Annotated in this window: 54 protein-coding genes and 3 tRNA genes; 28 read left to right on the forward strand and 29 right to left on the reverse strand. The window is 70.6% G+C overall.

The window, feature by feature from the left end:
- Positions 1-178 precede the first annotated feature (178 nt).
- The 6 genes from I2501_RS08970 to I2501_RS08995 all read left to right on the forward strand — a co-directional run bounded on the left by I2501_RS08970 (position 179) and on the right by I2501_RS08995 (position 7,627).
- On the forward strand, positions 179-697 hold the full coding sequence (locus I2501_RS08970; protein ID WP_328806280.1) for a DUF721 domain-containing protein: 519 nt from the start codon (positions 179-181) through the stop codon (positions 695-697).
- 367 nt (positions 698-1,064) lie between these two features.
- A complete protein-coding gene (gene gyrB, locus I2501_RS08975; protein ID WP_196193330.1) occupies positions 1,065-3,062 on the forward strand; it encodes a DNA topoisomerase (ATP-hydrolyzing) subunit B in 1,998 nt (665 codons plus the stop codon).
- A gap of 87 nt (positions 3,063-3,149) precedes the next feature.
- The gene (gyrA, locus tag I2501_RS08980; protein ID WP_196193331.1) at positions 3,150-5,789 is read left to right on the forward strand and encodes a DNA gyrase subunit A; all 2,640 of its coding nucleotides are present in this window, start codon (positions 3,150-3,152) and stop codon (positions 5,787-5,789) included.
- Between the two features lie 111 nt (positions 5,790-5,900).
- Entirely contained in the window at positions 5,901-6,680 is a 780-nt protein-coding gene (locus I2501_RS08985) for a DUF3566 domain-containing protein (RefSeq protein WP_328806281.1), read from the forward strand.
- A gap of 81 nt (positions 6,681-6,761) precedes the next feature.
- Positions 6,762-6,838: transfer RNA gene (locus tag I2501_RS08990), tRNA-Ile, on the forward strand.
- Positions 6,839-7,084: 246 nt separating this feature from the next.
- Positions 7,085-7,627, forward strand: a complete 543-nt coding sequence (locus I2501_RS08995) for a hypothetical protein (RefSeq protein WP_196193332.1) — start codon at positions 7,085-7,087, stop codon at positions 7,625-7,627.
- Between the two features lie 64 nt (positions 7,628-7,691).
- On the opposite strand, the gene I2501_RS09000 is transcribed toward I2501_RS08995, so the two are convergent.
- From I2501_RS09000 to I2501_RS09045, 10 genes are all read right to left on the reverse strand, one after another.
- A complete protein-coding gene (locus I2501_RS09000; protein WP_196193333.1) occupies positions 7,692-8,843 on the reverse strand; it encodes a tyrosine-type recombinase/integrase in 1,152 nt (383 codons plus the stop codon).
- 1 nt (position 8,844) lies between these two features.
- Entirely contained in the window at positions 8,845-9,033 is a 189-nt protein-coding gene (locus I2501_RS09005; RefSeq protein WP_196193334.1) for a helix-turn-helix domain-containing protein, read from the reverse strand.
- A 263-nt stretch (positions 9,034-9,296) separates the two neighbouring features.
- Positions 9,297-11,288, reverse strand: coding sequence for a YfjI family protein (locus I2501_RS09010; RefSeq protein WP_196193335.1), 1,992 nt, complete (start codon positions 11,286-11,288; stop codon positions 9,297-9,299).
- Between the two features lie 74 nt (positions 11,289-11,362).
- A complete protein-coding gene (locus tag I2501_RS09015; RefSeq protein WP_196193336.1) occupies positions 11,363-11,608 on the reverse strand; it encodes a hypothetical protein in 246 nt (81 codons plus the stop codon).
- Positions 11,605-11,808: a hypothetical protein gene (locus I2501_RS09020; protein ID WP_196193337.1), complete on the reverse strand. Its 204-nt coding sequence runs from the start codon at positions 11,806-11,808 to the stop codon at positions 11,605-11,607. The genes I2501_RS09015 and I2501_RS09020 overlap by 4 nt, the downstream gene beginning before the upstream one ends.
- Positions 11,809-12,019: 211 nt before the next feature.
- Positions 12,020-14,062 carry an FtsK/SpoIIIE domain-containing protein gene (locus tag I2501_RS09025; RefSeq protein ID WP_408022721.1) on the reverse strand — a complete coding sequence of 681 codons (2,043 nt, stop codon included), beginning with the start codon at positions 14,060-14,062 and terminating at the stop codon, positions 12,020-12,022.
- Positions 14,063-14,301: 239 nt separating this feature from the next.
- Positions 14,302-14,670 (reverse strand): RRQRL motif-containing zinc-binding protein, encoded by a 369-nt coding sequence (locus I2501_RS09030; RefSeq protein WP_196193339.1) that lies wholly within the window; start codon positions 14,668-14,670, stop codon positions 14,302-14,304.
- Complete coding sequence (locus tag I2501_RS09035; protein WP_196193340.1) at positions 14,667-15,530, reverse strand: DUF2637 domain-containing protein; 864 nt, start codon at positions 15,528-15,530, stop codon at positions 14,667-14,669. The genes I2501_RS09030 and I2501_RS09035 overlap by 4 nt, the downstream gene beginning before the upstream one ends.
- Entirely contained in the window at positions 15,527-15,736 is a 210-nt protein-coding gene (locus I2501_RS09040; RefSeq protein WP_196193341.1) for a hypothetical protein, read from the reverse strand. Before I2501_RS09040 ends, I2501_RS09035 begins: the two co-directional genes overlap by 4 nt.
- The gene (locus I2501_RS09045) at positions 15,733-16,002 is read right to left on the reverse strand and encodes a hypothetical protein (protein WP_215909470.1); all 270 of its coding nucleotides are present in this window, start codon (positions 16,000-16,002) and stop codon (positions 15,733-15,735) included. The genes I2501_RS09040 and I2501_RS09045 overlap by 4 nt, the downstream gene beginning before the upstream one ends.
- 454 nt (positions 16,003-16,456) lie before the next feature.
- Between I2501_RS09045 and I2501_RS09050 the strand changes: the two genes are divergently transcribed.
- The 6 genes from I2501_RS09050 to I2501_RS09075 all read left to right on the forward strand — a co-directional run bounded on the left by I2501_RS09050 (position 16,457) and on the right by I2501_RS09075 (position 19,874).
- Positions 16,457-17,251, forward strand: a complete 795-nt coding sequence (locus I2501_RS09050; protein ID WP_196193343.1) for a GntR family transcriptional regulator — start codon at positions 16,457-16,459, stop codon at positions 17,249-17,251.
- Complete coding sequence (locus I2501_RS09055) at positions 17,248-17,913, forward strand: YdcF family protein (protein WP_196193344.1); 666 nt, start codon at positions 17,248-17,250, stop codon at positions 17,911-17,913. Before I2501_RS09050 ends, I2501_RS09055 begins: the two co-directional genes overlap by 4 nt.
- Before the next feature lie 188 nt (positions 17,914-18,101).
- Positions 18,102-18,296, forward strand: a complete 195-nt coding sequence (locus I2501_RS09060; RefSeq protein WP_196193345.1) for a hypothetical protein — start codon at positions 18,102-18,104, stop codon at positions 18,294-18,296.
- 425 nt (positions 18,297-18,721) lie between these two features.
- Positions 18,722-19,390 (forward strand): LysM peptidoglycan-binding domain-containing protein, encoded by a 669-nt coding sequence (locus I2501_RS40540; RefSeq protein ID WP_328806282.1) that lies wholly within the window; start codon positions 18,722-18,724, stop codon positions 19,388-19,390.
- Between the two features lie 174 nt (positions 19,391-19,564).
- A complete protein-coding gene (locus tag I2501_RS39145; RefSeq protein WP_328806283.1) occupies positions 19,565-19,696 on the forward strand; it encodes a DLW-39 family protein in 132 nt (43 codons plus the stop codon).
- Positions 19,697-19,801: 105 nt separating this feature from the next.
- Positions 19,802-19,874 (forward strand) — tRNA-Ala (locus I2501_RS09075).
- A gap of 134 nt (positions 19,875-20,008) precedes the next feature.
- On the opposite strand, the gene I2501_RS09080 is transcribed toward I2501_RS09075, so the two are convergent.
- A complete protein-coding gene (locus I2501_RS09080) occupies positions 20,009-20,773 on the reverse strand; it encodes a DUF5324 family protein (RefSeq protein ID WP_196193348.1) in 765 nt (254 codons plus the stop codon).
- A gap of 275 nt (positions 20,774-21,048) precedes the next feature.
- On the opposite strand from I2501_RS09080, the gene I2501_RS09085 reads away from it, so the two are divergent.
- Together I2501_RS09085 and I2501_RS09090 are read left to right on the forward strand one after the other, a co-directional pair.
- The gene (locus I2501_RS09085) at positions 21,049-21,573 is read left to right on the forward strand and encodes a peptidylprolyl isomerase (RefSeq protein WP_196193349.1); all 525 of its coding nucleotides are present in this window, start codon (positions 21,049-21,051) and stop codon (positions 21,571-21,573) included.
- A gap of 172 nt (positions 21,574-21,745) precedes the next feature.
- Complete coding sequence (locus I2501_RS09090; protein WP_328806284.1) at positions 21,746-22,594, forward strand: rhomboid family intramembrane serine protease; 849 nt, start codon at positions 21,746-21,748, stop codon at positions 22,592-22,594.
- Positions 22,595-22,856: 262 nt separating this feature from the next.
- On the opposite strand, the gene crgA is transcribed toward I2501_RS09090, so the two are convergent.
- Positions 22,857-23,111, reverse strand: coding sequence for a cell division protein CrgA (crgA, locus tag I2501_RS09095; protein ID WP_196193350.1), 255 nt, complete (start codon positions 23,109-23,111; stop codon positions 22,857-22,859).
- Positions 23,112-23,366: 255 nt separating this feature from the next.
- Between crgA and I2501_RS09100 the strand changes: the two genes are divergently transcribed.
- The 5 genes from I2501_RS09100 (at position 23,367) to I2501_RS09120 (ending at position 27,020) form a co-directional block, all read left to right on the forward strand.
- Positions 23,367-24,068, forward strand: a complete 702-nt coding sequence (locus I2501_RS09100) for a DUF881 domain-containing protein (RefSeq protein ID WP_236046097.1) — start codon at positions 23,367-23,369, stop codon at positions 24,066-24,068.
- Positions 24,069-24,124: 56 nt separating this feature from the next.
- Positions 24,125-24,862: a class E sortase gene (locus tag I2501_RS09105; protein ID WP_328806285.1), complete on the forward strand. Its 738-nt coding sequence runs from the start codon at positions 24,125-24,127 to the stop codon at positions 24,860-24,862.
- A 246-nt stretch (positions 24,863-25,108) separates the two neighbouring features.
- Positions 25,109-25,402 carry a hypothetical protein gene (locus tag I2501_RS09110; RefSeq protein WP_196193672.1) on the forward strand — a complete coding sequence of 98 codons (294 nt, stop codon included), beginning with the start codon at positions 25,109-25,111 and terminating at the stop codon, positions 25,400-25,402.
- A complete protein-coding gene (locus tag I2501_RS09115; RefSeq protein ID WP_196193351.1) occupies positions 25,402-26,076 on the forward strand; it encodes an aminodeoxychorismate/anthranilate synthase component II in 675 nt (224 codons plus the stop codon). The genes I2501_RS09110 and I2501_RS09115 overlap by 1 nt, the downstream gene beginning before the upstream one ends.
- On the forward strand, positions 26,073-27,020 hold the full coding sequence (locus tag I2501_RS09120) for a class E sortase (protein WP_328806286.1): 948 nt from the start codon (positions 26,073-26,075) through the stop codon (positions 27,018-27,020). The genes I2501_RS09115 and I2501_RS09120 overlap by 4 nt, the downstream gene beginning before the upstream one ends.
- 23 nt (positions 27,021-27,043) lie before the next feature.
- Here the strand turns inward: I2501_RS09120 and I2501_RS09125 are convergent, their stop codons facing one another.
- The 7 genes from I2501_RS09125 to I2501_RS09155 form a co-directional block, all read right to left on the reverse strand.
- Entirely contained in the window at positions 27,044-27,727 is a 684-nt protein-coding gene (locus I2501_RS09125) for a class I SAM-dependent methyltransferase (RefSeq protein ID WP_328806287.1), read from the reverse strand.
- A gap of 167 nt (positions 27,728-27,894) precedes the next feature.
- Positions 27,895-29,832, reverse strand: coding sequence for a Stk1 family PASTA domain-containing Ser/Thr kinase (gene pknB, locus I2501_RS09130; RefSeq protein WP_196193352.1), 1,938 nt, complete (start codon positions 29,830-29,832; stop codon positions 27,895-27,897).
- Positions 29,833-30,071: 239 nt separating this feature from the next.
- Entirely contained in the window at positions 30,072-31,529 is a 1,458-nt protein-coding gene (locus tag I2501_RS09135; RefSeq protein ID WP_196193353.1) for a peptidoglycan D,D-transpeptidase FtsI family protein, read from the reverse strand.
- Between the two features lie 48 nt (positions 31,530-31,577).
- Complete coding sequence (locus I2501_RS09140) at positions 31,578-32,978, reverse strand: FtsW/RodA/SpoVE family cell cycle protein (protein WP_196193354.1); 1,401 nt, start codon at positions 32,976-32,978, stop codon at positions 31,578-31,580.
- A gap of 79 nt (positions 32,979-33,057) precedes the next feature.
- Entirely contained in the window at positions 33,058-34,581 is a 1,524-nt protein-coding gene (locus I2501_RS09145) for a PP2C family protein-serine/threonine phosphatase (RefSeq protein ID WP_196193355.1), read from the reverse strand.
- A gap of 157 nt (positions 34,582-34,738) precedes the next feature.
- Positions 34,739-35,272: an FHA domain-containing protein FhaB/FipA gene (locus I2501_RS09150; RefSeq protein ID WP_196193356.1), complete on the reverse strand. Its 534-nt coding sequence runs from the start codon at positions 35,270-35,272 to the stop codon at positions 34,739-34,741.
- 10 nt (positions 35,273-35,282) lie between these two features.
- On the reverse strand, positions 35,283-36,254 hold the full coding sequence (locus I2501_RS09155; protein ID WP_196193357.1) for an FhaA domain-containing protein: 972 nt from the start codon (positions 36,252-36,254) through the stop codon (positions 35,283-35,285).
- A 405-nt stretch (positions 36,255-36,659) separates the two neighbouring features.
- Between I2501_RS09155 and I2501_RS09160 the strand changes: the two genes are divergently transcribed.
- Positions 36,660-36,746: transfer RNA gene (locus I2501_RS09160), tRNA-Leu, on the forward strand.
- Between the two features lie 97 nt (positions 36,747-36,843).
- On the opposite strand, the gene ppk2 is transcribed toward I2501_RS09160, so the two are convergent.
- Genes ppk2 through I2501_RS09175 form a run of 3 tightly spaced genes read right to left on the reverse strand, consistent with a single transcriptional unit; the run spans position 36,844 to position 41,022 of the window.
- Complete coding sequence (gene ppk2, locus I2501_RS09165; protein ID WP_196193358.1) at positions 36,844-37,689, reverse strand: polyphosphate kinase 2; 846 nt, start codon at positions 37,687-37,689, stop codon at positions 36,844-36,846.
- A 59-nt stretch (positions 37,690-37,748) separates the two neighbouring features.
- A complete protein-coding gene (locus I2501_RS09170) occupies positions 37,749-38,204 on the reverse strand; it encodes a MarR family winged helix-turn-helix transcriptional regulator (RefSeq protein ID WP_196193359.1) in 456 nt (151 codons plus the stop codon).
- A 43-nt stretch (positions 38,205-38,247) separates the two neighbouring features.
- Positions 38,248-41,022 (reverse strand): ATP-binding SpoIIE family protein phosphatase, encoded by a 2,775-nt coding sequence (locus tag I2501_RS09175; protein ID WP_196193360.1) that lies wholly within the window; start codon positions 41,020-41,022, stop codon positions 38,248-38,250.
- A gap of 226 nt (positions 41,023-41,248) precedes the next feature.
- On the opposite strand from I2501_RS09175, the gene I2501_RS09180 reads away from it, so the two are divergent.
- Together I2501_RS09180 and I2501_RS09185 are read left to right on the forward strand one after the other, a co-directional pair.
- Positions 41,249-42,073 carry a hypothetical protein gene (locus I2501_RS09180; RefSeq protein WP_196193361.1) on the forward strand — a complete coding sequence of 275 codons (825 nt, stop codon included), beginning with the start codon at positions 41,249-41,251 and terminating at the stop codon, positions 42,071-42,073.
- Between the two features lie 241 nt (positions 42,074-42,314).
- Complete coding sequence (locus I2501_RS09185) at positions 42,315-42,644, forward strand: rhodanese-like domain-containing protein (protein WP_196193362.1); 330 nt, start codon at positions 42,315-42,317, stop codon at positions 42,642-42,644.
- 9 nt (positions 42,645-42,653) lie between these two features.
- Here the strand turns inward: I2501_RS09185 and I2501_RS09190 are convergent, their stop codons facing one another.
- Both I2501_RS09190 and yczE read right to left on the reverse strand, forming a co-directional pair.
- A complete protein-coding gene (locus I2501_RS09190) occupies positions 42,654-43,628 on the reverse strand; it encodes a helix-turn-helix transcriptional regulator (RefSeq protein WP_196193363.1) in 975 nt (324 codons plus the stop codon).
- Positions 43,629-43,655: 27 nt separating this feature from the next.
- A complete protein-coding gene (yczE, locus tag I2501_RS09195) occupies positions 43,656-44,357 on the reverse strand; it encodes a membrane protein YczE (RefSeq protein WP_215909400.1) in 702 nt (233 codons plus the stop codon).
- Between the two features lie 173 nt (positions 44,358-44,530).
- Here yczE and I2501_RS09200 point away from each other — a divergent pair, with 173 nt between their 5' ends.
- Positions 44,531-46,279 carry an AMP-binding protein gene (locus I2501_RS09200; RefSeq protein ID WP_196193364.1) on the forward strand — a complete coding sequence of 583 codons (1,749 nt, stop codon included), beginning with the start codon at positions 44,531-44,533 and terminating at the stop codon, positions 46,277-46,279.
- A gap of 64 nt (positions 46,280-46,343) precedes the next feature.
- A complete protein-coding gene (locus tag I2501_RS09205; RefSeq protein WP_196193365.1) occupies positions 46,344-46,859 on the forward strand; it encodes a GNAT family N-acetyltransferase in 516 nt (171 codons plus the stop codon).
- Positions 46,860-46,926: 67 nt separating this feature from the next.
- On the opposite strand, the gene I2501_RS09210 is transcribed toward I2501_RS09205, so the two are convergent.
- From I2501_RS09210 to I2501_RS09220, 3 genes are read right to left on the reverse strand one after another with little or no spacing between them, the layout of a single operon-like run.
- Positions 46,927-48,240, reverse strand: coding sequence for a dihydrolipoamide acetyltransferase family protein (locus I2501_RS09210; RefSeq protein WP_196193366.1), 1,314 nt, complete (start codon positions 48,238-48,240; stop codon positions 46,927-46,929).
- A gap of 5 nt (positions 48,241-48,245) precedes the next feature.
- The gene (locus tag I2501_RS09215; protein WP_196193367.1) at positions 48,246-49,220 is read right to left on the reverse strand and encodes an alpha-ketoacid dehydrogenase subunit beta; all 975 of its coding nucleotides are present in this window, start codon (positions 49,218-49,220) and stop codon (positions 48,246-48,248) included.
- Positions 49,217-50,461 (reverse strand): thiamine pyrophosphate-dependent dehydrogenase E1 component subunit alpha, encoded by a 1,245-nt coding sequence (locus tag I2501_RS09220; RefSeq protein ID WP_196193368.1) that lies wholly within the window; start codon positions 50,459-50,461, stop codon positions 49,217-49,219. The genes I2501_RS09215 and I2501_RS09220 overlap by 4 nt, the downstream gene beginning before the upstream one ends.
- 238 nt (positions 50,462-50,699) lie before the next feature.
- Between I2501_RS09220 and I2501_RS09225 the strand changes: the two genes are divergently transcribed.
- Positions 50,700-51,194: an Lrp/AsnC family transcriptional regulator gene (locus I2501_RS09225; protein ID WP_196193369.1), complete on the forward strand. Its 495-nt coding sequence runs from the start codon at positions 50,700-50,702 to the stop codon at positions 51,192-51,194.
- A 43-nt stretch (positions 51,195-51,237) separates the two neighbouring features.
- Here the strand turns inward: I2501_RS09225 and I2501_RS09230 are convergent, their stop codons facing one another.
- Together I2501_RS09230 and I2501_RS09235 are read right to left on the reverse strand one after the other, a co-directional pair.
- Positions 51,238-51,849, reverse strand: a complete 612-nt coding sequence (locus tag I2501_RS09230) for a TetR/AcrR family transcriptional regulator (protein WP_196193370.1) — start codon at positions 51,847-51,849, stop codon at positions 51,238-51,240.
- 11 nt (positions 51,850-51,860) lie between these two features.
- Positions 51,861-52,349, reverse strand: a complete 489-nt coding sequence (locus tag I2501_RS09235; RefSeq protein ID WP_196193645.1) for a GNAT family N-acetyltransferase — start codon at positions 52,347-52,349, stop codon at positions 51,861-51,863.
- A 94-nt stretch (positions 52,350-52,443) separates the two neighbouring features.
- On the opposite strand from I2501_RS09235, the gene I2501_RS09240 reads away from it, so the two are divergent.
- From I2501_RS09240 to paaN, 3 genes are all read left to right on the forward strand, one after another.
- On the forward strand, positions 52,444-53,895 hold the full coding sequence (locus I2501_RS09240; protein WP_196193371.1) for an MFS transporter: 1,452 nt from the start codon (positions 52,444-52,446) through the stop codon (positions 53,893-53,895).
- Entirely contained in the window at positions 53,892-54,293 is a 402-nt protein-coding gene (locus I2501_RS09245; protein WP_328806288.1) for a MarR family winged helix-turn-helix transcriptional regulator, read from the forward strand. The genes I2501_RS09240 and I2501_RS09245 overlap by 4 nt, the downstream gene beginning before the upstream one ends.
- 264 nt (positions 54,294-54,557) lie before the next feature.
- Entirely contained in the window at positions 54,558-56,243 is a 1,686-nt protein-coding gene (gene paaN, locus I2501_RS09250; RefSeq protein ID WP_196193372.1) for a phenylacetic acid degradation protein PaaN, read from the forward strand.
- Positions 56,244-56,575 lie beyond the last annotated feature (332 nt).

Genomic DNA, 56,575 nt, shown 5'->3' on the forward strand with positions numbered 1-56,575 from the left:
GGGGGTGGGGCCTGGGGGCGACGGGGGGGGGGGGGGGGCGCGTTTGGGGTCCCCCCCCCGGGGGGGGGGGGGCCCCCCCCCCCCCCCCCGCCCCTGAGGTGTTGCATGGCGCCCGTCCCGGTTTGCTTCCCGCGTACTCTGGACGCTTGTCCACACCCTGGGGAAAGCGAGGCGCGACGTGTCGGAGGAAACTCCTGAGCTCAGTGGCGTCGACCTCGCTCGCGTCGCGCTGCGCGCGGCGAAGGACCAGGCCCGGGCTCGCGGCGAAGCCGCCTCGCAGCGGAAGCAGGCCCGCCGGACGGGACTGCGGTCCGGCGCTCGCGCGGACGGGCGTGACCCGCAGCCGCTGGGCAAGGCGATCACGCGGCTGCTCGCGGAGCGCGGGTGGGAGGCGCCCGCGGCTGTCGGCGGGGTGATGGGGCGGTGGCCGGAGATCGTGGGGAAGGACATCGCCGCGCACTGTGAGCCAGAACACTTCGACGACGAGGGCCGGGTCCTCTCCGTGCGCTGCAGCTCGACCGCCTGGGCTACCCAACTGCGCCTGATGGCACCGCAGTTGCTGCGTACCTTGAACACCTCCCTGGGGGACGGGACGGTCCGTTTCATCAAGGTCAACGGCCCCTCCACGGGCCCGGCCCGCTACCGCGGACGGCTGCGCGCTCCGGGCAGCAAGGGGCCCGGGGACACCTGGGGCTGAGCCCTTCCCGAGGTCTCCCAGGGGCCCACCAGAGGCCTCGTCGAGCCCTCTCCGCGCCTCCCGCCGAACCCCTGGCTGACGCTTACAGCAGGGGTGGTGACCCGCCGTAGGCGACGGATCCGAGAAACGGCCGTCAGAGCGCCGTAGGCCCCCTGGTCCGGTGTGGGGACATGTCGGACGGTGGTTGACGTCCGGCACGGGCCGTTCAGAGGGCGGCAAAGCCCCATCTCTGTCAGTCGTACGGGTAGACTGGAACCCAAACACTGCCGCTTGCGGTAAGAAGCGGTACTGAGTCGAACGCCGTGGCCGCCTCCAGCCTGCCCGTTGGGCGAGGGAGCGGCCCGCGCTGTGCCAGAGAGGGCGTTTCGTGGCCGAGTCCGGCAACCCCAACCAGTCACCTGACGAGAACGACGAGCTCGAGAAGTCGTACGACGCCAGCGCCATCCAGGTGCTGGAGGGGCTTGAAGCCGTACGCAAGCGCCCCGGCATGTACATCGGTTCGACCGGCGAGCGTGGCCTGCACCACCTGGTGCAGGAGATCGTGGACAACTCCGTCGACGAGGCCATGGCCGGCCACGCCGACAGCATCGAGGTGACGATCCTTCCGGACGGCGCGGTCCGCGTCGTCGACAACGGTCGTGGCATCCCGGTCGGTGTGGAGAAGACCACCGGCAAGCCGGCCGTCGAGGTCGTCCTCACCGTCCTGCACGCGGGCGGCAAGTTCGGCGGCGGCGGGTACGCCGTCTCCGGCGGTCTGCACGGTGTCGGCGTCTCCGTCGTCAACGCGCTGTCGACCCGGCTCGCCGTCGAGGTGAAGACCGACGGCTACCGGTGGACGCAGGAGTACAAGACCGGCGTGCCCGTGGCCGAGCTGGCCCGTCACGAGGAGACCTCGGAGACCGGGACCACGGTCACCTTCTGGGCCGACCCGGACATCTTCGAGACCACCGAGTACTCGTTCGACACCCTCTCCCGCCGGTTCCAGGAGATGGCCTTCCTCAACAAGGGCCTGGCCATCTCGCTGACCGACGAGCGTCCGGATCACACCGACGACGAGGGCAAGCCCAACTCGGTGCGGTACCACTACGAGGGCGGTATCTCGGACTACGTGAGCTACCTCAACTCCCGCAAGGGCGAGGTGGTCCACCCGACGATCATCGACTTCGAGGCGGAGGACAAGGAGAAGAAGATCTCCGCGGAGATCGCGATGCAGTGGAACACCTCGTACAACGAGGGCGTCTACTCCTTCGCGAACACCATCCACACCCACGAGGGCGGTACCCACGAGGAGGGCTTCCGGGCCGCGCTCACGGGTCTGGTCAACCGGTACGCGCGCGACAAGAAGCTGCTGCGCGAGAAGGACGACAACCTCACCGGTGAGGACATCCGCGAGGGTCTGACCGCGATCATCTCGGTCAAGCTGGGCGAGCCGCAGTTCGAGGGCCAGACCAAGACCAAGCTGGGCAACACCGAGGCCAAGACCTTCGTGCAGAAGATCGTGCACGAGCACTTCAACGACTGGCTGGACCGGAACCCGAACGAGGCCGCGGACATCATCCGCAAGGCGATCACGGCCGCGACGGCCCGTGTCGCCGCCCGCAAGGTCCGCGACCTGACGCGTCGTAAGGGCCTGCTGGAGTCGGCCTCGCTGCCGGGCAAGCTGTCGGACTGCCAGTCCAAGGACCCGACCGAGTGCGAGATCTTCATCGTCGAGGGTGACTCCGCCGGCGGCTCGGCCAAGCAGGGCCGTGACCCGCGGGTGCAGGCGATCCTGCCGATCCGAGGCAAGATCCTCAACGTCGAGAAGGCGCGCATCGACAAGGTGTTGCAGAACACCGAGGTCCAGGCGCTGATCTCGGCATTCGGCACCGGCGTCCACGACGACTTCGACCTGACCAAGCTCCGGTATCACAAGATCATCCTGATGGCGGACGCCGACGTCGACGGCCAGCACATCTCCACGCTGCTGCTGACCCTGCTGTTCCGCTTCATGCGTCCGCTGATCGAGGGCGGCCACGTCTTCCTGGCCCGCCCGCCGCTGTACAAGATCAAGTGGGGCCGGGACGACATCGAGTACGTCTACTCCGACCGCGAGCGCGACGCCTCCATCGAGGCGGGGCGCCAGGCAGGGCGCAAGCTCCCCAAGGACGACGCGATCCAGCGCTTCAAGGGTCTGGGCGAGATGAACGCCGAGGAGCTGCGGGTCACCACCATGGACCGCGACCTGCGCCTGCTCTCCCAGGTCACCCTGGAGGACGCCGCCCGCGCCGACGACCTCTTCTCCATCCTCATGGGCGAGGACGTCGAGGCACGCCGCTCCTTCATCCAGCGCAACGCCAAGGACGTCCGCTTCCTCGACGTGTAAGTCCTCCGGCAGCCGCGAAGAAGCTGCGCAGTCGCAGCGAAGCAGCAGCCCGGCAGCAAGCCAGCAGCGAAAGGAAACTGACCACCCGTGGTCGACGACAACAGCCCTGAGGGCGCGCAGCCGGAGGACCTCCCGGCCGAGGCGAACGGCCTCGACACCCGGATCGAGCAGGTCGAGCTCGAGACGGAGATGCAGCGCTCGTACCTCGACTACGCGATGAGCGTCATCGTCTCGCGTGCCCTGCCCGAGGTCCGCGACGGCCTGAAGCCCGTCCACCGCCGCGTCCTGTACGCCATGTACGACGGCGGCTACCGCCCCGAGAAGGGCTACTACAAGTGCGCCCGCGTCGTCGGCGACGTGATGGGTAACTACCACCCGCACGGCGACACCTCGATCTACGACACCCTGGTGCGTCTCGCCCAGCCGTGGTCGATGCGGATGCCGCTGGTGGACGGCAACGGCAACTTCGGCTCTCCGGGCAACGACCCGGCCGCCGCCATGCGGTACACCGAGTGCCGCATGATGCCGCTGGCCATGGAGATGATGCGGGACATCGACGAGGAGACCGTCGACTTCTCGCCGAACTACGACGGCCGCTCGCAGGAGCCGAACGTCCTGCCGGCCCGTTTCCCCAACCTGCTGGTCAACGGTGCCACCGGCATCGCGGTCGGCATGGCGACCAACATCCCGCCGCACAACCTGCGCGAGGTGGCCTCGGGTGCGCTCTGGTACCTGGCCAACCCGGAAGCCTCCAACGAGGAGCTGCTGGAGGCCCTGATCGAGCGGATCAAGGGCCCGGACTTCCCGACCGGCGCGCTGATCGTGGGCCGCCGCGGCATCGAGGACGCCTACCGGACCGGCCGCGGCTCGATCACCATGCGCGCGGTGGTCGAGGTCGAGGAGATCCACGGCCGTCAGTGCCTGGTCGTCAGCGAGCTGCCGTTCCAGGTCAACCCGGACAACCTGGCGCTGAAGATCGCCGACCTGGTCAAGGACGCCCGGATCGGCGGCATCGCCGACGTCCGCGACGAGTCCTCGTCCCGGACCGGCACCCGTCTGGTGGTCGTGCTCAAGCGCGACGCGGTCGCCAAGGTCGTGCTGAACAACCTGTACAAGCACACCGACCTGCAGACCAACTTCGGCGCCAACATGCTGGCCCTGGTCGACGGCGTGCCGCGCACCCTGTCGGTGGACGCGTTCATCCGTCACTGGGTCAACCACCAGATCGACGTGATCGTGCGTCGGACCCGCTTCCGGCTGCGCAAGGCCGAGGAGCGCGCGCACATCCTGCGCGGCCTGCTCAAGGCGCTGGACGCGATCGACGAGGTCATCGCGACGATCCGCCGCTCGGACACGGTCGACGTCGCCCGCCAGGGCCTGATGTCGCTGCTGGCGATCGACGAGATCCAGGCCAACGCGATCCTGGAGATGCAGCTGCGCCGTCTGGCCGCGCTGGAGCGCCAGAAGATCACGGCCGAGTACGACGAGCTGATGGCCAAGATCCGCGAGTACAACGCGATCCTGGACTCGCCGGCGCGGCAGCGCGAGATCATCTCCGAGGAGCTGACCGCGATCGTCGACAAGTTCGGCGACGACCGGCGCTCGACGCTGATCGCCTACGAGGGCGACATGTCCGTCGAGGACCTGATCGCCGAAGAGGACATCGTCGTCACCATCACCCGTGGCGGCTACGTCAAGCGCACCCGGTCCGACCTCTACCGCTCGCAGAAGCGCGGCGGCAAGGGCGTGCGCGGCGCACAGCTGAAGCAGGACGACATCGTCGACCACTTCTTCGTGACGACCACGCACAACTGGATCCTCTTCTTCACCAACAAGGGCCGGGTCTACCGCGCCAAGGGCTACGAACTGCCGGACGCCGGTCGTGACGCCCGTGGCCAGCACGTGGCCAACCTGCTGGCGTTCCAGCCGGACGAGCAGATCGCCCAGGTGATGGCGGTGCGCACGTACGAGGCCGCGCCGTACCTGGTGCTGGCGACCCGTTCGGGCCTGGTCAAGAAGACCTCGCTGAAGGACTACGACTCGCCGCGCTCGGGCGGGCTGATCGCGATCAACCTGCGCCAGGACGAGGAGGGCACGGACGACGAGCTGATCGGCGCCGAGCTGGTCTCGGCCGACGACGACCTGCTGCTGATCTCGAAGAAGGCGCAGGCCATCCGCTTCACCGCCACCGACGAGGCGCTGCGTCCGATGGGCCGCGCCACCTCGGGTGTGAAGGGGATGAGTTTCCGCGAGGACGACGAACTTCTGTCGATGTCCGTCATCCGGCCGGGTACGTTCGTCTTCACGGCCACCGACGGCGGTTACGCCAAGCGCACCAAGGTGGACGAGTACCGCGTCCAAGGGCGTGGTGGCCTGGGCATCAAGGCGGCGAAGATCGTCGAGGACCGCGGCTCGCTGGTGGGTGCGCTGGTCGTCGAGGAGTCCGACGAGATCCTGGCGATCACCCTCGGCGGAGGAGTGATCCGTACGCGGGTCTCCGAGGTCCGTGAAACCGGGCGTGACACGATGGGCGTCCAACTCATCAACCTGGGTAAGAAGGACGCCGTCGTCGGCATCGCCCGCAATGCGGAGGGCGCGGACGAGGTGGACGACGCCGAGGCCGATGAGTCTGCGGACGCGGCTTCGACGGCTGCGTCGGAGGAGTCGGCCGAGTCGGCCGGCACCGACGGCGCGACCGGCGACGAGGCGGCTCCCGCAGCGGAGTGATCTTGCTTTCTGGCACGGGCTCCGATGCGATCCGCCGGGGCCCGTGCCAGGATGCTGCCCAGATCAGTGCTTGCGATGTGAACAACGTGCGGGAATTGCGGGAGGACCAGGGTGAGTGGACCCACGGGAGCGGCCGGTGCCGCAGGGCGTGCGCAGGACGCCGCCGGTACGGGCGGCGGCACGCCCGGCCGTGACGCGGGCTCGACGTCGGTGATGCCCCCGGTCGGACCGGACGGCTCGGCCCAGACCCCCCGCCGCCGTCAGGGCGGCGCCAACGGCGAGCAGGCGCAGCAGCGTGCCGCCGCGGAGGCCTCGGGCGGTGCCGGTGACACCACGGCGGCCGGCGGCGGCTACTCGACGCCTACGACGTACTCCAAGGGGCAGCCGACCCCGCCGCGTGGCACTCCGGTGCCGGGTGGCCGCCCGTCGGGCAAGGCGCCGCGCCCGGGCAGCGGTGGCGCTGTAGGTGGCGGCGATGCCGCGCGCCGTCCGGCCCCGGCCGCCCCGCCGTCCGGCCGGACCCGTCGTGCCCGCCTCCGGGTGGTCCGCACGGACCCGTGGACGGTCATGAAGGTCAGCTTCCTGCTGTCGGTGGCGCTCGGCGTGGTGACCGTCGTCGGCGTCTCGTTGCTGTGGATGGTCCTGGACGCGGCCGGCGTCTTCAGCTCGGTCGGCGGCACGCTCCAGCAGGCCACCACCGGCGCGGACGCCAGCAGCGGGTTCAACCTGCAGTCGTACCTGTCGTTCGGCAACGTCTTCATGTTCACGCTGCTGGTCGCGGTGATCGACGTGGTGCTGCTGACGGCGCTGTGCACGCTGGGTTCGTTCATCTACAACACGGCCGCGGGCATGACCGGCGGGGTCGAGCTGACCCTCGCCGAGGAGGACTGACCGGGCCCCGCCCGGTGACCTCCAGGAACGGATTTGGGCAGACCGCTGCAGGTGCGCTAATCTTCTAACGCAACGCAGCGCGGGCCTATAGCTCAGACGGTTAGAGCGCTTCCCTGATAAGGAAGAGGCCACAGGTTCAAGTCCTGTTAGGCCCACCAGCGTCAACGCCCCGGATGGTTCTCCATCCGGGGCGTTTTGCATTCTCGTACGCCCATTGCGTACGCCAATAGACGCCACAGCGCACTGTTGCGGTGGCTCGGAGCTGATGCGCCGCTGAGTACTCCAGCTTTCCCGACACCGTGATCGACCCTGGGCTCACTGGCGAGCGGAGTGTCGACTGACTCGACGATGTCGACTGACTCGACGATGTCGACTGACTCGACACAATATGGTAAACTGGGGGTATGAACAACACTGATTCCCCCTCTGCTCGTGCTGCTGCCCTCGACGCCCTGAAGGACTGGGCCGACCGCAGGGCCAACATGGAGCCCGAGCGCCAGCAGCTGGTAGTCAACGCCTGGAACGTCGGGGCCCGGACGATCGCTGAACTTGCCCGCGCTGCGGGTGTTACCCGCGACACCGTGTACTCCGACCTGCGTGCCGCAGGTATCGACTACTCGAACAAGGATTACGATCCACGGCTGACCCGATTGGTTAAGGCTGTGGCCCAGATGGCCATGGCCTTCAATCCCGACACCAAGATCGGCGTGCAGACCCGAGCCGATTACGGTCCGGCCATGGCGGAGGCAGCCGCACTCCTCGTCCACTTCCAGGGCCCTGACCTGGTCGGGGCTGTCGGCCGTGTGCTGAGCCTCAGCCCGCATGGCCCGGAGGACCAGGCCATGCTCAAGCCGCAGATTGACGAGTTGGCAGCGGCCTACAGCGCCTACCTCAACCCGTTGACCGCTCCGATCCAGCGCGTCATGCGCCGCCCCGCCGCTCAGTAAGCCCGTTCTCGTCCAGCCCAGGGCCCGGCCGTTACCCGACGGCCGGGCCCTCAACCTTCATCACCTAGCGCCCGTTCAGGCCGTCGCGCAGCTTGGCGCTGACCTTCGCCGCGGCGGCGCGCTGTGTCTCCGTAGTGACGTGGGTGTAGATCTCCAGGGTCGTGGTGATCTGACTGTGGCGCAGAATCTTCTGAGCGTCACTCGGGTGGACGCCCAACCAGGCGAGCAGGCTCCCGCAGGTGTGACGAGTGTCATGCAAGCGGACGCGCCGCAGCTTCGACCGCTTCACGCGCCGCTGAAAGGTCTGGGAGAAGTGATCCGGGTCAAGCAGTCCCCCGGTCTCCGTGCTGAACACGAGATCCAGTTCGGACCAGTCCATACCTGCCCGGGCACGCTCCAACTCCTGGAGTCGACGCCGCTCGCCCAGCGCCTCGACGCAGAGCAGCGGGAGGGGCAAGGCGGCCTTGGACGAATCCGTCTTGAGGTCCACGTGAACGAGCCCCACCCCCGTCTTCCGCTGCACCTGCTTGCGCGGGTGCGCGACTCCCTGGCCGATGTCCAGGTCGATCCAGCGCAGGCCCAGCAGCTCGCCCCGTCGAAGGCCCAGCACGAGCGCCAGCACGAACGCCGCGTAGAGCCGGTGAGGGCGGGCGGACCGCAGGAAGCCGATCGCCTCTTCGGCGCTCCACGGGATGATCTCCTTGGACTCAGCCGACGGGATGCCGACCAGCACGGCGACGTTGCGGAGAAGCAGCTCTTCTCGCATCGCGGCGTTGAGCGCGTTCCGGAGCACCTTCATGCACTCCTGGCGCGTCGAGTCGCCCACCTCGTCATGGCGAAGCTGCGCGAGGAAGACGCGGATGTCCTTGACGCTCAGCTTGACCAGCTTCTTCTTCCCCAGCCTGGGGATGAGGTAGAGCCGGATCATGATCTCGTACTTGCTCGTCGTGTTGAACCGAAGGTTCGGGCGGATGACCTGCTCTAGCCAGTAGTTCAGGAAGTCGGCCACGGTCCATGCCTTGTCCGGTGTGGGGACTCCTTTGGACTCCTGCTCCTTGAGCTTGGACAGCTTCTCGTCTGCCTCGTCGTACGTCTTCCCGTAGGCGGACACGCGCTTGCGGAGGCCCTCCGTCGTAGTGACGTAGGTCCGCGCCTCGTAGGTCCCGTCAGCGCGCCGGGTGATGCTGCCGGACCCGTTGGGCCTGCGCTTTGCCAACTCAGTTCTCCTCGGTGATTCGGTGCCGCATGTAGGCGGCGAGGCTGTCAGTGGCGATACGGCGGCAGCGGCCGATCGTGAAACTGGCCAACTGGCGGGTCCGGATGAGGTCGTAGACGGTGCTCCGGCCGACCTTGAGGGCGGCCATGACCTCGGGGACGGTCAGAGCTTCGGGCGTCGCGGTGGTCAAGGGTCACTTCCTTGCGGGCAGGCGAGGGCAGGAAGGGTGTTGCGGAGCGTGATGGCGCTTGGGCGCGGGCGGCGTCGTGGGCCGGAAAGTGTCAGGGATGTCAGGGAAAATCGCTGACCTGGGGTTTTGGTCCCTGGCGGGGCGTCAGGGATTGTCAGGGATGTCAGGGAAAATCGGGTTTTCCTTGACATCCCTGACGTTCCCTGACAGCCGGTCAGGGCGTGTTTTTGCTGGTCAGGCTTTTTCCCTGACATCCCTGACGGTTACAGCCCTCCGAGCCCGTCCGGGGCCGTGCACAGGGAGGGGTGGACACGGTACGTAGTCGCCGGTTGGCGGCCCCGCTGCCCGGTCGTCGGGGGCTGGTCGGCGCGCAGGAAGCCGTGCTGCTCCAGGAGGCTCAGGGCCGGTTCGACGTCGGCGACCTTCTTGAACCGTCGGCTGCTGGCCACGGCGTCGTGGGCCTTGATGAGCGTCCGGAACGTGCCGTCCTGCCTGGGGCGCTGGAGCCATTGAAGGATGGCGTGGGCGTCGTCGGTGGCCGGGTCGGCGGCGATCAGGTCGAACACGGCCAAGGTGTGGGTGGTGTAGTACGCGGCGATCTCGGCGGCCCGGTCCACGCAATCGGCCGGCACGGGCTTGCCCCAGCCCGAGTTGATGTGGTCGGCGAGGTGGAGCAGGCCCGCGATGCGGACGGTGTGGCCGACCAGCTTCCCCGCCCAGTCCTTGATGTGGGCCAGCGGCTCATCCGGGCGGAGCTGATACTCCAACTGCTCTTGCAGACGTTCGACGGCGAGGTCCGCGGCTGCGTCGAGGGGGACCGTGACGGGCTCGGGAAGGTCCACCAGGGTCCGGATGAGCTGGGAGAGCCTGCCGTCGTAGCGGTTGGCCACCTGCTCCGGGATAGGGGTGGTGCGGATCTTCCGGTAGCCGACGTTCGACGCGGGCAGCGCGTACAGGAAGCGGGCCAACAGGCCACGGTCGCGGGCACCCTGCACGCTGCCGAGTTCCTGGAGAACGGCGGGCTGCGGCGTCACGCCGATGGTGAGCGCGGGCTTGTCCATCGTGGGCTGCTCGCGCGTCATCCGGTCGGTCTGGAGCCGCTCGCCCTTGTGGGCCTTGAGAAACACGCCCAGGTTCGGCTTCGCCGAGTACCGGCCCGCGATGATGTCGAACAGGTCCCCCTCGGGCGACAGGGCGGCGAGGCAGCGGTGGACGGAGAGCTGGTGGGAGAGCGGCTCGGGGGTGATGTCGCCGGAGACCGTGAGCCGGGGCGTGGGCGGGACGTGGATCTGCTCGGCGAGCATCCGGGCGGAGGCGATCTCGGTCACCAGGTAGGCCCGGTCCGCGTCCGGGTTCTTCCGAGCCTGCGCCATGAGCGCTTCCACTTCGGCTTCGGCGGCCTCCTTCTCGGTCTCCGCCTCGATGATCCGGCTCTTGGCCTCCTGCTTGAGCTCGTCTTCGAGCTGGTAGATGGGAGCGGTCATGAACGCGAAGACGTCGGACTTCCGGCTGGCCGGGGGCATCGCGCAGACCAGGAACAGGTTCGTCTGCTCGCTCCAGCCGGGCCGGATCTGGACATGCACCCTGCCGCCCGCACCGGTAGCCAGGGCGGCGAGTGCCATGGTCGCGGCCATGTCGGCGGGGGTCTGAGTGAACTCGGCTACGGCCTCGACCTGTTCGCGCACCCAGCCCGGCAAGGCATGGGTGGGGAACGGCGGGAGCTGGGCATGGGCGCCCAGCGGCGTCGGCTCGGCCCACGCGTCCCCGCTGGCGAGCTCCTGCAAGGCGGCGAGTGCGGCGCTGCGGATGTCGGCGAGGTTCGCGTGCCCGTCGCCCGCGAGGTGCGCGACACGGCCCGCCGCGTTGCTGATGCGGCGGCGCTCGGCGGCGGCGCGGACCAGTTCGGCGTAGTAGTCGCCGTTCGCGGCCGTGGGCGTGGCTTCCACGCAGGTGTGGAGGTAGGCGGCCCCGCCGACACGGTTCAGGTCGCCGCCCGCCCGAAGCGCGCCGGTCAGGAGCAGGGGGTCGATGGGCTGCCCTGCTCCAGCCATGCGGGTGATGGTGCGCCAGATGGTCTCGTGGGCGGGCCGGTGGAACACCCCGGGGCTACCGAGGATCTCGGCGAGGGCGGGGATGCGGGTGGGGTCGAGCAGGGCCGCGCCGATGACGGCCTGTTCGGCGGTGATGACCTCTGCGGGCTCGGGGTTGAACGGGATCACATTCGAGACGGGGGCGAGGTCGTGCTGTGCGGTCAAAGCAGGCTCCGATCCAGGGAGCAGGCGGCCCACACCCACGAGGTGCGGGCCGCAACGAACGGTGGTGGTCCTGCTCAGGCCGCGCGACGGACGCGGAAGGGGATCACGTCGGCCAGCTGCTCCGGGGCGGCCTCACCGCCCTCGGGCTGGGGCGGCGTCGGCTGGTGGTGGTCGGCGGCGTTCATCTCGCGGCAGACGGCCAGCGCGCCGCGCAGGTAGCGGCGGCGGGACTGCCCGGTCAGGATGCCGACGCCGAGCGCTCCGCCGAGCAGGATGCTCGGGCCGAACACGACCACGGCGGCGATGGTCTCGGCGTTCATGCCGCACCTCCCAGGGTGTTCAGTGCGAGGGCGGCGACGGTGGGGCCCAGTTCGTCCAGGCGGGTGCGGATGCCCTCCCACGACTCGTTGTCGATCGCGAGCAGCGCGCCCAGCGTGGCGGGCAGGTCGCCGCTCTGGGCGGCGGTGAGGGCGTCGCGGAAGTGCGCGGCGGCCAGGGGGCGGATGATCGGGGCGTTCATGGTGTGTGCCTCCGAAGCATGCGGGTTTGTTCACGGTGTGTGACAGGGAGGGAGGCGCGTCCGCGCTGGAACACGTGTTTTCGGGGTGTTCCGGCAGGTCGGAAGCCCGTCCCTGAGAGCCTCCCTGTGACGTGTTGTCACAGTTCAGGGCAGGGAGGGGGGTTCAGGGAGGCGGGGAGGGAAAACTCCCTGCCTCCCTGCGTGCCTCCCTCTACTCAGCGTCACTTTCCGGGGCGTCGTCGTCCCGTCGTGCGAGCGCTGCGAGGACCTTGGCGCGGGTGACGACCATCTGTCCGTCGCTCTTGTGCGGGGCCGCGCCGACGCTCTCCAGGAGCTGCTTCAAGTCCTGGGGAGACCACGCCCGGTAGAAGCCGGGGTTCAGGTCGGCGAGCCGCTGGAGCACCTCGCGGGTCAGCATCCGGGGTGCGTCGCCGAGCACCTGGGCGACGTCGGCGAGCGGGTCCACCTCTTCGGTGTCCTTCTCCGTCGCGGCGCGGGTGGTGACGGCGGTGCGCTCGGCCTTGGCCCGGTCGGTGATCTCGATCGCTTCCGCGTCGGGGATGTAGTGCGTCCGCACCGTGATCGAGGACTGCCCCGGTGCCAGCTTGATCCCGTCACCCGTGACGACCAGCGTGCCCTTGTCCAGCCCCTGGCGCAGCAGGTGCGGGGCGGCGCCGCCGTTCACGGCCTTGTCGCCCAGCGCCATGCGGGCCTGTGCCTCCGTGCCGACCACGAGGGAGGCGCGGATGTGCGCGCCCTCGCGGACCAGCTTGGGCAGGTTCTGGTCGGTGGGGTCTTGGGTGCCCTGCCACAGCAGCACGTTCACCACACGGCCCTGATTGTGGATCTTCCGGGCGGCCATGAAGTACCGGGACGTGGCCTTGGTCCCGCCGTAGGGGCGCTTGTCCGCACCGACGACCGGGCACATGAACGCGACCTGTGCTTCGTCCACGATGCCGATCAGCGGCGGGAACACGGTTCCGGCCGGGGCCTGGATGCGGCGCTCCATCTCTTCGACCAGCTCTTCGAGCATCTCGGTCGCGTCGATGACGTGGTCATCGGTCGGCCCCTGGATGAGCACGGTGGCCAGGCCGTCGAACATGCCCCAGTCGCCCACACCCTTCAGGTCGGCGATCCGGAACTCGACCGTGGGGTCGAGCGCCAGCCACAAGGCCAGTGACCGCAGGGACACGGTCTTGCCCTGGTTGGACAGGCCCGTGACCAGCAGGTGCCGCTGGAACAGGCTGATCAGGGCGGCGTCGCCGCGCAGGTCCTGACCCCACGGCGCGCGGCCGGTCTTGTAGTTCGCGGTCGCGGTGGCGTCGGTGACCAGCGGGGACGGGCCGATCGGTTGGTCCAGCGCGCCGGAGTCGGCGATCCACAGCCGCACCGTGCGGGCGGCCTGCGGGATCGTGATGAACACCTCGTGCTCGTGCCGGTTCAGGTTCTCCGCGAGCTTGCGGCGCTTGTTCTGCACCTCCACCGTCGTCACCCCGGTGGGGAGCTGGACGTCGACTTCGACGCCGCACCCGGCGATGGTGATCGGTCCGAGCATGCCTGCCCCGGCGTCGCCCATCTCCAAGATGGCCTTCCGCAGCGGGGCGATGCCCAGGTCCCGCAGCGCCAGGACCACGGAGGACGGGGTGATCGGCTCACCGTCGCCGCCGTTGTTGGTGGGCAGGGCCCAGGAGGGGGCGGCCTGCCGCTTGCGCCCGGCGTTCCAGCAGGCCAGCAGCGCTATTGCGGGTGCCACGGTGAGCATCGGGCTCCACACGACGGAGGCGATGTACACGACCATGGTGGCCAGGTGGATCGCGAACATGGCCGGGGCGATGGTCTCGCCGACGTGGTGGGTGCTGATGGCCATCGCGATGCCGAGCGCGAGCAGCCCTGCGGCGGTGGCGAGCGTGCCGACCAGCAGGCTCTTCGCGAGCCGGACGGGTGCGGTGATCAGGTCCATGCGGCGCTGGTGGCGGGCGGAGCGGAACGCGGCGGCGCGCTGCTCCCACTCCATCGCGACTTCCGGCTGACCGGCCGCTTCGGCGGCGCGCATCATCCGTTCGTAGCGGGCCGTGGTGCGGGACTCCCACCCGCGCCGGGCCAGGATGCCAGCACCAGCGGTGGCGAACATTCCGTGCCGCACGGTGAACCGGGCAGCAGCCGCGGTGCGCTCATGCGTCGCGACCCGGCGCGTCAGTTGAGCAGCCCGCAGCAGGCGCGGGGGCAGGGTGCCCCGGATTCGTGCCGGCCGAATCGTCGCCCGCGTGCTGGCCTCGGTCGGAGCGTCCGGGGCGGGGAGGGTGGTCTTGGTGAGCAGGTCGGGGAACGGCAGGACCGCACCCCCGACGGTGTCGGGCACGGCGTCTTCGACAACCGTCGTGCCGTGCTGGTCGTTCAGCGGATCGTGGTTCACTTCAAGTCCTTCCAAGCTCATCGGGAGGACCCAGGGCGCACCGGATGCTGTCCAGGCGGGTGCGCCCCGGGCTGACGTGCTCAGGCGGCGAGAGTCGCTGTGTCGTGGCAGGCCACGCAGGTGCCGAGCGAGAGCGGGATCACGTAGCCGACATCCCGTCGGCAGGTGGGGCAGGTGCGCCGGGCCCGCATCGCGGCAGCAAGAGCCGTGCGCTTGGCCGGGGTCATCGGCCGGACCGGCTTGGCCAGGTCCACGCGGTACAGGTACGCGCACCGGACGCCGCCCCGGGTCTTGCGGGAGCGCCACAGGATCTGCGCGGCCACGGGCTGACCTGCCGGACGCAGGTCACAGGCCCGGAGCTGACGGCGCGTCGCGTACCCCTCCGGGGCGAGCCGGAACGGATACGTAGGGATACCGAACCGGGCCCCGGTCGGGTCGTAGAACCTCACGCCGCGCCCTCATCCGCGTCCGGGTCGTCGGCGGGCTCGGGGACGGAGTGGAGCTGGGGGCGGGCGGCGCGCTCTGCCTTGAGTGCGTCCCGCAGCGTCCGTGCCTTCGCGGCCGACGTGTGCAGCCCGGCCCGCAGCCGGTCGGCAGTGAGCTGGTCGTCCGACCAGTCGGCCGACAGCTCCCGGGCTTCGGTGAGGAGTTCGTCCGGTGTGCGGGTCGGGCGCTTGGCCCTAGCGGCGACCGGAACCGCTCCGGTCGACCGACGCGGACGGGACGCAGGAGTCGATGGCTCCGGTGCCTCGGTCGGCTCCGGAGTCGGCTCGGGCCGCGCCGTAGCGGGCGCGGTGTCGACCGAGGGAAGTGGGTCGGGGTCGGCCAACTTGCCCAGGTCAGACCCCGACCGATTTGTCAGTGTCTGTGCCGATGCAGCAGATTCGGGCTTGTGGTGCAGCACCTTCGCGACCAGATCCGACCCGAAGAAGATGGAGCCGACCGGCAGCGACGTGGCCAGGAGCACCAGCGCCCAGTTGGCGGGGGCCCAGTCGGCCAACCCGACCCGGCCGCCCGACTGGATCGCGGGCACCAACCCGTGCACGTAGTTCAGCACCAGCGAGGCGACCGTGTACCCGGCCAGCACCCGAAGCGAGAACTTGCGATCCCTGCCCTCGGGCAGGATCAGCGCGGCGATCAGTGCCAGCGCCATCAGCCCGTCCACCACCAGTGGATAGACATCGGCGGCGACCGTGTCCGCGCCGATCGCGTGGGCCACGTCCCGCAGTGCGTGCCACGAGACGCGGAACGCCATGCCGACCACGGCCAGCAGGCCGAGCACCAGCGTGACCTTGGGCCACCGGTTCATCCGCGCGGCCCCCCGATCAACGCGTGGAGCACGACCAGCACCAGCAGGTACGCACCCGCCGCCCCCGCCAAAGCGGGGATGCCGAAGCGGTGGAACTCCCACAGCACCGCGCCCGCAGCGGTCCAGGCGGCGAGCTTGGCGAACGGCCGGTCCCCCGGAGTCCGCCCGCGCTGGGGGATGACGTAGATCTGCTGACGGCGCTTCATGCCGCGACCCCCGTTCGGAAGGCCCGACGGCGGACCGGAATCGGGTGGCGCAGCGGGATCGGGGCCTGCCGCATCAGCAACTGCGCGTACGCGGCCAACTCCGGGTCCTCGTCGGCCAGGTCCGGCAGCATGTCGCGCGCCGCGTCCAGCCGGGCGGCACGCTCGGTCTCGCTCTCGCCCGGGACACCGGCGAAGAGCTGGTGCTCGACACCGAGCGCGAGCTCGGTGAACTCGAACGTGTCGAAGGCCTCGTGGCCTGCAACCATGTACTTCACGGGTCTGCCTCGCTTCGTAGCAGGGAGGCGACACGTGCAGGGGCGACTGCTGTCCGGCCAAGGAAGCAGCAGTCGCCCCGACGCATGTGTCGTGACCACTCGCCAACCGAGTAGCCATGACCCCCGATGCCCCCGCCGAAGCGGGGCACATCGAGGACCAAAGACACTCGTTTGATCAAGCCGACCCCACGTGAGTGGAGTCGGCGCGTCGTCCATCAAGGCGGACGACGATCCCTCGGACTGACAAGGCGCCGGAACCTCAGCCCGCTCTGTCCCGGGCTCCTGATCGTGCATTCGTGCAGGTCAGAGCAGCCCCATGCAGGGCCATTCGCCGCTGTCCTAGGACTGCGCCGCGCTCTGAGAAGACAATGCACCCGCAGTCCCAGGACTGTCAACAGTCCTGGGACTGTGCTTCACTTGTTGCTGGCGAGAGGAGCCCATACACATGGCACCGAAGTGGCGGGACTTGGCCGACAAGCTGGCCGCACGCATCCGGCGCGGTGAATACGCGCCGGGTGACCCCCTGCCGACCATCCGAGAACTCGTTGAAGCAGGCGAGGGCTCCAAGAGCACTGTTCACGAGGCCTATAAGGCCCTGGAGCGCGAAGGGCTGGTCGTCTCGTCCCGTGGCCATGGGACTGTCGTTCGCCCGAGGACGCCCCTGAAGCGCATCGGCATCGAGCGCTACGACAAGGCGAAGTGGCGTGATGGGGATGAGGTCGCATTCATCGCCGACCGCGTCTCGTCCGGGCGGCCCTATCGCCGAGACGAGCAGACGCAGACGGTCAGCCGCGTTGCTGCCCCGCCGCTCGTGGCGGAGGCTTACGGGCTTCCTGCCGAAGCTCAGGTCTACGCCCGGGCCCGGCTGGTCAAGGAAGGCAAGCAGCCGACGCACACCCTGACCAGCTACTACCGCCCCGAGATCGTTGAGGGCACACGCATCGTCGACCCGACGCCCGGTCCGGCCGGCCGAGGCGGAGGGTTCCGCGTTCTCTTCGATGCCGGGTACGAGATCGACCACATGCGAGAGGAGATCTTCGCGCGCACACCCACGCCGGAAGAGGCGAAGACGCTCCAGCTGCCTGCGGGCGAGCCGGTAGTGGAGCTGCACAGGTTTACGTACACGGCTGATGGGACCCTGGTGGAGGTTGCGATTGGCGTGCATGCCGCCACGCGCTTCGCATGGGTCTACGACTTCAAGGTCCCCGACACGGCGAGCAACGAAGAGGAGTCCGTGTGATCTCGGAGCAGTCCTGGGCGGACGCTCAACTGATCTGGGACTTCCACCAGATGCACCACGAGGTCCGCCCTTGTGACGTCGTGATCGGCTTGGGCAGTCACGATCTGGGCGTGGCGGATACGGCAGCGGATCTCTTTGAGCGCGGAATGGCTCCGCTCATCGTCTTCACTGGCGGCAACAGCCCCACGACGCGGGAGCGCATGCCGAGAGGGGAAGCCACGCACTACCTGGAGCGGGCTCTTGAGCTTGGCGTCCCGCGAGGCGCCGTGCTGGTGGAGCCGCATGCCGCGAACACCGCCGAGAACTTCCGCTTCTCTCGGGCCGTGCTTGAGGAGGCCGGGGTCAAGGTGTCGTCTGCCCTGCTGGTAACCAAGCCGTATGAGGAGAAGCGCGCCTACGCGACTGCCTGCAAGGAATGGCCAGAGGTCGAGTTCTTCTGCGCGTCCACGTCGATGACCCTGGAGAGCTACGCGAACTCGATCGGCGACGCGCGCATGGTCATCGACATGCTGGTCGGAGCGCTCCAGCGCTTGCGGATCTATCCGGATCAGGGCTTCATGATCCGCATGCCGGTCCCGGATGACGTCGTCGCTGCCTACCAGAGACTCTGCCGCGAGGGCTTCACCCGTCGCCTTGTCCCTGGGTACGCAGAAACAGCGTGATCAACATTGCCGATCGCTCCCCACCCGAGCTTGGCATGAGATGAGATTGAAGGACGCTCGTCAAAGAGGAGGCAGTGGTGCCCGTACCGCCTGAGCAAATCCTCGTTCCCAGGGATCCGATCAGCTCCGTTTGGAGCACTCGATGGCAGCTCATGTGCCCTGCCTGTGGGTCAGACGGGGTCGAGAACATGGACTACAAGCCGGACCATGAGGTCGCGACGGTCCACCCCGATCGAGACGAGTACGACAGTCCCATCGGTACGCGCGGGGGCTACGTGCGGGTGGACCTCGAATGTACTCAGGGCCATGGCTTCGCCTTCATCATCGGGAACCACAAGGGTGCGGAGTTCGTGGGCGTCGTCGCGCGTACCGAGCCGTCGTGACCAGCCCGAGGCTGGCAGTCGTTGCCTGACCGGCACTGGCGTACGCCCAACCTCCACGCCAACAGTGGCGAACGATGACGAACGGCGGCGGTGCCCAGCGCACGGGTGACCCCTATATCCAGGCGCTTCATCTGGGGCGAGTCGCCCCAGAGATCACCTGATAAGGAAGAGGCCACAGGTTCAAGTCCTGTTAGGCCCACCGCGTAGATGCCCCGGACGGGATTCCCGTCCGGGGCATCGTGCTGTTTCGGGCAGGGGCCCCTCGGGATCGCTTCGTGCACGTGGTACCGGAGCGACGGGGTGGTGTCATGCGTCCGGACGGGGGACTCGCGCTCGTGTCGGCCGCCGGTTCCGGGTGTGGAGTGCGTCGCTGGGATAGCGGCGCTCCGGTGCTGCAGTCCCTGTTGTCGAGGTCTGGAGTGCCTGTGCTGCCGTCTGCTTCTCTGCCGCTGAAGGCCCTGAAACTGCTCCTGCTCACGCTGTGCTCGCTGGCCCTGCTGGCGACGTTCGTGCCGCAGGCTCATGCCGAGTCCGTGCGGGCGGTCACCGCGCAGGAGAGCAGGACCGCAGTGGACTGGGACAGGATCGCGCGGTGCGAGAGCGGCGGTGACTGGGCGACCAACACCGGCAACGGGTACTACGGCGGGCTGCAGTTCAACCAGGCGACCTGGCGGGCCAACGGCGGCCTCGCCTACGCGCCCCGCGCCGACCTCGCGGCCAAGGACCAGCAGATCACCATCGCCAACCACCTCGCGGTTCGGCGCGGCCTGGAGCCGTGGCCCGTCTGCGGCCCCCTTGGCGGACACGCGGGCCGACCGCACCACACGGTGCAGGGCGACCAGGGCGACCAGGGCTACCACGGGACCCACGGCGACCAGGGCTTGCCAGGAGTCCAGAACATCCAGGGCGCCCAGCACGGCGGAGCGTGGACGGGTGGAGTGTGGACGGTTCGGTCCGGCCAGACCCTGGCCGGCATCGCTGCGGCGACCCACATCGCCGGCGGCTGGCCCGCGCTCTTCGACCTCAACCGGCACACGGTCGGCGGCAACCCCGACCGGATCAGGCCCGGAGAGGTCCTGCGGCTGCACCGGTGATCCGGGCCGCCCCTCTCGGGAGGACGGGAGCGGCGTGGGGAGCAGGGCTAAACGGGCCGACCGGGGCCCGGATATGACCCGCAGTCGGCCGACGAGGCCATAGTCATGCCTGGCTTTGTACGGCGGGGTGTAGCATCGCGGCAAGGACGTCATCGAGGAAGTCGAGGTCTCGCGGTGAAGAAGCTTCTGCTGGTTGTTCTGGCCGCTCTGGGCGGGTACTTCGTTTACCGCCAGGTGCAGGCGGACCGCGCCGAGCAGGACCTGTGGACCGAGGCCACCGACCCGATCCCGGCCGGCTCCCGCTGAGCCGAGCATTCAGCCTGGTCGGCCCGGCGCGGTCGGCCCGCTGGGAGTGATCGTGGTGGTCCGTGCTGCCGCGCGGAGCGGGTACGCTTGTGCGCGGCAGTTCGCGGGGCCTTAGCTCAGTTGGTAGAGCGCCGTCTTTGCATGGCGGATGTCAGGGGTTCGACTCCCCTAGGCTCCACAGACGACGACATGGCTCCCGCCCGTGGTGACACGGGCGGGAGCCATGTGTCTTGTGCGCGCCGGTGCCAAGATCGCCAACTGTCACACGCGTGACAGTTGGCGATCTTGTTCGGCAGTCGGCCGCCGGCGGCGTCAGTGCTTGGGGCGCTGGTCCTTGCTGCCCTTCGCCGCGCCCGCCTCGTCGCCCTGGTCGCCCTTCTCGCCACCCTCGGCCTCCTTGGCGGCGACCTCCGGGTCGAGCGGCAGCGAGCCGTCGACCGTCGAGCTGGCGCTGGAGCCGCCGGGCTGCGGGCCGGTCTCCCGGAGCGGGATCGGGGTGGTGGGCGGTTCCACCAGCCAATCCGGGTTGCTCTGCTTCTGGTACCACTTCCAGGCCGCCAGACCGCCACCGGCCATGGCGCCCAGGGCCAGGAGGGTGATTCCGCGGCGAAGCCAGCGGCCCCGGCGCGCGTTCGCGCGGGCGTGGGCGGCGGTCAGCGCCTCGATCTCCGCCAGCGACACCTCGCCACGCACCACCGGCAGCGCGGCGGCGGAACGGTCGTGGACCTCGTGGACGGCCGTCTGGGCCGCCGGAAGGATCTGGTCGAGGGCCACGGCCCGTGCCTGCCGTGCGGCGGCACGAGCCCGCCCTGCGGCCTTGCCGACGGTGTTGCCGGCGTCCACCACGGGTGCGGGGACGTTGGCCCGTGCCTGCTCCCACAGCGGGACCACCTGTCCCTGCACGGTGCCCTGGGCCGCCAGGCGGGCGTGCTCGACCGCTGAGCCGATGACCGGAGCGAGCCTGTGCCGGGCCTCGTCGGCGTACTGCGCTGCGGTGTCCTTGGCGCTCACGGCGTATGGCGTGAGCTGCTCACGAGTGCGACTGGCTGCCTCGCGAGCTGCGTCGATCCGGCTCACCGGAACCTCCTCCTGGGGCGTCCTGCTGGGGCGTCCTGTTCCTCGCGTTCATCACGTTCATCAGGTTCATCGCGTTTGTCACATCTGCCGCGTATCCACCCAATCAAAGAGCATGCCCCGCGAATCGCGCCCAGGCGCGCTGAACGGCGGGAAAAGCCGTGGCAATCTCCTCGGGCGGCCCCCGGCCTGCCCCCTGCCGGTCCCGCTTTGGGAGGTCGTGCACAGCCCGTGCGAGGATTCGTCCCGTCAGAAGTCGGAAGCACGGAAGGCACATCGTGGCCCAGGAACTGTTCGCCACCCTCCACACCAACCACGGGGACATCGTGGTCAAGCTCTTCCAGTTCCATGCCCCCAAGACGGTGGCGAACTTCGTCGAGCTGGCCGAGGGCAGCCGCGAGTGGACCCACCCGGGCACCGGCGCCAAGACCACCGACAAGCTCTACGACGGGACGATCTTCCACCGGGTGATCTCCGGCTTCATGATCCAGGGCGGCGACCCGCTGGGGATCGGCGTGGGCGGCCCGGGCTACGAGTTCGGCGACGAGATCCACCCCGAGCTGAGCTTCGACCGTCCCTACCTGCTGGCCATGGCCAACGCCGGTCCGGGCACCAACGGCTCGCAGTTCTTCGTCACGGTCGCCCCGACCACCTGGCTGAACCGCAAGCACACCATCTTCGGCGAGGTCGCGGACGACGCCTCCAAGCGGGTCGTGGACGCCGTCGCCGCACTGCCGACCGGCCGCAACGACCGCCCGGCCGAGGACGTCGTCATCGAGTCGGTGGAGATCACCCGCAGCTGACGCCCACCGCCGGCGTCCACCACTGACGTCCAGCCCGGGATCCGGATTAACGGGATTCACAGGGTCGGCTCTCATGGCCCAGTCCCCGCGTGAGGGAGACTGGGCCTTGTCGCGTTCGTCGTCCACAGCAGGTGCCCAGTCTGTGGCCCAATCCCAGCGAGGACCTTCAGTCGTGAGCGCTTATCCCGGAGGAGAGTCGACGGTCATGCTGCCGGACTGCTATCGGCATCCCGGGCGCGAGACCGGTGTGCACTGCTCGCGCTGCGAGAAGCCGGTCTGCCCCGAGTGCCGGGTGGACGCGGCGGTCGGATTCCACTGTCTCGACTGCGCGAACCAGTCCCGTGCCTCGGTACGGACCACCGCGCCGCGCACCCAGTACGGCGGCCGGGTCGCCCGGGACGGCGCGCTCGTCACCAAGCTGATCATCGCCGTCAACGTGGTGGTCTGGCTGCTCGCCTTCACCGGCGGGGACGCCTTCGTCTCGCGTTGGATCCTGCAGGGCGACGCCGTGGCCACCAGCGGCGAGTGGTACCGGGTGATCACCTCGATCTTCCTGCACCAGCAGATCCTGCACATCGCCCTGAACATGTGGTCGCTGTGGGTGCTCGGGCCGTACGTGGAGCAGGCGCTGGGGCGTCTGCGCTACCTCACGCTCTACCTGCTGGCCGGGCTCGGCGGCTCGGCGCTGGTGATGCTGCTGGCGCCGGCGGAGCCGGTGCTGGGGGCGTCCGGGGCGATCTTCGGTCTGTTCGGCGCGGTGATCGTGATCCACCGGCACCGGGGCTACCAGCTCGGGCCGATCATGGCGGTGCTGCTGGTCAACCTGGTCGCCACGTTCACGATCAGCGGCATCGCCTGGCAGGCGCACATCGGCGGCCTGGTCGTCGGCGGCCTGATCGCCGCGGGCTACGCCTACGCCCCGGCGGTCCGCCGCAACGCCGTGCAGGCCGCCGTGGTGGTGGCCGCCGCGCTGCTGGTGGCCGGGGTCAGCCTGGTCGCAGTCACGCAGATCACTGGATGAGCCAGATCACCGGCTGAAGCCACCTCGTCGCACCGGGTTTTCACCGGGTTTTCCACAGGCAGAACGAAGAGGCCCGCACACCTGTGCGGGCCTCTTTCGTGTGACCTTCGCTACGCGTGTCCACCTGCGGACCGTTCCGCAACCGCCGAGTGGGGGAGCGGTGTGCCGGATCAAGTTATCCACAGATAGTCAGGGTTTTTCCCCAGTGTGGACAGCCCTGTGGATAATGCCGCAGGAGACGTGGATGACGGCGGCTGCGCCGCTACTTCCACTGGGTCGAGACGGCGAATCCCCCGGCGATGAAGCCGAAGCCGACGACGATGTTCCAGTTGCCCAGCGCACTGATCGGGTACGCGGCACTGGTCACGTAGTAGAGGACGATCCACACCAGCCCGACCAGGAAAAGCCCCAGCATCAGCGGTGCGATGTAGCCGCGACCGGACTTCAGCTTGACCGGTGTCGCGGTCTGGGTCGGCGGGGTGTAGTCCGACTTCTTGCGGATGCGTGACTTCGGCACGAGAAGGGCTCCCGGAGACTGTGGGCCAACAGCAGGTGCGGCAGCTTCGAGCAGGCACCCGGCCGGATCGAGCTGGACCGGGCACCGCACACTACGCCAGCGTCCGTTAGCGTAGTGGCTCCAGGAGTCAGAAGGAGATAAGGGTACGTGTCTGATTCCCGAGAAGTTCCGCCGCTGCCGCAAAATCCTTCCGAAGAGGGAACCGAGGCGGTAGCCGCCCCGAAGCCGCGCCGGAAGCGATATGTCGGGCGTGCCCTGAGCTGTCTGGTCTTCGGCCTGGCCGGCTTTCTCTGCTACGCCGGTGCCCACGCCTCGCACGGCACCGACCTCCGCAACGACAACACCCTCCTGCGCCTGTCCGACCTGATAGAGCAGCGCAGCCAGCAGAACGCGCAGGCGGACGCCTCGCTCGCGGCGCTGCGCGCCCAGATCGACCAGCTCGCCCAGCAGCACGCCCAGAACCCCGCCGACGCCGCCAAGCTGGCGGCGCTGGAGAAGGCCGCCGGTCTCGACCCGCTCGCCGGCGCCGGGCTCACCGTCACGCTCGACGACGCACCGCCGGACGCCACCGCGCGGATCCCCGGGGTTCCCCAGCCGCAGCCCGACGACCTGGTCATCCACCAGCAGGACCTGCAGGCCGTGGTCAACGCGCTGTGGCGGGGCGGCGCGACCGGGGTCCAGGTCCAGGACCAGCGGCTGATCTCCACCAGCGCGGTGCGCTGCGTCGGCAACCAGCTGATCCTGCAGGGCCGGGTCTACTCCCCGCCGTACGTGATCAAGGCGGTCGGATCGCCGCAGGCGCTGCTCACCGCGCTGAACGGGGACACCTATATCCAGACGTACCTGCAGTACGTGGCCGCGTACGGGCTCGGGTGGAAAGTCGATCAGTCGAAGGCGATGACTCTTCCCGCCTACTCGGGCACAGTGGACCTCCAAAACGCCACGGCGGGGAAGTAGGGAACAGGCCCTGTGCCCGCTGCGGCCGGAGGGGTGCCGTAGGGGAGGGCCTGGACGTGGGACGCGTCATCGGCCGGACGCTGGTCGAACTGTGCATCACCGTGGGCGCGCTCATCGTGCTGCTCACCTGCTATCTGCTGTTCTGGACCGACATCTCCGCGAACAACGCCATGGCCGGTGAGCTCAGCCAGCTCCAGCAGCAGTGGAGTTCGGCGCAGGCCGCGTCGTCCGGTCAGGGGTCGGGGCAGCCGACGGACCAGCCGACGGTGGCGGCGTCGGGGACGACGCCGAGCCCCGCGCCCTCCCCGTCGCTGACGGCCTATCCGCCGGGCCAGGCCTTCGCCGTCCTCTACATCCCGCGGATGGGCGCGGACTGGAAGAAGCCGATCATCGAGGGTGTGGCCGAGACCGACCTGCAGAAGGGCATCGGCCACTACACCGGCACCGCGGAGCCGGGCCAGCCGGGCAACTTCGCGCTGGCCGGGCACCGGCGGACGTGGGGCAACCCGTTCAACGACTTCCCGCTGCTGCGGCCGGGGGACAAGATCTTCATCGACGACGGCCACTACTGGTACGTCTACGTCCTGGACCGGGAGCCGTTCCGGACCCTGCCGACCGACATCCACGTGCTGGACCCGGTCCCGCCGGAGTCCGGATACACCACGCCGGGCTCGTATCTGACGCTCACCACCTGTGACCCGGCGTGGGGCCACAGCCACCGGCTGATCGAGTGGGGGCACCTGGTCTCCACCACCCCGGTCTCCCAGGGCCCGCCGCCCGGGGTGAACGCGTGAACGGCGCGGACCCGTGAACGGAGTGGACGCGTGAAGCGGGCACCTGAATGGCGTGGACGCGTGAACGGGGAGTTCGTACAGGTGTTGGGGACCGCTGCGGGTGAGCGGGGCCGCTCTACCACCTCGGCTGTGAATCGTCCGAGGCTTGGAGCGATCCGACCGGCTGCGGGAAGGCCGACGGATAATCTGGTGCGGACGGAGCGAACAGTGACGGACAGGCACAGCGGACGGGAGTGAGGTCGGTCGATGTACGGCTTTCTGTGGCGCAAGCTGCCCGGCAGCACACCCCTGCGCGCACTGCAGTGCCTGCTGCTCTTCCTCGCGGCTGTCTTCGTGCTGTTCCAGTTCGTCTTCCCGAAGCTGGAGCCGCTGCTCCCCTTCGGTGACGTGACAGTCAACGGCACCGGATCCGGGACGGGCACGAGCAGTACCGCGCCGCCCTCCCCCGGCCCGTCCGCGTCCACCCTCAACGGCGCGCCCCGCATCCCGGTCGTGGGCCCGGCCCTGAACCAGCACCAGAAGCACGGAGTCGCAGCCTGATGACCGCCGCCCGGATCTCCCCGCTCGACCGTCCCGCCCGGATCCTGGTCGTCGACAACTACGACAGCTTCGTCTTCAACCTGGTCCAGTACCTGTACCAGCTGGGCGCGGAGTGCGAGGTGCTGCGCAACGACGAGGTCGACGTCGCCTCGGTGACCCGCGAGGCCTACGACGGTGTGCTGCTCTCCCCCGGCCCCGGCACGCCGGAGGAGGCCGGGGTCTGCGTCGAGATGGTGCACCACTGCGCCGGGATCGGCCTGCCGGTGTTCGGCGTCTGCCTCGGGCTCCAGTCGATCGCGGTCGCCTACGGCGCGGTGGTCGGCCGGGCGCCGGAGCTGCTGCACGGCAAGACCTCGCCGGTCAGCCACGAGGACGGCGGCGTCTTTGCCGGGCTCGCCTCGCCGCTGACGGCGACCCGCTACCACTCGCTGGCCGTCGACCGGGACACCGTTCCGGCGGAGCTGCACGTCACCGCGTGGACCGACAGCGGCATCATCATGGGCCTGAAGCACCGTGAACTCCCGGTCGAGGGCGTCCAGTTCCACCCGGAGTCGGTGCTCACCGAGGGCGGCCACCGGATGCTCGCCAACTGGCTGGCGGCCTGCGGCGACGCCGAGGCCGTGGCCCGATCGGCCGGGCTGGCCCCGGTGATCGGCCGGGCGGCGGTCGCGTGACCGCGCTGCGCCCGGAGTTCGGGGCGCAGAACGAGTACGGCGACGAGCCCGGTGCGGATCCCGCCGTGCCCGCGTACGACCCGGCGGACGTGGAGAGTTGGGCGCTCGACGAGTCGACCCTGCAACTGCGCGTCCCGCCTGCGGCACCCGCAGGAAGCCCCACAGGAGGTCTCGGAGCAGGTCCCGGGGGCAGGACGGGGTCGCGCTCCGGCGGCAGGGCGGCCCGGCGGCGCGCGGAGAAGCGGCGCAAGGACGGACCGGGCATCATCGCGGTCCGCGTCTTCGGCGAGATGATGATCACCTTCGGCGCGGTGATGATCCTCTTCGTGGTCTACCAGCTGTGGTGGACCAACGTGCGGGCGGACGACTACGCCCACGCGCAGGAGTCGACGCTGCAGCAGCAGTGGGGCGGACAGTCCGGCTCCGGCACGCATCCGGCGTATCCGTCGTCGTTCCCGTTCGGGACCAAGTTCGCGATCATCTACATCCCCAAGCTGGACGTGGAGACGCCGATCGCGGAGGGCACCGACAAGCAGTCGATCCTCGACAACGGCATGGTCGGCCACTACACCGGCGCTCAGGAGACGGCGTTCCCGTGGGACGCCACCGGCAACTTCGCCCTGGCCGGTCACCGCAACACGCACGGTGAGCCGTTCCGCTACATCCCGAGGCTGGTCCCGGGGGACAAGATCGTCGTCGAGACCGCGTACGACTGGTACACCTACGAGGTCACCAGCCAGCTGCCGCAGACCTCGCCGGACAACGTCGGTGTCATCGCCCCGGTCCCGCCGCAGAGCGGCTTCACCAAGCCGGGCCGCTACATCACGCTGACGACGTGCACGCCGGAGTTCACCTCCACCTACCGGATGGCGGTCTGGGGACGGATGATCCAGGACCTGCCCAAGAGCGAGGGCGTCAAGCCCGCTGCCCTGAACGGCGGTTGAGCCGCACCCGCAGGTGGGGTCGTTCAGGCGGAGCGGAGCCGCCACACGGTCGTGTGCTTGACGTCCGCGTCCTCCAGTTCGCGTTGGACCGGCACCGGGTAGTCGGCCAGCGCGTCGAACTCGGTACGCGGCAGGTAGGCGCGGCCCGGGTCGCCGACCAGGGCGGTCGTGCCCAGCGGCCGGGCCCGCTGGAGGAAGGCCAACACCCGTGTGGCCATGGTGCGTTCGTAGAACGCGTCGCCCACCAGGATCACGTCGAGCCCGCCGAGCTGTGCGGCCAGCGCCGCCGGGTCGGCGTCCAGGACGTCACCCAGGGTCGGGCCGACGGCCACGTCGTTGGCGGCCGCGTTGAGGGCCAGGGCGGTCAGGGCCAGCGGGTCGATCTCGCTGACCGCCACGCTCGCCGCGCCCGCGCGCAGAGCGGCGACGGCGACGAGGCCGGAGCCGGAGGCGAGGTCGAGCACCCGGCGGCCCGCGACGGTGTCCGGGTGGTCCAGGACGTGCCGGGCCAGCGCCAGTCCGCCGGCCCAGGCCTGGGCCCAGAAGGGCGGTGGGGGATTGCTGGTCCCGCCGGCGGACTCGGTCTCCGACCACAGGTCGAAGACCTGGTCGGCGAGGTGCAGCCGCACCTCGGGGACGAAGGGGTTGGCCGACAGTCGGGTGTGGGTCCGGATCAGGTCCGCCATGGTGCTCAGGCTCACGCTCACGGCGCCAAGTCTGGTGATCCGTCAAGGCGGTGACAAGCCGTAGGCAAGGCAGTGACAAGGCGGCGGTGAGCCGGCGGCAAGGCGGCGGCACAGCGGAAGGCGGGACGAAGGAGCGCCCGGGGACCAGACGGTCCCCGGGCGCTCCTTCGGTGTCGCTCTGCGTGGCGTCAGCCGCCCGGCCACCCGCCGAAGGGGTTGCCGGTGTTGCCGTTGCCGTTTCCGTTGTTACCCGGTCCCCCCGTGGGGTTTCCGGTGTCGGTAGGGTTTGGCGACGGCGCTCCGGACGGGCTCTGCGACGCCGGGGCGGTCCAGTACTGGACCTGGGTGCCGGGAGCCACGGGGGTTCCCGCCGCGACCGACTGGCGCGAGACCGTGCCGGGCGCGTACTGAGTCGGCTGCGTGTCGTCGCCCTGCGGGGCCGGGACCAGGCCCAGCTTGGTGAGCGCCGCCTGGGCGTCCGCCGGGGCGAGCCCGAGCAGGCTCGGGACCTGCGCCTGCGGCTGGCCGGAGGAGACCACCAGGTTGATGACGGTGCCCTTGGCCTGTGCTCCGGTCGGCGAGTAGGAGATCACGCTGCCGCTCGGAACCGTCGCGCTGGCCGCGGAGCTCTGCTGTCCGATCTGGAAACCGGCGTTCTGCAGCGCGGTGGTCGCCTGCTGGACCGTCATGTTCGCGACGTTCGGCACGCCGTCGGTGATCGGTCCGCTGCTCAGCTGGACCGTGATGGTCCCGCCGGACTGGACGGTCTGACCGGCGGCCGGGTTCTGCTTGCAGATCTTGTTCGTGTCCGCGGTGCCCGTGTCGCAGGCGATGGCAGGGCCCTTGACCAGCTTGATGTTGTTGCCGAGGTTGGTGATCTGGCCCTGGGCCGTCGCGTAGTCCTCGCCGACCAATGAGGGCACGCTGGCGGTGGTGTTGTTGGATCCGGTGCCGAACATCGACTTCGCCACGAAGAACGAGCCGAGCAGCACCAGCACCGCCGCCACGACCAGCATGATCACCGAGGTGTTGCGGCTCCTGCCGTTGCCGTTCCCGGCGCGCCTGCGGTCCGAGCGGCTGCTGTAGCCGTCGTCGTCGTAGCCGCCGGGCTCGTAGCCGTCGCCGCCCGCGTCGTAACCGCCGCCGACGCCGGGCAGGATGCTGGTCGCACCCGCCTGGCCGCCGGAGCCGCCCGGCTGGGCCGGCATGGCCATGGTCCGGCCGTCGGCGGCGCCGTAGCCGCCCATGCCGAGTGCCATGGTCGGCGCCGAGGCAGCCGCCACCGGCAGGCCGTCGAGGGCGCGCTCGATGTCCGCGCGCATCTCGTCGGCCGACTGGTAGCGGACGTCGCGGTCCTTGGCGAGCGCCTTCATCACGATGGCGTCGTACTCGGGCCGGAGCTCCGGGTCGAAGACCGAGGGCGGCTGGGCCTCCTCACGGACGTGCTGGTACGCCACCGCGACCGGCGAGTCGCCGACGAACGGCGGGCGCAGCGTCAGCAGCTCGTAGAGCAGACAGCCGGTCGAGTACAGGTCGGTCCGCGCGTCCACCTGCTCGCCCTTGGCCTGCTCCGGGGAGAGGTACTGGGCGGTTCCGATCACCGCTGCGGTCTGGGTCATGGTCATCCCGGCGTCGCCCATGGCGCGGGCGATGCCGAAGTCCATCACCTTGACCTGGCCCGTGCGCGTCAGCATGACGTTCGCGGGCTTGATGTCGCGGTGGACGATGCCGTTGCGGTGCGAGTACTCCAGCGCCTGGAGGATGCCGATGCACATCTCCATGGCCCGCTCCGGCAGCAGCCGGCGGCCGCTGTGGAGCAGCTCGCGCAGCGTGGAGCCGTCGACGTACTCCATCACGATGTACGGGATGGAGATGCCGTCGATGTAGTCCTCGCCCGTGTCGTAGACCGCCACGATCGAAGGGTGGTTCAACGAGGCCGCAGACTGGGCCTCGCGGCGGAACCGGGCCTGGAACGACGGGTCGCGGGCCATGTCGGTCCGCAGCGTCTTGACAGCGACGGCGCGTCCGAGCCGGATGTCGTGGCCGATGTAGACCTCGGCCATGCCGCCGCGTCCGAGAACGCCGCCCAGCTCGTACCGGCCGCCGAGGCGACGCGGTTCTTCCATGGTTCGAGCCCTCTCCCTCTCCAGTCTGCCCAGCCCGGCTTCGTATCGATGGCGCAGTCGGACAGACCGCTGCTGGCGGATACGCTACCGGGCTCGGAAGTCAAAGCGGGCCCACCGAGCGACCTGATACAAGACTGGAATACGTCTGCGCTGGACGAATGCGGCAAACGTGTCGTCGGTCACCCGCATCATCCGGACCCGGTCGGAGGATACCCACCCGGGGTGTGCTCTCGGGGGCTTTACTGCACGTACGCCTGCATCATCGCCTTGGCGATCGGGCCGCCCAGCATCATGCCGGAGATGTCGCCGCGCTGCGTGTCGCTGTTCTCGACGACGACCGCGACGGCGATCTCCTTGCCGTTCGAGCCCTTGGCCCAGGAGACGAACCAGGCGTAGGGGTTGTCCGAGTTGTTCATGCCGTGCTGGGCGGTACCGGTCTTGCCGCCGACGGTGACGCCGGGGATCTGGGCCGTGGTGCCGGTGCCGTTCTGGACCACGTTGATCATCATGTTCTGGACCTGCTGCGCCACGTCCGGCGTCGTCGCCTGGGACAGCTGCTTGGGCTGCCACTGCGAGACCACCGAGTTGTTGGCGGCGCGCTCCTCGGAGACCAGGTACGGCTGCATCAGCGAGCCGTTGTTGGCGATCGCGGCGGAGACCATGGCCATCTGCAGCGGCGTGGCGCGGGTGTCGTACTGGCCGATGGAGGACAGCGCGGTCTGCGCCTGGTTCATGTTCGAGTCGAAGTTGCTGCCGGAGACACCGACCGGGATGGTCAGGTTGGAGTTGTTGAAGCCGAACTTCTGCGCTTCCTGGAGCATCCGCGAGGGGCCGATCTCCGCGCCCAGCTTGCCGAAGACCGTGTTGCAGGACAGTGCCAGCGCCGTGTTGAGCGAGGCGTTGGTGCAGCCCGTGTCCCCGGCCTCGTTGGGCAGCGGAGTCGTGGTGCCCGGCAGCATGTACGGGTTCGGCGAGTCGGTGGACGCGTCGATGTTGGTGATCTGGCCGGTCTCCAGCGCCGCGGCGGCGGTGACCAGCTTGAAGGTCGAGCCCGGCGGGTAGGTCTGGCGCAGCGCCCGGTTCAGCATCGGCTGGTTCGGGTCGTTCTGCAGGTTCGTCCAGTTCTTGGCGAAGTCGCTGGTGACCCCGGCGATGCTGGTCGGGTCGTAGGACGGGACGCTGACCAGGCCGAGGATCGCGCCGGTGGTCGGGTCGAGGGCGACCGCGGCGCCCGTCTTGCCCTGGAGGCCGTTCCAGGCCGCCTGCTGCACCTTGGGGTCGATCGTGGTGACCACGTCGCCGCCCTGCTTCTGCTTGCCCGTCAGCATGTCCAGCGTGTTGCCGATGAAGAGGCGCGAGTCCGTCCCGGACAGGATCGGGTTCTCGACGTTCTCCAGCAGGTTGCTGCCGTACGCCTGCGAGTCGAAGCCGGTGACCGGCGCGTACATCGGGCCGTTCACGTAGGCCCGGCGGTACTTGTAGTAGTTGCCGTTGACCAGCAGGTTCTTGGTGATCGGCTGGCCGCCGACGATGATGTCGCCGCGCGGGTAGCTGTACTCCTCGATGATCGTCCGCTTGTTGTGGACGTTGGCGTTCAGCGCGCTCGCGTCCAGGCCCTGGACCCAGTTGGCCCGGATCATCAGTGCCAGCACCAGGAGCAGGCAGAACACGGAGACCCTGCGGATCGGCTTGTTCACGGTGCGCTCACTCCGGTCGTCGACAGTTACGGCACGATACAACGACGGCTAAGCGGCCTTTTCCGGTTCCGTTTGCCGACCCGGTGTGACGGGTGCCGCGTCGGGTGCCGGACGGCGGGCGACGTCGCTGACCTTCAGCAGGATCGCCACCAGCGCCCAGTTGGTGATCACGGAGGATCCGCCCTGGGCGACGAAGGGCAGCGTCATGCCGGTCAGGGGGATGGTACCGGTGACTCCTCCGGCGACGATGAAGACCTGGAGGGCGAAGGCCGCCGAGAGGCCCACGGCCAGCAGCTTGCCGAAGGGGTCGCGGGCGGCCAGGGCAGTGCGCAGCCCGCGTTCGGCGATCAGCGCGTAGAGCACCAGCACCGCCATCACCCCGGCCAGGCCGATCTCCTCGCCGATGGTGCCGAGGATGAAGTCGCTCTTGGCGGCGAAGCCGATCAGCCAGGAGTGGCCCTCCCCCAGGCCTGTGCCGATGGTGCCGCCCGCGCCCAGCGCGAACAGCGCCTGCCCGATCTGGCCGACGCCGCCTCCGCCCGTCGTCAGCAGCGGGTGCAGCCACTCCTGGATCCGGGCCTGGACGTGACCTTCGGCACGGGCCACCGCCCAGAAGCCCAGCCCGGCCATCAGCAGGCCGAACAGGATCCAGCTGGTGCGCTCGGTGGCGACGTAGAGCATCACCACGAACATGCCGAAGAAGAGCACCGAGGTGCCGAGGTCGGTCTCGAAGACCAGGATCAGCACGCTGAGCGCCCAGACCACCACGATCGGCCCGAGGTCGCGTCCGCGCGGCAGGTAGACGCCCAGCAGCCGGCGGCTGGCCAGCGCCAGGGCGTCCCGCTTGACCATCAGGAAGCCGGAGAAGAAGACCGGCAGCAGGATCTTGACGAACTCCCCCGGCTGGATCGAGAAGCTGCCGAAGTGGATCCAGATCTTCGCGCCGAAGTCGGCGGCCCGGGACGGGAAGAACGCCGGCAGCGCCAGCAGCACCAGCGCGGCGAAGCCGGACAGGTAGGTGTAGCGCTGCAGCATCCGATGGTCCTTCAGCAGCCCTATCACCGCGATGAACAGCGCGATGCCGAGCCCGGACCAGAGCAGCTGGAGCTGCGCGGCCGGGAAGTTGGGATGCAGCTGCACGGACTTGTCGAGCCGCCAGATGAAGACCAGGCCGAGGCCGTTGAGCAGCGCCGCCAGCGGCAGCAGCAGCGGGTCGGCGTGCGGGGCGAAGCGCCGCACCGAGAGGTGCGCCAGCAGCACGAAGAAACCGAGGCCCAGCGTGTAGCCGAGCATGCCGGCGGGGAGCCGGCCGTCCATGGCGATCCCGGTCTCCGCGTAGGCGAGGACCGGGACGAGCACGGCGAAGGCGAGCAGGGAGAGCTCGGTGTTGCGACGGTCAGGCGCCCCTTGCGGGGCGAACGTGGCGGTCCAGCTCCCCGTGCCGCTCACCGTCAGGGCCTCCCGGGAGCGTTCCGGGTCGGCCTGACCGGGCGGCGCCCGCCCGGGAGGCTCAGATCGGCGAGCGGCCTCAGGAGGTCACGCACTGCTGCGCCAGGGTCTGGTCGGCCGTGCTCAGCGTCGGCGAGGGGCTCGGCGACGGGCTGGTGCTGGGCGAGGAGCTCGGACGCGGCGTCGCCTTGGACGTGGCGTCCGGCTTCACGGTCGACTTCGGCGTCGGCTTGGGGGTGGGCGAGGTGACCGGGGTGGACTTCTGCTGGGCCACGATCTGGCAGACCTGCGCCTGGTGGGCCAGCTGGTTCACCCGGTCCTGGGCGTCGCTCAGGCTGCTCGCGGAGATGGAGTCCTTGAGGTTGGTCTGCTCGTACGGCGGCAGGTACTTGAGCGCCACCTGCGGCTGGTCGGCGTAGACCGAGGACAGCTTGAGCCCGGCCAGGTTCTGCGAGACGCCCTTGTAGATCGCCACGTGGTCGCCGTTGGCGCCGACGTAGTACTGGGTCTGCGTCCACTGGTAGCCGAAGTACGCGCCGCCGCCCAGCAGCACCACCAGGGCGACCGCCAGCGAGGTGGGCAGCACCCAGCCGCGTCGCTTGCGCTCCTTGGCGCGACGGCGGCCGCGACGGGTGTCCGGCTCGTAGTCGTCGTCGAAGCCGCCCTCGAACTCGTCGTACTCCTGGTAGCCGCCCTCGGCGTCCCCGTCCTCGGCCGCGCCCTCGGGCTGCTCGCCCTGCTCGGGCTTGCGGCCCAGCGAGGCGGCGCGCGAGGCGGGGGTGTTGGCGACGGTGGGGTGGGCCACGGTGGGCGGGCCGTCGGCGACCGCGCCGACCACCATCGGGGCGTGGTCGAAGTGGGTCGCGGCCGGGTCCGCGTCGTCGACCTCCAGCACGTCGGCGACGACGCAGGTGATGTTGTCGGGGCCGCCGCCGCGCAGCGCGAGCTGGATCAGCTCGGCGATGGTGTCCTCGGGCGAGTAGTAGCTCCCGAGGGTCTCCTCGATCGTCTGGTGGCTGACCACGCCGGAGAGGCCGTCGGAGCAGAGCAGGTAGCGGTCGCCGGCCCGGACGTCGCGGATCGACAGGTCGGACTCGACCTCACCGGTGCCCATCAGCGCACGCATGATCAGCGAGCGCTGCGGGTGGGTGGAGGCCTCCTCCTCGGTGATCCGGCCCTCGTCGACCAGGCGCTGCACCCAGGTGTGGTCGGTGGTGATCTGCGTCAGCGAACCGTCGCGCAGCAGGTAGGCGCGGGAGTCGCCGATGTGGATCATGGCGGCGCTCTGACCGGTCCACAGCAGGGCGGTGAGCGTGGTGCCCATGCCCTCGAGGCTCGGGTCGGCCTCGACCAGGACGCGCAGGCGCTCGTTGGCGCGGTCGGCGGCGTCGCGGAGGGCCGTCATCGGGTCGGTGCCGGGGACGTCCTCGTCGAGGTCGACGATGCTGGAGAGCACCTCGGACGAGGCCACCTCGCCGGCGGCCTGGCCGCCCATGCCGTCCGCGACCGCGAGCAGGCGGGGACCGGCGTAGCCGGAGTCCTCGTTGCCCTCGCGGATCATGCCCTTGTGCGAACCGGCGGCGAATCGCAGCACGAGGCTCATGCCCTGTCCGCCCCCTTCCCTCGGTCCCCTGCGCGATGCCCCGGTGCAGCGTGCGTTGCTGCATCGTACGGCCCACCGGGCCGGGGCGGCGGAACCGGGGCGTGCCCGTTCCTCCCGGGCGGACGGGGCGTCGTCGTCGCGTCGGTCACTGCGTCGGTCACTTCCGGAGCTCGATCACGGTGCGGCCGATGCGGATGGCCGACCCGGGCTGGAGCGGCATCGGGCTGGTCAGCCGCATCTGGTCGAGGAAGGTTCCGTTGGTCGAGCCGAGGTCCTCGACGAACCAGGAACCGGTCGCCTGGTCCGGGTAGATCCGCGCGTGGCGGGAGGACGCGTAGTCGTCGTCCAGCACGATCGTGGAGTCGTGGGCCCGGCCCAGTGAGATGGTCTGGCCCTGCAGCGCGACGGTGGTGCCGGAGAGCGAGCCCTGGGTGATCACCAGGTGGGTCGGCATACCGCGGCGCTGCCGACCGCCGCTCTGCTGCTGCGCCTGCTGGCGCTGCGGCGCGGCGGGCGGCGCGGCCTGCTGGCGGGCCGTGTTCGGGTTGCCGCCGCGGCGGGCCGTGGCGGCGCGCTGTGTGACCTTGGTCCCGAACAGGTCCGAGCGGATCACCTGGACCGCGACGATGACGAACAGCCACAGGACGGCCAGGAAGCCGAGCCGCATGACCGTGAGGGTCAGCTCTGACATGTGTCCCGCGTCACCCTTCGGCTTGCCGGTAGACGATGGTGGTACTGCCCACGACGATCCGTGAGCCGTCCCGGAGCGTAGCGCGGGTGGTGTGCTGGCCGTCGACCACGATGCCGTTGGTCGAGCCGAGGTCGAGCACCATCGACGGGTTTCCGACGCGGATTTCCGCGTGCTTGCGGGAGACGCCCGGGTCGTCGACGCGGAGGTCGGCCTCGGTGCTGCGACCGAGCACCGTGACCGGGCGGTCGAGCTGGTGGCGCTGGCCGTTCATCTCCAGCCAGCGGCGCACCGCGGTGCCGGAGCCGGGCGCGCCGGGGCCGCTCATGCCGACTGTCGGCGGGTGCGCCGGCGGCGGGCCGGCGGGACTGTTGCCGAAATCACTCCGGCCGCCCGCGCCGCCGGGGCCGCCCGCACCGGGAGGACCGGCCAGCGGGTTGACGGCGGGGAAGGCGGGCGCGGTCGGCGGCAACGGCGGCTCCTCGGCGCGCTGGGGCGGCTGCGCGGGACGCTGCGGCGGCTGCCAGCTCTGGGCCTGCTGACCGCCGTAGGGCGCGGGCGGCGGCTGGCGGTAGCCCTGCTGCGCCTGGTGGCCCTGGGCGGCGGCGTCGGGGGAGGCCTCGATCCGGCTGCGCACGCGGTAGAGGCCGGTGTCCAGGTCCTCGGCGCGCTCCAGCTGGACCTTGAGCGGTCCCATGAAGGAGTACCGCTGTGCCTGGGCGTACTCGCGGACCATGCCGGCGAGCTCGCTCCCGAGCTGCCCGGAGTACGGGCTCAGACGCTCGTGGTCGTGCGGGCTCAGCTCGACGATGAAGTCGTTGGGCACGACGGTGCGGTCCCGGTTCCAGATGCTGGCGTTGTTGTCGCACTCGCGCTGCAGCGCTCCTGCGATCTCGACGGGCTGCACCTCGGACTTGAACACCTTGGCGAAGGCGCCGTTGACGAAGCCCTCGAGTCGCTGCTCGAACTTCTTCAGGGCTCCCACGGGGCACCCCCTTCCCTCGGGTGTCGTCGTCCCGCCCGCCGTGTCGCGTCACTGCGGCGGCGTGCGGGCGGCTGCTGCTTGTCTGCCTTACTGATCGTATCTACGCCCGGGACCCACGTGTGGTTCCTCGTGGGTCCTCGCTCGTCCGGCCCACAGCAGGATGCCAGTGGACTGGTACCCCTCGCCGGTAGGGGGCATCCGCGTCTCACTCGTTCGGCCGGGCCGGGTTGCGGTTCCGTGCCTGGTGGCGGGCGGGTGAAGCGAGTGTGAGCGGACCCCCTCCGACGTGCTACTGTTCTTCTCGTCGGAAGGCGACACCGCAGAAAACGCGGAGCGGAAACGACCGGGAAAAGCCGGTTTGGAAGCTCCGGGGGACTTCGGTAGAGTCGAAGACATCACCCAGATGCGCGGGTGGCGGAATAGGCAGACGCGCTGGATTCAGGTTCCAGTGCCCGAAAGGGCGTGGGGGTTCAACTCCCCCCTCGCGCACCACGAGAGTGGGCCTCGGTAGTGACGGAAGTCACTACCGAGGCCCACTTTCAGTTTTGCCGCCCGCCAGTTTTACCGCTCGTCAGTTTTACCGCCCGTGCTATTTCTCCGAGATTTCCAGCAGCTCGGCCGCGTGGTCGGGGACGTAGTGCTGCTCGTCACGCGGCGGCCGGACGTAGCCGGACGGCTTCGGGCGGTCGGGGAACGCGATGGTGCGCGCCGGCTGCTCGGTATAGGGGACGGCCGAGAGCAGGTGGGCGATCATGTTCAGCCGCGCCCGCTTCTTGTCCTCGCTCTCGACCACGTGCCAGCGGGCCTCCGGGATGTCGGTGTGGACGAACATCTCGTCCTTGGCCCGGGAGTAGTCCTCCCAGCGGGTGATCGACTCCAGGTCCATCGGGGAGAGCTTCCAGCGCCGCATCGGGTCGTCCCTCCGCGCCCGGAACCGGCGTTCCTGCTCGCGGTCGCTGACGGAGAACCAGTACTTGAGCAGGATGATCCCGTCCTCGACCAGCATCCGCTCGAAGATCGGGCACTGGTGCAGGAACCGGTGGTACTCGTCCTGGGTGCAGAAGCCCATGACCCGCTCGACCCCGGCGCGGTTGTACCAGCTGCGGTCGAAGAGGACGATCTGGCCCGCTGCGGGCAGGTGCTCGACGTAGCGCTGGAAGTACCACTGGCCGCGCTCGCGCTCGGTCGGCGCGGGCAGGGCGACGATCCGGGCGATGCGCGGGTTGAGGTACTGGGTGACGCGCTTGATCGCGCCGCCCTTGCCCGCGGCGTCGCGGCCCTCGAAGATGACGACTACTCGGGCGCCGGCGACCCTGACCCACTCCTGGAGCGTCACCAGCTCGGCCTGGAGGCGGAACAGCTCGTTCTCGTACACCTTCTTGGGCAGCTTGACGCTGTCGTCGGGACGCTTCCCGGTCTTGCCCTTCTTCGTCATCGGACCACGATAGGGCGCGGAGATCGTTTCGGCGCGGTGAGCGCGGTGAGCGCGGTGGGTCAGCGCTCGGCGTTGTAGCGCTCCAGCAGCACCGCGAAGTGCTCGACGTCCTCGTCGGACCAGTCGGCGAGGCGGCCGAGGAAGGCCTGGCGGCGCTGTTCGGCGGCGGCGCGCAGCAGTTCCGCGCCGTGGTCGGAGGGGCGGATGATCTGGCCGCGCTGGTCCTCGGGGTCGGGGCTGCGCTCGACCAGGCCGAGCTTCTCCAGGGTGGCGATCTGGCGGCTCACCGTGGACTTGTCCAGCAGGAAGTGCGTGGCCAGGTCCGTGCCACGGCAGCCGCCGCACTCGCGCAGGTGGTCCAGGATGGCGTAGCTGACCAGGGTCAGCCCGGGGTGGATCTGCGAGGCCATGGCCCGGGCGCGGCGGGAGAAGGCCGTCAGTTCGCGCTGGATGCTGTCGATGCCCTCGGTACGGGAGCGCGACTGCTGCGACTGCAGGGGAGTAGCGGAGCTCATGGTTGCACTATACAACCAAGGCTCGCGCTGCGCACCTCGGGGTTCAGGGCCGCACCGGCAGCGGCAATTCGAACCAGACCACCTTGCCGACCGCCTTGCGGCTGGTCCCCCAGCGCGCCGACATCTGGCTGACCAGGCCCAGCCCGCGCCCCTCCTCGTCCAGCAGCTCGGAGGGCTCCAGCGACGGCAGGTTGTGGTCGTCGTCGCTGACCTCCACCAACAGTTTGCCCACCCGCATCAGTTGGAGCTCCACGCTGCCCTTGGCTACCCGCAGGGCGTTCGTCACCAGCTCGCTGACCAGCAGCTGGGTGACCTCCGACAGCTCCGTGAGCCCCCAGCGGGCCAGCTGGTCCTGGACCAGGCTGCGCGAGCGGCGCACCTCGCTGGTGTCCAGCCGCAGCGACCAGGAGATCACGTCCTGCGGCGGGATGCCGTCGAACCGGGCGATCAGCAGGGCCAGGTCGTCGCTGCGGTCCTCCGTGTGCAGCCGCTCCAACACGGTGTCGCAGACCTCGTCCGGGCTGCGGCGCGGGTCGACGATGTCGCCGCAGAGGGCGGCCAGGCCGTCCCCTATGTCGCCGCCGCGCATCTCCACCAGGCCGTCCGTGCAGAGCACCAGCATCGAGCCGTCGGTGACCTTGACCTCGCGCGAGGCGAACGGCACCCCGCCGACACCGATCGGCGCGCCGGACGGGATCTCCAGCAGCTCGCCGCGGCCGTCGGGATGGACCAGCACCGGCGGCACGTGGCCCGCGCTGGCCAGCGTGCAGGTGCGGGCGATCGGGTCGTAGACCGCGTAGAGGCAGGTGGCCAGATGGTCGTCGCCCAGACGCTGCGACAGGTTGTCGAGGTGGCGCAGGATCTGACCCGGCGGCAGGTCGAGCGCGGCCAGCGTCTGCAGCGCGGTGCGGAACCGGCCCATCGCGACGGCGGAGTGGAGACCGTGACCCATCACGTCGCCGACCACCAACGCGACCCGGCTGCCGGGCAGTTGCACCGCGTCGAACCAGTCGCCGCCGACCTCCGCGCGGCGGTCGCCGGGCAAGTAGCGGTGCGCCACCTGGACGCCGGGGATACGGGGCGGGCGGGTCGGCAGCATGCTGCGCTGGAGGGTGAGCGCGGTGCGCGCCTCCATCCGGTGCAGCCGCGCGTTGTCGATCGAGAGCGCGGCCCGGACGGCCAGTTCGCGCAGGTAGGAGGCGTCCGCCTCGTCGAAGGCGGGACGGGAGGCGTCCCGCAGCAGCACCAGCACGCCGAGCACCGTGCCGCGCGCGGCCAGCGGCAGCGTCAGCATGGACCGGCCCTCGAAGAGCGCGTCCAGCGCCGGCCCGCCCCGACCCGCCGCGCAGGACCGGGCGGTGGCCGGGTCGACCCGGGGCACCAGCACCGGCTGGCCGTGCTCCAGCGCGTAGCCGGACGGGGTGTCGTCGGCCAGGCTGACCAGGCTCCCCTCGACGACCAGGTGCTTCCACGGCAGCGTGGTGGGCCCGAACGCGCAGGCCACCCGGCGCAACGGGGCGTCGTCGTCCGCCCGGTCGCGCGGGGACTCGCTGTCGCTGATCAGCCGGTCGCTCAGCTCCACCGACGCGAAGTCGGCGATGCCGGGGACCACGACGTCGCAGAGCTCGTGGACCGTCCGGTCCAGGTCGAGGGTGGTGCCGATGCGGGAGCCGACGTCGGTGAGCAGGCGCAGTTGCGGGTTGACGGGCTGTTCGCGGCTGCCGCCGCCGCTGCCGTCGCCGTCGTCCGGACGGTTCGTGCCGGGGGCTTCACCGCCGGTCAGGCTGACGCTGGGTCGGGAGGGCGGCCCGGTGAACGGGCCCTCGTCCCCGGCGTATTGGGTGAGATCGGCGCGTTCTGCGAGCTCAGCGGATTCCGCGCGGGGGCGTGCCTGGGCGGGGACGGGCACGTGGTTGCGCAGCTCGCCGGCGTGCTCGGTCTGCTCGGTGAGGGCGTCCGCGAGCAGGCCGTCGTCCTCGACCAGGTCCGTCCGGTCGGTGAGGTCCGTCAGGTCGGTCAGCTCCGCAAGGTCCGCACGCTCGGGGCGACGCAGGGAGGGCACCGTCTTCTTCGCGCCCTTGGGCGTGGCTTCCTTGGCCTTCGTCCTCGCCGCGCCGCGCGCCTTCGGCGGGGCCGGCGGCTCCTGGTCGGGCACGGGGCTGAGCGGCAGCGTCAGACCGTCCAGGCGCAGCGCCGGGGCGCCCGCCTCGACCAGCTGTGCCAGCAGCGCCCGGCGGCGTTCATCCGCGGCGCGGGGCAGCAGCGGCAGCAGGCGCCGGACCGTGGCCTCGCACGCGGCGCGGCTCCCGCACGGCATATGAACCGGTTCGGCACGCAGCGTGCCGCCGCCCGGACCGCCGGGCATCGCCGCGGCGAACGGGAGCAGCTGCTCCCCGACCGCGATCCGCAGCCCAGGGCCGCGCAACTGCCGTGCGTCGGCGGCGAGGACGAGCATGCCGCGCCCGCTCGGCTCGACCGTGCGCCAGGCCCAGCAGTGGATCTCCACCAGCCGTCCGTCACGGTCCGTCACCGCCAACTCGCCCGCCCAGGGCGTGGCCACGCTGACCAGGTCGTCGAGACGGTCGAGCGCGTCGCCCGCGGACGTGCCCGACAAGGGGAGAAGACCGGTCGTGGTGCGGTCCAGCACGTCGTTGCGGCGGTGCCCGAAGAGCTCCTCCGCACCGAGGTTCCAGTGGGTGAGCCGACCGTCGGAGTCGACTGTCAGTGCGGCCAGCCGGGCCAGCACGACCACCCCGGGCACGCCCTCCTCGGCGCCTGTCGCCTGCTGCGACGCCGCTGCGAAGGTCTCCTCCGTCATCTCACCCTCTCTCCGAGGCTCGTCCGCGGCTCCGATGGCTCCATAGGTTCGAGTACCCCAGGCAAGCACGATTCCTGCGGGGCTAACCCGATATTGGAGAACATTTGCCGTGTCCCGTTGTGTGCGCGGGCGCGCACGCCCTAGTGTGCGCCCTTCGTGCCGGAGACGGGGACAGTAGGGTGACGCGACGGATGCCCGCGTCAAAGAACGACCAGTGAGGTTCCTGATGACTACCGACCGTGTCGGCCAGCCGACCTCCCAGGCCCCCGTGCCGTGGACCGACCCGGAGGAGGCCGAACTGGAGGCGCGCGTCGCGCACGCCGAGGCCGAGTGGGTCGACGCGGAGGTCGCCGTCGAGACCCTCCGGATCGAGCTCGACAACTTCGCCCTGGTGCACCACCAGCGGCTCGGCCCGATGTACGTCCGCCTCGACGAGCTGGACGCGCTGATCGCCGAGGCGCGGGCCGCTCGCAGCGGCGACGCGGACGACCTGCGCCGCGCGTACGAGGCGCGCAGCGTGCTGGACCCGATGCCGGATCTGGAGTCCTTCTTCAACGGCTCGGCGTCCGAGGGCGCGGAGGGCGAGGAGCAGCCGGGGGTGGCCATGCCGCAGGCCCCGGAACGCATCCGCCCGGACCGCGAGGCCCAGCGCCTCTTCCGTGATCTGGCGCGCCGCGCGCACCCTGACCTGGCCCAGGACCCGGACGAGGTCACCCGCCGCGGCGAGTTCATCGCCCGCGTCAACGAGGCCTACGCGGCCGGCGATGTCCTCACCCTCGAAGCGCTGGCCCGCGAGTGGGCCGAGGGCGACCCGTCCGGCGTCCCGGCCTCCGGAACGCCGGAGCGTGCGGCGTGGCTGCGCCAGCGGCTGGACTGGCTGGAGAGCCGGCTCCGTCGGCTCGAACAGATGCGGGCGGAACTGGCGGAAGGGCCGATGGGCCAGCTGCTGATGCTGCTGCCGGACGAGCCGGACGCGCTGCTGGAAGTTCTCGCGGAGCAACTTCTTGCCTCCGTCGCGCAACGACAGGCGGAGCTTGAGGCTCTGCTCTAGCCGAGGTGGACGGCAACTCTTCGGGCGCTGGGGAGGTTGCACTATCTGGGGGCGCGGGGAACTGCGCGAGTAACCACCCGGTGCGGATGGCCCTGCGCGTTCGGTGCTCTACCTGCGTGGGATGGGGGTCCCCCCGGCCGGAGGTTGGGGGATTGTCGCGCAGTTCTCCGCGCCCCTGGGGGTGCAACTGAACCTTGCGTCACAATGAAAAGGTCCGCTGCGTATCCCTTCAGGAGTCCCCATGTTCCAGCAGTCCGTCCCCACCGTCGACATCGCATCCGTCCCGGCGGACGCCGTGCTGCTGGATGTGCGGGAGCAGGACGAGTGGGACGCGGGGCACGCGGCAAGCGCCCTGCACATCCCGATGAGCGAGTTCGTCGCGCGGATCGGCGAGCTGCCGGAGGCCGAGCCGCTTTACGTCGTGTGCCGGGTCGGCGGGCGCTCCGCGCAGGTCGTGCAGTACCTGGTCGGGCAGGGGCGCCAGGCCGTCAACGTCGACGGCGGGATGCTGGCGTGGGACGCCGCCGGGCGTGCGCTCGTCAGCGAGCAGGGTGACGCGTTCGTTCTCTAGGCCATGTGCCTACGGTGACCCGGCAGGGTCGAGCCGCGCTGCGCGCAGGCCGAGTTGGAAGCGGCTGCTGACGTCGAGGCGGCGCATCAGCTCGGTGATCAGGCGGCGTTCGGTGCGGAGCGAGACTCCGAGGCGGCGGGCCGCCGCCTCGTCGGTGAGGCCCTGCGCGAGCAGGTCGAGCAGGGCCCGCTCCTCCGGCGTGACGAGGTCGTCGTCGCGCACCGGCACGTCCGCGCCGAAGGGGAGCGCCGCGCGCCAGACGGTCTGGAACAGCTCCCGTAGGCCGGCGACCGCGCCGGGCTCGCGGACCAGGGCCGCGCCGCGGCCCGGCTCGGCCGGGTCCGCCGGGACCACGGCGATCTCGCCGTCCAGCAGTTGCAGCTGCAGCGGCAGCACGGGCGCGGTGCGTACCTGGGCGCCGAGGGAGACCAGGTGCTCGGCGTGGGCGCGCTTCGTCGGGTCGTTGACGACGCTGTCCAGGTAGACGGTGCGGACCGTCACCCCGCGCCGCAGCAGGCCGTCGACCGTCGGGCCCAGCCGGACGCGCGGTGCCAGGGTCAGCACCTCCCGTCGCGCCTGGGCGGCCAGTTGCTCGACCCGGACCCGGACGGAGTCCGCGCCGAGCACGTACTCGGCCGGTCCAGCGGGGCCGCGTTCCGTGGCGGCGGCCGAGACGTCGGCGACCAACTCCTCGATGGCGTCCCGGGCCTGGGCCAGGTCGCGCTGGTCGCGGGCCGCCTGCGCCTGCCGCTCGGCGAGCAGCGCGTGCAGGGCGGGGCCGGGGCTGACCGGGCGCAGTTCCCCGCCCGACGCGCCCGACCAGGAGAGCAGGGACAGCTCCACCAGCCGCTCGACGATCGCGTCGATCTGTGGACGGGGAAGGCCGAGGGCGGCGGGGAGCCCGTCGACCGGGGTGCCCGGCCTGGTGACCAGGAGGCGGTAGAGCCTTTCCTGCTCGGGTTCGAGACCCAGCGCGGTCAGCATGACGTCCCCCTTCGTCCGGTCGGACGGTCAGTCTGCCAACTGACGGGAATCGGAGGAACCCGTGGTCCGCAGCGTGAACAGCGGCAGCAGGCGCTGGGCCAGCGGGCCGATGGAGACCGCGTAGGCGATGGTCCCGATGCCGACCGGGCCGCCCAGCAGCCAGCCGCCGCCGAGCGCGCCGAGCTCGATCAGGGTGCGGGTGCCGCGCAGCGAGAGTCCGCGTGCGGCGAGCCCGGTCATCAGGCCGTCCCGGGGGCCCGCGCCCAGGCCCGCGCCGATGTAGCAGGCGGTGGCCACTCCGTTGAGCAGGATCGACCCGGCCAGCAGCGCCACCCGGAGCGGCAGCGCGTGCGGAGTCGGGCAGAGGGCCAGCGTCGCGTCGGTGAACGGGCCGACGAGCAGGCCGTCGAGGATCGTGCCGATGCCGGGCCGCTGGCGCAGCGGCACCCAGAGGGCGAGCACCAGAAGGCTGGTGAGTACCGCCGCCGTGCCGACGGAGAGGCCGGTTAGCTGGTGCAGGCCCTGGTGCAGGACGGTCCACGGGTCCACCCCGAACCCCGCGCGGAGCAGCAGCGCGGTGCTCGCGCCGTAGAGGACGAGGCCGACGTTGAGCTGGACCAGGGGCCGGAGCCGTCGAAGCGGCCGCGAACGCGCGGCGGACGAGGAGGTCGGGGACGGGTTCGGGGCCGGGTTCGGGGACGCGGTCGGGGCGAGGGCGGTCTGGCTCATGGTCGCCAGTCTGGTCGGCGCGGGCGGCCTCGCGGGGCCTGGGGAGCTGGCACAAACCGTCCGGGACGGAACATGCCAGCGCGGTGGCCCTCTTGTCGTGCGGCGGCAGCCGGGGTATCAACGCCTAGGCACATCAGCTGACGGAGCGTCAGATATGGATGGAGGCTGCCGGGATGAACGCACTCGTGGACGCGGTGCTGGCACAGCGCGGTGGGGAGCGGTCCGCGCTGGTCGGGGAGGGGTTCCGGCACTCGCAGGACGCCGTGCTGCGGATGGCCTGCGCCCGCGCCGCGCTGCTCGGCGAGCGGCTGGCGGGTGCGGCCTACCCGCACGTCGGGCTGCTGCTGGAGAACACGCCCGAGTACGTCTGCTGGCTGGAGGCCGCCGCGCTGGCCGGGGCGACCGTGGTCGGTATCAACCCGACCCGGCGCGGCCCTGACCTGCTGCGCGACATCCGGCACACCGACTGCGCGCTGCTGGTCACCGAACAGCGGCTGCTGCCGCTGCTGGCCGGACTGGACCTGGCCGGCCGTACCGTCCTCGTGGTCGACGGCCCGGACTTCGCCGCGACGCTGCTCCCCTACGCCGACGCCGAGCCGCCGCGCCCCCTGCCCGCGCCCGACACCCGGCTGCTGCTGACCTTCACCTCCGGCTCGACCGGCGCGCCCAAGGCGGTGATGTGCAGCCAGGGGCGGCTCGCCCGCGCGGGCGACAAGCTGCGGGCGCAGTACGGGCTCACCGACGCCGACACCGGCTACGCCTGCATGCCGCTCTTTCACGGCAACGCGCTGATGGGCTTGTGGTCGCCACTGCTGCTGGCGGGCGGCACGATCGCGCTGCGCCGCCGCTTCTCCGCCTCCCACTTCCTGGACGACGTACGGGAGTTCGGCGCCTGCTACTTCACCTACGTGGGCCGCGCGGTCTCCTACGTGCTGGCCACCGACACGCGTGCCGACGACGGGGACAACCCGCTGCGGCTGGGCTTCGGCACCGAGGCGGGCGCGGTCGACGCGCGGCGGTTCGAGCAGCGCTTCGGCTGCCGCCTGGTGGAGGGGTACGGCTCCTCCGAGGGCGGCTGCAACCTGCGGCAGGACCCGGCCGCGCCGCCCGGAGCGGTCGGCAGGACGGGCTCCGGTCCGAACGACGACCTCGCCGTCGTCGACCCCGAGACCGGCGCGGAGTGCCCGCCGTCCCGCACCGACGCGGCCGGTCGGCTGCTCAACGGCGACGAGGCGATCGGCGAGCTGGTCAACCGCAACGCCCGTGCGGGCTTCGAAGGTTACTGGCGCAACGAGGAGGCGGGCTCGGCCCGGCTGCGCAACGGCTGGTACTGGACGGGCGACCTCTTCCACCGGGACGCCGACGGCTGGTTCCACTTCGCGGGCCGCAGCGCCGACTGGCTGCGGGTCGACAGCGAGAACCTGGCCGTCGCCGACATCGAGAACATCCTGGCCCGCTGGGACCCGGCCGTCGCCGTCGCCGTCTACGCCGTGCCGGACCCGGTGGCGGGGGACCAGGTGATGGCCGCCGTCGAGCTCCGCCCGGACGTCTTCCTCGGCACGGGGCAGGAGCAGCTGGCCGCGTCGTTCGCCCGGTTCCTCGCCGCGCAGCCCGACCTCGGGACCAAGATGCCGCCGCGCTTCGTCCGCTTCGTGTCCCGGATGCCGGTGACGGCGACCCACAAGACCGCCAAGACCGGCCTGCGCGCCGAGCGTTGGGACGCGGTCGGCGCGGACCTGGTGCTGTGGCGGCCCTACGAGCGCCAAACCGCCGACGCCGCCCCGGTCTACCGCCGGTTCGAGCCCTCCGACCGGGAGAAGGTGGCCGCGCTCTTCGCCGAGCACGGCCGCGCGGACGTGATCAGGCGAGACCTCGGCGCGCGCAACGCCGTCGAGCGAAAGCAGGTGCCCGAGCAGGGCTGATCGGCAATGATGAGGCCGGACGGGTGACTCCCGCCCCGACGGCCGGATCGTTGGAAAGGCTCACATGACCGACAGCACCGCTGAGACTGAGGCCCGGCAGCTCCGCGACGACCGCGTCGAGCTGCGTCCGATCACCATCCCCGCGGCGGCGGACCTGCGGTCCGGTGGCAAGGGCGGCTTCGCCTGGGTCCACGACGGCCCGTTCGGGGGAACCCTGGACGCCTGCGGTGCGCTGCTCAAGGCGGACGCCGCGGGGGTCTACCAGCAGGCCTGGGGCGCCTGGGCGGTGATCCGCCTGGCCGACGGCCTGGCGATCGGCGGCTGCGGCTTCCACGGCGCGCCGCTCGACGGCGTGGTGGAGATCGGCTACGACCTCGCGGCCTCCGCGCGCGGCCAGGGCTTCGCCAGCGCCGCCGCCCGCCTGGTCACCGCGTACGCGCTGTCCCACGACGACGTGGATCTGGTCGTCGCCCACACCGAGCCCGCCAACACGGCCTCCCAGGCGGTGCTGACCCGGATCGGCTTCACCCGCGACGGCGCGGACGGCGACCTGTACCGCTTCGTGCATCCGCGTCGCTGACGCGACGGGACAACAGACGCGGGCGGTAGGGGTTTTGTCCCCTACCGCCCACTTCTGATCGGACGGATCAGACGAAGCGCAGCAGCCGGGCTGGGGACTCGACCGCGTCGGCGACGAAGCGGAGGAAGCCGCCCGCCGTCGCGCCGTCGCAGACCCGGTGGTCGAAGGTGAACGACAGCTGCGTCACGCTGCGCACCACCAACTGGTCGTCACCGCCCACCCACGGCTTGCGCGCGATCCGGCCCACCCCGAGCATCGCCGCCTCGGGGTGGTTGATGATCGGCGTCGAGCCGTCGACGCCGAAGACGCCGTAGTTGTTGAGGGTGAACGTCCCGCCGGTCAGTTCGGCCGGGGTGAGCGTTCCGGCGCGGGCCGACTCGGTCAGCCGCGCCATCTCCTCCGCCAGGCCCGCCGTGGTGCGCAGATGCGCGTCGCGGACGACCGGGACGACGAGGCCGCGGTCGGTCGAGGCGGCGAAGCCGAGGTGGACCGCGCCGTGCCGGCGCACGCCGGTGGGCTTGCCGTCCGGTCCCAGCTCGACGCTGGCGTTCAGCGCCGGGTACTGGGCGAGCGCGGCCACGCAGATCCGGGCGAAGAGCGGCAGCACGCCGACACCGACGGCGGCCTTGGCCTCCAGCAGCGCGGTCGCGTCCGCGTCCACCCAGCAGGTGGCGTCCGGGATCTCGCTCCGGCTGCGGGCGAAGCGCTCGGCCGCGACCCGCGTGGCCGCGCGGAAGGGAATGAACTCGTCCCCAGCGGCCGTGGGTTGGGCCGGAGCGTGGGCCGCGGTCGCAGCCTGCACAGCCTGGGCGGCCTTGTTGACGTCCTCCCGCATGATCAGCCCGTCCCGGCCCGTGCCGACGACGGTGGTCAGGTCCACCCCGCTCTCGCGGGCGAACCGGCGCACGAGCGGGGAGATGACGGCGACCGCACCGGCGGCCGTCGCAACCGGCTTGGCTGCAACCGGCGGCGCCACCACGGGTGCTGCGGCAACGACCGGCTGTGCCGGGGCGGTTGCCGCTGTCGGGTGCGCAACCCGCCTGCGGCGCGGCCCGGTCGAGTGGCTGGTGCCGTAGCCGACCAGTACGTTGCCGGACCCGGAGTCCTCCGAACCGGTGGGTGTGCCCGTAGTCGGATCGCTCACCGCGACGGTGATCAGCGCTGCGCCGACCGGGACTTCGGTGCCCTCCGGCCCGGCCAGCGTGGTCACCACGCCGCCGTACGGGCAGGGCACCTCGACGACCGCCTTGGCCGTCTCCACCTCCGCGACCGGCTGGTCGACGGCGATGACGTCGCCGACCGCGACCAGCCAGCGGACGATCTCGCCCGAGGTGAGGCCCTCGCCGAGGTCGGGCAGGGCGAATTCGCGTACCGAGGCCATGGGCGTCACTGCTCCCACTGGAGTCGGGCCACGGCGTCGAGGATGCGGTCGACGCCGGGCAGGTGGTGCCGTTCCAGCATCGGCGGCGGGAAGGGGATGTCGAAGCCCGTCACCCGCAGCACCGGCGCGGCCAGGTGGTGGAAGCAGCGCTCCATGACCCGCGCCGCGATCTCGGCGCCCATGCCGCCGAAGCCGGAGGCCTCGTGCACGACCACCGCGCGCCCGGTCGCCCGGACCGCCGCGCAGACGGTTTCGTCGTCGAAGGGGACCAGCGAGCGCAGGTCGACCACGGACAGGTCCCAGCCCTCGGCCTTGGCCGCCTCGGCGGCCTCCAGACAGACGGGCACGGAGGGGCCGTAGGTCAGCAGCGTCGCCGAGGTGCCCTGGCGGCGGACGATCGCGCGGCCGATCGGCTCGACCGGCGCGGGGGTGAACTCGTCCTTGGACCAGTAGAGCCGCTTGGGCTCCAGGAAGACGACCGGGTCGTCCGAGGCGATCGACGCCCGCAGCAGCCCGTACGCGTCGCCGACCGTCGCCGGGGTGACCACGTGCAGGCCGGGGGTGTGCGTGTAGTACGCCTCGCTGGAGTCGCTGTGGTGCTCGACGCCGCCGATGCCGCCGCCGTACGGGATGCGGATGGTGATCGGCAGGGGCATCTTCCCCGCGGTGCGGTTGCGCATCTTGGCGACGTGCGAGACGAGTTGCTCGAACGCCGGGTAGGCGAACGCGTCGAACTGCATCTCCACGACCGGCCGCAGGCCGTACATGGCCATGCCGACGGCGGTGCCGAGAATGCCGGCCTCGGCCAGCGGGGTGTCCAGGCAGCGCTGCGCGCCGAACTCGGCGGCCAGGCCGTCGGTGATTCGGAAGACCCCGCCGAGCGTGCCGACGTCCTCACCGAGGACGTGCACGTCAGGGTCCTCGCGCAGCGAGTCGCGCAGCGCGGTGTTGAGCGCCTGGGCAAGCGTTGCTGTCGTCACTTGGACTCGGCCTCCGCAGCGAGTTCCGCCGCCAACAGGGCCGCCTGTTCGCGCAGTTGGGGGGTGGGTTCGGCGTAGACGTGGGCGAAGAGCGACATCGGGTCCAGCTCCGGGTCGGCGTGGAACTGGGTGCGCATCTCGGCGGCCAGGGCCTCGGCCGCCTCGGTCGCCTCGGCGACGCCCGCGTCGTCGATCAGGCCGTGGTCGCGCAGGTGCGCCTCCAGCATCGCCAGCGGGTCGCGGGCCTGCCAGGCGGAGACCTCGTCCGGGGTGCGGTAGCGCGTCGCGTCATCGGCGTTGGTGTGCGCCTCCAGGCGGTAGGTGACCGCCTCGACCAGCACCGGGCCGCGGCCGGAGCGGGCGTGCTCGACGGCCTCGGACAGGACGGTGTGCATCGCGGCGGCGTCGTTGCCGTCGACCAGACGGCCGCTGATGCCGTAACCGACGGCCTTGTGCGCCAGCGTCGGCGCGGCGGACTGCTTGGCCAGCGGGACCGAGATCGCGTAGCCGTTGTTCTGCACCAGGAAGACCACCGGCGCGTTGAGCACACCGGCGAAGTTCAGCGCCTCGTGGAAGTCACCCTCGCTGGTGCCGCCGTCGCCGACCAGCACGGTCGCCACCACGGTGTCGTCTGTCGCGCTCCGGCTCGCCTCCGCTCCGGCCGCGTGCCCCGCCCTCGTTCCTCGGTCGGAGCCCGCACCCTGCGCTTCAGCTCGCCTGCGCCGCTCGATGTCGCCGCGCAGCCGGGCCGCGTGCGCCAGGCCGACCGCGTGCGGGGCCTGGGTGGCCAGCGGGGTGGAGAGGGGGGCGACGTTGTGCTCGTACGGGTCGTAGCCGCTGTGGGCGTTGCCGCGCAGCAGGGTCAGCGCGTCGAGCGGGCGGACGCCGCGCGAGACGACCGCGAGGGTGTCGCGGTAGCTGGGGAAGAGCCAGTCGCTGTCGCGCAGCGTGGTCGCGGCAGCGATCTGGCAGGCCTCCTGGCCGGTGGAGGCGGGGTAGACGGCGAGACGACCCTGCTTGGTCAGGGTGGTGGCCTGCTGGTTGTAGCGGCGGCCGGCGACCAGGCGGCGGTAGAGGTCCCGGAGCAGCTCCGGGTCCAGCTTGGCCGCGGCGTCCGTGCCGAGGACGCGGAACGGCTCGGGGTCGGGCAGCAGCGGCGCCGGGTCGCGGCGCGGGCCGTGGGCGTCGGGCGGCCAGACGGAGCCGATCGGCGCGCCCGAGGGTTGGTCGAGAAGGGTCATCTCGGCACCTCCAGGGGGTGGGGTTGGGGGTGACGCTGGGTTGGCCCGTGAGGGTGGGGTGGAGCGGGCAGCAGAGGTCCACTCGGGAGTGCCGAGAGGGCCGTGGAGAGGGTGTCTCTCCCTACCGATTGTTCGGTCGAGAGATCTAACTGACTACTCTTGCGCCGCAGTGATGGACAAACGGTTCCATCGGCGCTTCATTGGAATCAGGTCGTCCACCACGGGAGGGCAGGGGGCCATGACCGCTGAACAGATGGCCACGGGGGCGGAGCAGCGTCCGCTGGACCGGATCGACAAGGCGATCCTGCGCCTGTTGCAGCAGGACGGGCGTGCCTCGATCCGCTCGGTCGCGGAGCGGGTGCACGTCTCCCGGGCCAACGCGTACGCGCGGATCGCGCGGCTGATGCAGGACGGCGTGATCCGCGGCTTCACCGCCAGGGTCGACCACGAACGCGCAGGTCAGGGCGCGTCCGCGTACGTCACGCTGAAGGTGGTGCAGAACTCCTGGCGGAGCGTGCGCAGCGCGCTGCTGGAGCTGCCGGGGGTGGAGCACATCGCGCTGGTGGGCGGGGAGTTCGACGTGCTGATGCTGGTGCACACGGTCGACAACCGGGCGCTGCGCGAGCTGGTGCTCAACCGGATCCAGTCGATCCCGGGCGTGCTGGCCACCCAGACGCTGCTGGTCTTCGAGGAGACGGAACGGATACCGGTCATGCCGGAGCTGGACAAGTAGCCCGAGCGCGGCGGCGCGCCTGGACGTTCGGCCTCCGAGGCTGTCAGGGCGCGCGCAGGCCGTGGAAGGCGAGCTCGGTGACGGCGTCCACCACGCGGGCGGCGGCACGGCCGTCCGCGTCCGGGCGGTACCACTCGACCAGCGAGTTGATCATGCCGAAGAGCAGGCGGGTGGCCAGCCTCGGCTCCACGTCCGCGCGCAGCTGGCCCTCGGCGACCGCCTCGGCCACCAACTCGGCGACCCGGTGGTCGAACTCGCGGCGGCGCTGCAGCGCCCACTGCTCGGCCGCGGTGTTGCCGCGCACCCGCAGCAGCAGCGTCACGTACGGGAGTTCGGCCAGCAGCACCTCGGTGGTGCGGTGCACCACGTGCTCAAGGCGCGAGAGCGCCGTGCCTCCCTGCGCCTCGGGCTCGTCGAGGATGCCGAAGAGGCCGTCCAGCGCGCGGCCCACGGCCAGCCGGAGCAGCTCCTCCTTGCCCTTGACGTGGTGGTAGATCGAGGACTTGGAGATCCCGGCCGCCCGCGACAGGTCCTCCATCGAGGTGCCGTCGTAGCCACGCTCGTTGAAGACGCCGACGGTGACGGCGAGCAACGTGTCGACCGTGTAGCTGTCTCGGCGCGCGGCGGCGCGGGCGGGGCGGGAGGTCTCGACCATGGGGTCGAGTATCACATCACCTGTCTGCTCCGTCGCTCCAGCATGGTCACATCACGCCAGCGGCCCTCGGGCGTGCGGCCGATCCGCTCCCGGGTGCCGACGACGCGGAAGCCCGCGGCGGTGTGGAGCGCCAGGCTGGCGGTGTTCTCCGGGAAGATCCCGGCCTGCAGCGTCCAGACGCCGGCCGCCTCGGTGGACGCGATCAGCGCCGCCAGCAGCGCCCGGCCGACGCCGCGTCCGCGCGCGTCCGCACGGACGTAGATGCCGACCTCCAGCACGCCCGCGTAGACGGGCCGGGAGGAGACGGCGCTGGTCGCGGCCCAGCCGAGGACGGTCGCTGCGGCCTTCGGGTCGTCGTCGACGGCGACCAGGCGGTGGGCGGGCAACCGACCGCGGTCGAAGGCCTCCCAAGTCGGCACCTCCGTCTCGAAGGTGGCGTTCCCGGTCTCGATGCCCTGCCGGTAGACGTCGAGCACCGCGTCCGCGTGCTCGGCCCGCATCGGGGAGATGGCGATCACGGGACCAGGGTAGGGCCGCCCGATGATTGTGGTGCTATAACTGTTGTAGACGTACAACTACTTGCCGGGGTGAGGGATGGACACAGTGGAACTCTCGTCGAGAAGGCGACTCCTGGTCCTGGCCATCTGTTGCATGAGCCTGTTCATCGTCGGGCTCGACAGCACGATCGTGAACGTCGCACTGCCGTCCATCGCGCGTGACCTGCACTCCGACGTGTCCGGCCTGCAGTGGGTCGTGGACGCCTACGTGGTCGTGCTGGCCAGTCTGTTGATGCTGGCCGGCTCCACGGGCGACCGGCTCGGTCGGCGACGGGTCTTCCAGACGGGGCTGACCCTGTTCACCCTCGGCTCGCTCGCGTGCAGCCTCGCGCCCAGCCTGAGCTGGCTGATCGCCGCGCGCATGCTGCAGGCGGTCGGCGGCTCGATGCTCAACCCGGTGGCGATGTCGATCATCACCAACACCTTCATCGACGCCAAGGAGCGCGCCCGCGCGATAGGCGTCTGGGGCGCGACGGTCGGCTTCAGCATGGCGCTCGGCCCGGTCGTCGGCGGCCTGCTGGTCGGCTCGGTGGGGTGGCAGTCGATCTTCTGGATCAACATCCCCGTCGGCCTGGCCGCGATGGTCCTGGCCGGGATCTTCATCCCAGAGTCCAAGGCGCCGCGGGCGCGTCGCGTCGACCCGTGGGGACAGCTGGCCGTCATCGTGCTGCTGGGCTCGCTGACCTACGGCATCATCGAGGCGCCGAAGGCGGGTTGGGGATCCGCGCAGTCGCTGGCCTGCTTCGGACTGGCGGCGGCCGCGCTGGTGGCACTGCTGGTCGTCGAGACGCACCGCGACGAGCCGCTGATCGAGCTGCGCTTCTTCCGCAGCGCCCCGTTCGCGGGCGCGACCGTCATCGCCGTCTGCGGGTTCGCGGCGCTCGGCGGCTTCCTCTTCCTCAACACCCTGTTCCTGCAGGACGTGCGCGGTTACAGCGCGCTGGTCGCGGGCCTCTGCACGCTGCCGATGGCCGCGGCCACGGTCGCCTTCGCGCCGCTCAGCGGTCGCATCGTCGGCTCGCGCGGACCCCGGCTGCCGCTGATCGTCGCGGGCGTCGCCATGGCCGCGAGCGCGCTGCTGCTGCTCGACCTGAGCGCGAGCACCCCGCTGTGGGTGCTGCTGCTGTCGTACCTGCTCTTCGGCGTCGGCTTCGGCATGCTGAACGCGCCGATCACCAACACGGCGGTCTCCGGCATGCCGCGCAGCCAGGCGGGCGTCGCGGCGGCGGTAGCCTCGACGAGCCGACAGGTCGGCTCGGCGCTGGGCGTCGCGGTGATCGGCTCGGCGGTGACCTCGGCCGTCGTCCTGCCGTTCAAGACCGGCTTCGCCGAGGCCAGTCACATCGGTTGGTGGATCATCCTGGGCTGCGCCCTCGCGGTGCTGGTCCTGGGCCTGGCCACGACGGGCGCGTGGGCACGCGGCACGGCGGAACAGGTCTTCGCCCCGGCGAGGACGGAGCGCGTAGGGGGAACGGTGAGTGCGAAGTGAGCGCGGAACGGGTCTACGCGGTGATGCGGCGGCTGGTCCTGGAGTCGGACGACCGACGCCAGCGGGTCGCCGACGCGCTGGGCATGAGCTTCAGCCGCGCCAAGGCGCTGCGTGCCCTGGCGGGCGGCCCGATGCGGATGAGCGCGCTCGCGGGCGTGCTGCTGACGGACAAGCCGTTCACCACGGTGGTCGTCGACGACCTGGAACGTCGTGGGCTGGTCGCCCGTACTGCTGATCCTGCGGACCGGCGCTGCCGGGTGGTGGAGCTGACCGAGAGCGGGCGGGTGGCCGCCCGGCAGGCGACGGAGATACTCGAAACGCCGCCACGGGAGCTTGCGGCGTTGCCGCCGGAAGAGCTTGATGCTCTGGATCGCATCCTGGGGAAGTTGCACTCCTAGGGGCGCGGGGAACTGCGCGAGAAACCACCGGCGTGCGGATGGCCCTGCTCGTTCGGCCTGCCAGCTGCGTGGGTGGCTTGTCGCGCAGTTCCCCATGGGTGGCTTGTCGCGCAGTTCCCCGCGCCCCGGGGTAGTGCAACCGCGCGCGGGAGCGAAGCAGCTGCTGGTCGGGCCCCTGCGAGAAAGTGACCGTTTCTCCCGACCGATCATTCGGTTACCGTAGGTGCTGGCACAGTCGCCAGGACCCACGAGGAGTGCGTTGCCATGTCCGCAACCACGGACCACCCGCTGATCGACCGTCATCAGGAGACCCTGCAGCGCGCGGTGAGCGCCCTCGCCGAGCGGGACTACTGGACGCCCTACCCGGAGTTCCCGAAGGCCTACGGCGAGGACGCCCTCGCCGTCGGTGGAGCCGCCTTCGCCGGGCTGAAGGGCACCACCCGACTCGCCGCCGAAGGCGACGAGCTCGTCGGCCCGGACGCCGACGCCGGAGGCGAGACCTCGCCGTTCGGGGAGGCGCTGAACATCGCCTACGGCTACCGCAGCCCGGACGCGCTGATCGCCGCGGCCACCGCCGCCCAGCCGGCGTGGGCGCAGGCGAGCCCGCTGCTGCGCGCAGCGGTCTGCGCGGAGATCCTGGCGCGGATCAACGCCCGCTCCGTCGAGTTCGGCTTCGCCGTCCAGCACACCACCGGGCAGGCCTTCGGCATGGCCTTCCAGGCCGGTGGGCCGCACGCGCAGGACCGTGGTCTCGAGGCCGTCGCCTGCGCCTACGCGGAGCAGACCCGGATCCCGGCCAAGGCCAACTGGACCAAGCCGCAGGGCAAGCGCGACCCGCTGACGATGGAGAAGGAGTTCCTCGTCCGCCCGCGCGGCGTCGCGCTCCTGATCGGCTGCAACACCTTCCCGACCTGGAACGGCTTCCCGGGCTTCTTCGCGTCCCTGGCGACCGGCAACCCCGTCGTCGTCAAGCCGCACCCGCGCGCCGTGCTGCCGCTGGCGCTGACCGTCGAGATCGCCCGCGAGGTCCTGGCGGAGGCCGGGTTCGACCCGGACCTGGTGCAGCTCGCGCCGGAGAAGCCCGGTGAGGGCCTCGCCAAGACGCTGGCGACCCGGCCCGAGGTCGCGATCATCGACTACACCGGCTCGACCGCCTTCGGCGACTGGCTGGAGGAGAACGCCCGCCAGGCGCTCGTCTACACCGAGAAGGCCGGCGTTAACACCGTCCTCATCGAGTCGACCGACGACTACGGCCACGCGCTGGCCAATCTGGCGTTCAGCCTCTCCCTCTACAGCGGCCAGATGTGCACCACGCCGCAGAACCTGCTGATCCCGCGCGGCGGCATCGCCACCGACCAGGGCAGCAAGTCCTTCGCCGAGGTCGTCGCCGATTTGGCCGACGCGCTCGGCAAGCTGCTGGGCGACGACGCGAAGGCCGCGCAGTTGCTCGGAGCCGTCGTCAACCCGGGTGTCCGGCAACGGATCGAGCGGGCCGAGAAGGGCGAGTACGGCGAGCTGGCGCTGGCGCCGCGTACCGTCACGAGCCCGGAGTTCCCGGACGCGGTGATCCGCACGCCCGCCCTGGTCACCCTGGACGCGGCCAAGGACGCCCTGCCGGGCGAGTGCTTCGGGCCGGTGGCCTTCGCCATCGCGGTCGACTCCGCCGACCACGGCGTGGAGCTGCTGCGCGAGACCGTCCGCACCCGGGGCGCGATGACCGCCGCGGCCTACACGACCTCGCCCGAGGTCGAGGCCAAGGTCGTCGAGGCGGCGGTGGACGCGGGCGTCTCGCTGTCGCTCAACCTGACCGGCGGCGTCTACGTGAACCAGACCGCGGCCTTCTCCGACCTGCACGGCACCGGCGCCAACCCGGCCGCCAACGCGGCCTACTGCGACGCGGCGTTCGTCGCCTCGCGGTTCCGCGTGATGGAGGTCCGCCGTCACAGCTGACGCGTGGTCCGCGGACAAGTGGTCCGCGGAGAATCAGCGCTCTGCACACTGACACGCTCTGCACACTGACATGGGCCGTCGGGGAGATTTTCCCCGGCGGCCCATGCTGCTTTCCATTGACAGGGGTGTAGGCAGTTTGTTGCGCCTTTTACAGGCTGTAGGTAGCCGGAGAGGCCGGGAATCACGCAGGGTAAGCGGTGATGCGGATCACGTCGCGAATGCGAACGGTTGATAACGATTCCGCCGCCAGATGGTCTTGAGGGCATGGAAAGCGCAGCTCCCGGGCCTTAATCTCGGTCCCCATCGCCACAAACGGAGCTGCTTCGTCCTCC

The organism is Streptacidiphilus fuscans, assembly GCF_015690355.1.
GTDB lineage: Bacteria > Actinomycetota > Actinomycetes > Streptomycetales > Streptomycetaceae > Streptacidiphilus > Streptacidiphilus fuscans.

What these genes read in the sequence shown, in the direction of transcription:
- I2501_RS09060 (WP_196193345.1), top strand. Translation starts at nt 18,102, where the DNA reads ATGGACTACAAGCCGGACCATGAGGTCGCGACGGTCCACCCCGATCGA.
- I2501_RS09035 (WP_196193340.1), bottom strand. Translation starts at nt 15,530, where the DNA reads ATGAACCGGTGGCCCAAGGTCACGCTGGTGCTCGGCCTGCTGGCCGTG.
- I2501_RS09230 (WP_196193370.1), bottom strand. Translation starts at nt 51,849, where the DNA reads ATGGTCGAGACCTCCCGCCCCGCCCGCGCCGCCGCGCGCCGAGACAGC.
- I2501_RS09190 (WP_196193363.1), bottom strand. Translation starts at nt 43,628, where the DNA reads ATGCTGACCGCGCTGGGTCTCGAACCCGAGCAGGAAAGGCTCTACCGC.
- I2501_RS09225 (WP_196193369.1), top strand. Translation starts at nt 50,700, where the DNA reads ATGACCGCTGAACAGATGGCCACGGGGGCGGAGCAGCGTCCGCTGGAC.
- I2501_RS09185 (WP_196193362.1), top strand. Translation starts at nt 42,315, where the DNA reads ATGTTCCAGCAGTCCGTCCCCACCGTCGACATCGCATCCGTCCCGGCG.
- paaN (WP_196193372.1), top strand. Translation starts at nt 54,558, where the DNA reads ATGTCCGCAACCACGGACCACCCGCTGATCGACCGTCATCAGGAGACC.
- I2501_RS09170 (WP_196193359.1), bottom strand. Translation starts at nt 38,204, where the DNA reads ATGAGCTCCGCTACTCCCCTGCAGTCGCAGCAGTCGCGCTCCCGTACC.
- I2501_RS09210 (WP_196193366.1), bottom strand. Translation starts at nt 48,240, where the DNA reads ATGGCCTCGGTACGCGAATTCGCCCTGCCCGACCTCGGCGAGGGCCTC.
- I2501_RS09115 (WP_196193351.1), top strand. Translation starts at nt 25,402, where the DNA reads ATGACCGCCGCCCGGATCTCCCCGCTCGACCGTCCCGCCCGGATCCTG.
- I2501_RS09205 (WP_196193365.1), top strand. Translation starts at nt 46,344, where the DNA reads ATGACCGACAGCACCGCTGAGACTGAGGCCCGGCAGCTCCGCGACGAC.
- I2501_RS09015 (WP_196193336.1), bottom strand. Translation starts at nt 11,608, where the DNA reads ATGAACGCCGAGACCATCGCCGCCGTGGTCGTGTTCGGCCCGAGCATC.
- I2501_RS09150 (WP_196193356.1), bottom strand. Translation starts at nt 35,272, where the DNA reads ATGTCAGAGCTGACCCTCACGGTCATGCGGCTCGGCTTCCTGGCCGTC.
- ppk2 (WP_196193358.1), bottom strand. Translation starts at nt 37,689, where the DNA reads ATGACGAAGAAGGGCAAGACCGGGAAGCGTCCCGACGACAGCGTCAAG.
- I2501_RS09240 (WP_196193371.1), top strand. Translation starts at nt 52,444, where the DNA reads ATGGACACAGTGGAACTCTCGTCGAGAAGGCGACTCCTGGTCCTGGCC.
- I2501_RS09145 (WP_196193355.1), bottom strand. Translation starts at nt 34,581, where the DNA reads ATGAGCCTCGTGCTGCGATTCGCCGCCGGTTCGCACAAGGGCATGATC.
- I2501_RS09200 (WP_196193364.1), top strand. Translation starts at nt 44,531, where the DNA reads ATGAACGCACTCGTGGACGCGGTGCTGGCACAGCGCGGTGGGGAGCGG.
- I2501_RS09110 (WP_196193672.1), top strand. Translation starts at nt 25,109, where the DNA reads ATGTACGGCTTTCTGTGGCGCAAGCTGCCCGGCAGCACACCCCTGCGC.
- I2501_RS09040 (WP_196193341.1), bottom strand. Translation starts at nt 15,736, where the DNA reads ATGAAGCGCCGTCAGCAGATCTACGTCATCCCCCAGCGCGGGCGGACT.
- I2501_RS09020 (WP_196193337.1), bottom strand. Translation starts at nt 11,808, where the DNA reads ATGAACGCCCCGATCATCCGCCCCCTGGCCGCCGCGCACTTCCGCGAC.
- yczE (WP_215909400.1), bottom strand. Translation starts at nt 44,357, where the DNA reads ATGAGCCAGACCGCCCTCGCCCCGACCGCGTCCCCGAACCCGGCCCCG.
- I2501_RS09175 (WP_196193360.1), bottom strand. Translation starts at nt 41,022, where the DNA reads ATGACGGAGGAGACCTTCGCAGCGGCGTCGCAGCAGGCGACAGGCGCC.
- pknB (WP_196193352.1), bottom strand. Translation starts at nt 29,832, where the DNA reads ATGGAAGAACCGCGTCGCCTCGGCGGCCGGTACGAGCTGGGCGGCGTT.
- I2501_RS09050 (WP_196193343.1), top strand. Translation starts at nt 16,457, where the DNA reads ATGGCACCGAAGTGGCGGGACTTGGCCGACAAGCTGGCCGCACGCATC.
- I2501_RS08995 (WP_196193332.1), top strand. Translation starts at nt 7,085, where the DNA reads ATGAACAACACTGATTCCCCCTCTGCTCGTGCTGCTGCCCTCGACGCC.
- I2501_RS09045 (WP_215909470.1), bottom strand. Translation starts at nt 16,002, where the DNA reads ATGGTTGCAGGCCACGAGGCCTTCGACACGTTCGAGTTCACCGAGCTC.
- I2501_RS09235 (WP_196193645.1), bottom strand. Translation starts at nt 52,349, where the DNA reads ATGCGGGCCGAGCACGCGGACGCGGTGCTCGACGTCTACCGGCAGGGC.
- I2501_RS09180 (WP_196193361.1), top strand. Translation starts at nt 41,249, where the DNA reads ATGACTACCGACCGTGTCGGCCAGCCGACCTCCCAGGCCCCCGTGCCG.
- I2501_RS09220 (WP_196193368.1), bottom strand. Translation starts at nt 50,461, where the DNA reads ATGACCCTTCTCGACCAACCCTCGGGCGCGCCGATCGGCTCCGTCTGG.